This is a genomic window from Rhodococcus sp. IEGM1339 (assembly GCF_050321925.1).
Lineage (GTDB): Bacteria > Actinomycetota > Actinomycetes > Mycobacteriales > Mycobacteriaceae > Rhodococcus > Rhodococcus pyridinivorans.
Window position 1 is genome coordinate 1 of the sequence record NZ_JBNQFT010000029.1, and the last position, 57,671, is coordinate 57,671.

General features: G+C 69.4%; 34 protein-coding genes and 2 pseudogenes. 12 read left to right on the forward strand and 24 right to left on the reverse strand.

All coding sequences use genetic code 11. The annotated features are described in order from the left end of the window. Window positions 1–140: 140 nt before the first annotated feature. The gene (locus tag ACQR3U_RS20915) at window positions 141–731 is read right to left on the reverse strand and encodes an LGFP repeat-containing protein (RefSeq protein WP_228044931.1); all 591 of its coding nucleotides are present in this window, start codon (window positions 729–731) and stop codon (window positions 141–143) included. A 159-nt stretch (window positions 732–890) separates the two neighbouring features. Between ACQR3U_RS20915 and ACQR3U_RS20920 the strand changes: the two genes are divergently transcribed. Continuing rightward, the gene (locus ACQR3U_RS20920; protein WP_230811388.1) at window positions 891–1,313 is read left to right on the forward strand and encodes a limonene-1,2-epoxide hydrolase family protein; all 423 of its coding nucleotides are present in this window, start codon (window positions 891–893) and stop codon (window positions 1,311–1,313) included. 91 nt (window positions 1,314–1,404) lie between these two features. After that, window positions 1,405–1,833: a carboxymuconolactone decarboxylase family protein gene (locus tag ACQR3U_RS20925; protein ID WP_006553900.1), complete on the forward strand. Its 429-nt coding sequence runs from the start codon at window positions 1,405–1,407 to the stop codon at window positions 1,831–1,833. Between the two features lie 54 nt (window positions 1,834–1,887). On the opposite strand, the gene ACQR3U_RS20930 is transcribed toward ACQR3U_RS20925, so the two are convergent. The 5 genes from ACQR3U_RS20930 to ACQR3U_RS20950 form a co-directional block, all read right to left on the reverse strand. Next, complete coding sequence (locus tag ACQR3U_RS20930) at window positions 1,888–3,252, reverse strand: PhoH family protein (protein WP_024103276.1); 1,365 nt, start codon at window positions 3,250–3,252, stop codon at window positions 1,888–1,890. A 325-nt stretch (window positions 3,253–3,577) separates the two neighbouring features. Next, window positions 3,578–4,831 carry an enterobactin transporter EntS gene (gene entS, locus ACQR3U_RS20935; protein ID WP_230811387.1) on the reverse strand — a complete coding sequence of 418 codons (1,254 nt, stop codon included), beginning with the start codon at window positions 4,829–4,831 and terminating at the stop codon, window positions 3,578–3,580. A gap of 10 nt (window positions 4,832–4,841) precedes the next feature. Beyond that, window positions 4,842–5,885, reverse strand: coding sequence for an ABC transporter substrate-binding protein (locus ACQR3U_RS20940; RefSeq protein WP_006553897.1), 1,044 nt, complete (start codon window positions 5,883–5,885; stop codon window positions 4,842–4,844). After that, entirely contained in the window at window positions 5,882–18,106 is a 12,225-nt protein-coding gene (locus ACQR3U_RS20945; protein ID WP_230811386.1) for a non-ribosomal peptide synthetase, read from the reverse strand. The genes ACQR3U_RS20940 and ACQR3U_RS20945 overlap by 4 nt, the downstream gene beginning before the upstream one ends. Before the next feature lie 75 nt (window positions 18,107–18,181). Continuing rightward, window positions 18,182–28,807, reverse strand: a complete 10,626-nt coding sequence (locus ACQR3U_RS20950; RefSeq protein WP_230811385.1) for a non-ribosomal peptide synthetase — start codon at window positions 28,805–28,807, stop codon at window positions 18,182–18,184. A gap of 137 nt (window positions 28,808–28,944) precedes the next feature. Here ACQR3U_RS20950 and ACQR3U_RS20955 point away from each other — a divergent pair, with 137 nt between their 5' ends. Then, window positions 28,945–29,820 (forward strand): siderophore-interacting protein, encoded by an 876-nt coding sequence (locus ACQR3U_RS20955; RefSeq protein WP_230811384.1) that lies wholly within the window; start codon window positions 28,945–28,947, stop codon window positions 29,818–29,820. 85 nt (window positions 29,821–29,905) lie between these two features. On the opposite strand, the pseudogene ACQR3U_RS20960 reads toward ACQR3U_RS20955, so the two are convergent. From ACQR3U_RS20960 to ACQR3U_RS20975, 4 genes and pseudogenes are all read right to left on the reverse strand, one after another. Then, window positions 29,906–30,007: pseudogene (locus ACQR3U_RS20960) on the reverse strand (aspartate 1-decarboxylase); the annotation flags it as partial. 33 nt (window positions 30,008–30,040) lie between these two features. Next, on the reverse strand, window positions 30,041–30,727 hold the full coding sequence (locus ACQR3U_RS20965) for an isochorismatase family protein (protein ID WP_039584592.1): 687 nt from the start codon (window positions 30,725–30,727) through the stop codon (window positions 30,041–30,043). A 161-nt stretch (window positions 30,728–30,888) separates the two neighbouring features. Then, window positions 30,889–32,184, reverse strand: a complete 1,296-nt coding sequence (gene glyA, locus ACQR3U_RS20970) for a serine hydroxymethyltransferase (RefSeq protein ID WP_230811383.1) — start codon at window positions 32,182–32,184, stop codon at window positions 30,889–30,891. A gap of 95 nt (window positions 32,185–32,279) precedes the next feature. Further along, the gene (locus tag ACQR3U_RS20975) at window positions 32,280–33,470 is read right to left on the reverse strand and encodes a hypothetical protein (RefSeq protein ID WP_064060078.1); all 1,191 of its coding nucleotides are present in this window, start codon (window positions 33,468–33,470) and stop codon (window positions 32,280–32,282) included. Between the two features lie 151 nt (window positions 33,471–33,621). Here ACQR3U_RS20975 and coaA point away from each other — a divergent pair, with 151 nt between their 5' ends. Further along, a complete protein-coding gene (gene coaA, locus ACQR3U_RS20980) occupies window positions 33,622–34,554 on the forward strand; it encodes a type I pantothenate kinase (protein WP_230811382.1) in 933 nt (310 codons plus the stop codon). Window positions 34,555–34,603: 49 nt separating this feature from the next. Here coaA and ACQR3U_RS20985 read toward each other — a convergent pair whose 3' ends face one another. Then, a complete protein-coding gene (locus ACQR3U_RS20985) occupies window positions 34,604–35,371 on the reverse strand; it encodes an isoprenyl transferase (protein ID WP_006553884.1) in 768 nt (255 codons plus the stop codon). Window positions 35,372–35,528: 157 nt separating this feature from the next. Here ACQR3U_RS20985 and trhA point away from each other — a divergent pair, with 157 nt between their 5' ends. Further along, on the forward strand, window positions 35,529–36,197 hold the full coding sequence (gene trhA, locus ACQR3U_RS20990; protein WP_019288732.1) for a PAQR family membrane homeostasis protein TrhA: 669 nt from the start codon (window positions 35,529–35,531) through the stop codon (window positions 36,195–36,197). Window positions 36,198–36,271: 74 nt separating this feature from the next. Next, the gene (locus tag ACQR3U_RS20995; protein WP_230811381.1) at window positions 36,272–37,189 is read left to right on the forward strand and encodes a mechanosensitive ion channel family protein; all 918 of its coding nucleotides are present in this window, start codon (window positions 36,272–36,274) and stop codon (window positions 37,187–37,189) included. A gap of 64 nt (window positions 37,190–37,253) precedes the next feature. Here ACQR3U_RS20995 and ACQR3U_RS21000 read toward each other — a convergent pair whose 3' ends face one another. From ACQR3U_RS21000 to mca, 3 genes are read right to left on the reverse strand one after another with little or no spacing between them, the layout of a single operon-like run. Next, a complete protein-coding gene (locus ACQR3U_RS21000) occupies window positions 37,254–39,248 on the reverse strand; it encodes a thioredoxin domain-containing protein (protein WP_064255771.1) in 1,995 nt (664 codons plus the stop codon). A gap of 43 nt (window positions 39,249–39,291) precedes the next feature. After that, window positions 39,292–39,612 (reverse strand): hypothetical protein, encoded by a 321-nt coding sequence (locus ACQR3U_RS21005; RefSeq protein ID WP_006553881.1) that lies wholly within the window; start codon window positions 39,610–39,612, stop codon window positions 39,292–39,294. Further along, the gene (gene mca, locus ACQR3U_RS21010) at window positions 39,609–40,487 is read right to left on the reverse strand and encodes a mycothiol conjugate amidase Mca (RefSeq protein WP_006553880.1); all 879 of its coding nucleotides are present in this window, start codon (window positions 40,485–40,487) and stop codon (window positions 39,609–39,611) included. Before mca ends, ACQR3U_RS21005 begins: the two co-directional genes overlap by 4 nt. 162 nt (window positions 40,488–40,649) lie before the next feature. Here mca and ACQR3U_RS21015 point away from each other — a divergent pair, with 162 nt between their 5' ends. Both ACQR3U_RS21015 and greA read left to right on the forward strand, forming a co-directional pair. After that, window positions 40,650–41,078 carry a DUF4307 domain-containing protein gene (locus tag ACQR3U_RS21015; protein ID WP_230811380.1) on the forward strand — a complete coding sequence of 143 codons (429 nt, stop codon included), beginning with the start codon at window positions 40,650–40,652 and terminating at the stop codon, window positions 41,076–41,078. 246 nt (window positions 41,079–41,324) lie between these two features. After that, window positions 41,325–41,819 (forward strand): transcription elongation factor GreA, encoded by a 495-nt coding sequence (gene greA, locus ACQR3U_RS21020; protein ID WP_006553878.1) that lies wholly within the window; start codon window positions 41,325–41,327, stop codon window positions 41,817–41,819. Window positions 41,820–41,911: 92 nt separating this feature from the next. Here the strand turns inward: greA and ACQR3U_RS21025 are convergent, their stop codons facing one another. The 7 genes from ACQR3U_RS21025 to ACQR3U_RS21055 form a co-directional block, all read right to left on the reverse strand. Beyond that, window positions 41,912–43,273 (reverse strand): NlpC/P60 family protein, encoded by a 1,362-nt coding sequence (locus ACQR3U_RS21025; protein WP_230811379.1) that lies wholly within the window; start codon window positions 43,271–43,273, stop codon window positions 41,912–41,914. Window positions 43,274–43,422: 149 nt separating this feature from the next. After that, window positions 43,423–45,333 carry an SEC-C domain-containing protein gene (locus ACQR3U_RS21030; protein ID WP_230811378.1) on the reverse strand — a complete coding sequence of 637 codons (1,911 nt, stop codon included), beginning with the start codon at window positions 45,331–45,333 and terminating at the stop codon, window positions 43,423–43,425. Window positions 45,334–45,474: 141 nt separating this feature from the next. Beyond that, a complete protein-coding gene (locus tag ACQR3U_RS21035; RefSeq protein WP_019288736.1) occupies window positions 45,475–46,626 on the reverse strand; it encodes a cystathionine gamma-synthase in 1,152 nt (383 codons plus the stop codon). Between the two features lie 13 nt (window positions 46,627–46,639). Beyond that, window positions 46,640–48,025 carry a cystathionine beta-synthase gene (locus ACQR3U_RS21040; RefSeq protein ID WP_006553874.1) on the reverse strand — a complete coding sequence of 462 codons (1,386 nt, stop codon included), beginning with the start codon at window positions 48,023–48,025 and terminating at the stop codon, window positions 46,640–46,642. Window positions 48,026–48,144: 119 nt separating this feature from the next. Then, a complete protein-coding gene (locus ACQR3U_RS21045; protein ID WP_006553873.1) occupies window positions 48,145–48,987 on the reverse strand; it encodes a Bax inhibitor-1/YccA family protein in 843 nt (280 codons plus the stop codon). Window positions 48,988–49,083: 96 nt separating this feature from the next. After that, on the reverse strand, window positions 49,084–50,226 hold the full coding sequence (locus ACQR3U_RS21050; protein WP_230811377.1) for a class I SAM-dependent methyltransferase: 1,143 nt from the start codon (window positions 50,224–50,226) through the stop codon (window positions 49,084–49,086). Between the two features lie 7 nt (window positions 50,227–50,233). Beyond that, window positions 50,234–50,590, reverse strand: coding sequence for a hypothetical protein (locus ACQR3U_RS21055; RefSeq protein WP_006553871.1), 357 nt, complete (start codon window positions 50,588–50,590; stop codon window positions 50,234–50,236). Between the two features lie 159 nt (window positions 50,591–50,749). Here ACQR3U_RS21055 and ACQR3U_RS21060 point away from each other — a divergent pair. Together ACQR3U_RS21060 and ACQR3U_RS21065 are read left to right on the forward strand one after the other, a co-directional pair. After that, a pseudogene (locus tag ACQR3U_RS21060) lies at window positions 50,750–54,249 on the forward strand (protein kinase domain-containing protein). Window positions 54,250–54,306: 57 nt separating this feature from the next. After that, on the forward strand, window positions 54,307–55,326 hold the full coding sequence (locus tag ACQR3U_RS21065; protein WP_230811374.1) for a magnesium transporter CorA family protein: 1,020 nt from the start codon (window positions 54,307–54,309) through the stop codon (window positions 55,324–55,326). Between the two features lie 29 nt (window positions 55,327–55,355). On the opposite strand, the gene ACQR3U_RS21070 is transcribed toward ACQR3U_RS21065, so the two are convergent. Continuing rightward, entirely contained in the window at window positions 55,356–55,523 is a 168-nt protein-coding gene (locus ACQR3U_RS21070) for a hypothetical protein (protein ID WP_230811373.1), read from the reverse strand. Between the two features lie 119 nt (window positions 55,524–55,642). Here ACQR3U_RS21070 and ACQR3U_RS21075 point away from each other — a divergent pair, with 119 nt between their 5' ends. Continuing rightward, entirely contained in the window at window positions 55,643–55,840 is a 198-nt protein-coding gene (locus ACQR3U_RS21075) for a CsbD family protein (RefSeq protein WP_230811372.1), read from the forward strand. Window positions 55,841–55,932: 92 nt separating this feature from the next. On the opposite strand, the gene ACQR3U_RS21080 is transcribed toward ACQR3U_RS21075, so the two are convergent. After that, entirely contained in the window at window positions 55,933–56,130 is a 198-nt protein-coding gene (locus ACQR3U_RS21080; protein WP_006553868.1) for a hypothetical protein, read from the reverse strand. A 220-nt stretch (window positions 56,131–56,350) separates the two neighbouring features. Between ACQR3U_RS21080 and ACQR3U_RS21085 the strand changes: the two genes are divergently transcribed. Beyond that, on the forward strand, window positions 56,351–56,497 hold the full coding sequence (locus ACQR3U_RS21085) for a hypothetical protein (protein ID WP_162836409.1): 147 nt from the start codon (window positions 56,351–56,353) through the stop codon (window positions 56,495–56,497). A gap of 6 nt (window positions 56,498–56,503) precedes the next feature. On the opposite strand, the gene ACQR3U_RS21090 is transcribed toward ACQR3U_RS21085, so the two are convergent. Next, window positions 56,504–57,460: a hypothetical protein gene (locus ACQR3U_RS21090; protein ID WP_230811371.1), complete on the reverse strand. Its 957-nt coding sequence runs from the start codon at window positions 57,458–57,460 to the stop codon at window positions 56,504–56,506. Between the last annotated feature and the right edge of the window lie 211 nt (window positions 57,461–57,671).

Consider the following 57,671-nt stretch of genomic DNA (forward strand, 5'->3'; position numbering starts at 1 on the left):
GCCTCGTGCGCCGGAACTGCCCGGGTCTACAGGGATCAACATCCACCACCTGTCTCAGACAGGTTGACAACTACCGAATTGCTGTAGCGGATGGCGAAAACGTGAGCGGATAGCGAGGGCTCAGCGAGCCGGGAGTCACCTCATTCCTGGACCACCTCGGTCCCGGCGCCGGGCGCCCACGTGATGTAACCGAACTGGAAGTTGCTTCGCGCACCGTCGGGGGTCTGTTCCTCGTCGGTGATCGGGAAGCCCAGGTCGCCACCGGCACCACCCGCGGCCTCCCAGGCCGTGCGGATCTCACCCCACACGATGTGGGAATCGGTGTCGGGGCTCCACGCGATGATGCCGCCCTCGAACTCCGCGACGTAACCGTCGCCGACTTCCTCCTGCTGGCCGGTCGCGGCGCCGAGCGGGCTGGACGCACCGCCGACCTCGACGTACTTCTGCAGGATCGGCCCGCTGAGTTCGACCTGCTCGCCGTCCGGTCCCGGCACCGCACTGGACCGATCCGCCGCGGGCTCGTCGGCCTCGGGCGAATCGTCGCCCTGCGTGATCGATTCGACGGCGCTCTCCGCCCCGGATGCCACGCTCTCCGCGGCGGACTGGACCGCGCTGGTCGCGCTGCCCACCGTGTCCTCCGCGGATTGGTCGTCGCTGCAACCGGCGACCACCAGTCCGATCGCCGCTGCGGCCGCCACCAACGCTGCTCTGCGTCGGGGAATTCGATTCATCGGTTCGCTCCTGTCACTGAGAGGACGGGTACCTGATTTCAGGGTGCCCGACTCCTCGGCGACACAACCCGGTTTCGGTGATTCCGTGCCGTGCACCAATCCGCCCCACCCCCGGCATCCTGCCGTTACCATGCGACGCAGCCGACGCCGAGGAGAACGATGAGCACACAGACCGCCACCGCGCAGGACGCCGTCGCCACGGTGACCGACTTCCTGGAGGCAACGGCCGCGGAGGACATCGACCGCGCCGCCTCGCTGATCACCGACGACATCGCGTGGCACAACACCTGGCTCCCCACCATCCGCGGCGGTTCCCGGGTCCGGAAGATCCTCGCCGGTCTCGCGCGACCTTCGGTGGGCTTCGGCGTCGTCGTCCACCACATCGCAGCCGAGGGCGACATCGTGCTCACCGAACGCACCGACATCCTGCGCTTGGGGCCGGTGAGCATCGAGTTCTGGGTGTGCGGCACCTTCGAACTGCGCGACGGGCGGATCGCCGTGTGGGACGACCACTTCGACGTCCTCACCTTCCTTCGTGGAACCGTCGTGGGCGTCCTGCGTGCCGTCCTGCGTCGCTCCTGACGATCCTCACCCCACCGCTCCCCCCAGGGCGCCCGCATAGAATCCGTTCGTCGCCGAACCGTTCGGCGACGGATCAGCAGGGAGCGATGACATGTCCGACGCCGAGCACACTCCGGGATTCACGACGGGTCTGGAGATCCGGCGCGAAGTGATGGGTGACGACTTCGTCGAGCGGGCGTTCGAACGTTCCCGCGGCACCGACTCCGAGGCGATGCAGGAGTTCGTGACCGAGCACGCCTGGGGTGCCGTGTGGTCGCGTCCCGGCCTGGACCGGCGCAGCCGCAGCCTGCTCAACCTTGGCATGCTCATCGCGCTGCGCGCCGAGAACGAGCTGCGCGGACACGTCCGCGGTGCCCTGCGAAACGGGCTCGGCCGCACGGAGATCGTCGAATCCGTCATCCACTGCTCGGCGTACTGCGGCGCTCCCGCCGGACTCGCTGCGATGCGCGTGGTCCAGGAAGTGCTCGAGGCCGAACTCGGCCCTCTGCCCGAGGGCACCGACACCTCCGACGAGGCCTGACGACGACGGCGCGTCCGGCATTGCCGGACGCGCCGTGTCGGCCGTGCCCGGGCGTCAGGCGCCCGGAGCGAACTCCTCGAGCATCTCCGTCACGAGTGCTGCGATCGGCGACCGTTCACTGCGGGTGAGCGTGACGTGCGCGAACAGCGGATGTCCCTTGAGCTTCTCGATGACCGCCGCGACACCGTCGTGCCGGCCGACACGCAGGTTGTCGCGCTGGGCGACGTCGTGGGTGAGCACGACGCGCGATCCCGCACCGAGCCGCGACAGGACGGTGAGCAGCACGTTGCGTTCGAGCGACTGTGCCTCGTCGACGACGACGAACGAATCGTGCAGCGACCGGCCGCGAATGTGCGTGAGCGGCAGCACTTCCAGCATTCCGCGGCTGAGCACCTCCTCGAGCACCGCCGGGCTGGCGAGTCCTTCGAGGGTGTCGAAGACCGCCTGCCCCCACGGATTCATCTTCTCTGCCTCGGTACCCGGCAGGTAGCCGAGTTCCTGCCCACCCACCGCGTAGAGCGGCCGGAAGACCACCACCTTGCGGTGGGTTCGTCTTTCCAGGACAGCCTCGAGTCCCGCCGTCAGTGCCAGCGCGGACTTTCCGGTTCCGGCCTTGCCGCCGAGGGAGACGATGCCGACGGATTCGTCGAGCAGCAGGTCGAGGGCGACGCGCTGTTCGGCGGAGCGCCCGTGCAGTCCGAACGCCTCCCGGTCGCCGCGGACGAGCTGCACCCGCTTGTCGGCGGTGACCCGGCCGAGCGCGCTGGAGGAGCCACCGAGAAGTCTGATCCCCGTGTGGCACGGCAGATCCCGCGCATCGTCGATGTCGACGATGCCCTCGGTGAACATCTCGTCGATGAGGGTCCGGTCGACCTCGAGTTCGGTCATGCCCGTCCATCCCGAGATCACCACGTCCTGGGCGTGGTACTCGTCGGCGTCGAGGCCGACGGCACCGGCCTTGACGCGCAACGGGATGTCCTTGCTGACGAGCACCACGTCGCGTCCCTCGGTGGCCAGGTTCAGGGCGCACGCGAGGATGCGGGAGTCGTTGGTGTCGGTGCGGAATCCCGCGGGCAGGACCATGGGGTCGGTGTGATTGAGCTCCACGTGGAGGGTGCCACCCTCGTCCCCGATAGGGATGGGCTGGTCGAGGCGTCCGTGCCGCTGCCGCAGGTCGTCGAGCAGGCGCAGCGATTCGCGAGCGAACCAGCCGAGTTCGTGGTGGTGCCGTTTCCCTTCGAGTTCGCCGATCACGACCAGCGGAAGGACGACTTCGTGCTCGGCGAACCTGGTGACCGCCCAAGGGTCGGAGAGCAACACTGAAGTGTCCAGCACGTAGGTGCGTACAGCGGATTCTTTCGCAGCGGCGGTACCGGAGGCGTGGCCGGAGCGGGTGGGGACGGAGCGTGTTGCGTTCACGTGGGGCTCCTCGGCCCGGACGGCACCGCCCGGACGTATTCGGTGGGCCGGTGGGTCCCCGGTGTCGTCACGACCACGGAGACCCGGTGCCGGCCCCCTCGCTCGGACTGTGTCAGCCACACGATCAGGGACCTCCCGTGTAGACGGCACCTGCGCCGCCTACACCCCCGACGCTAACCCCGATACGGGCGATTCGCTCGATGGCGGAGGAAGCGTGTCGGTGAAGATCACGTTAACGACACCTCATAAGTACCCCTGAACCCCAGCAAACACGGTCGGCTCCGCTGCGTCAGGAACGCGAACCCCTGGATCGCGCGGCGTACGGTCACTCCACCGTGACCGGATGCGCGCTCGGTTCCACCGTCGCGCCGCGCAGTCGTCGCAGTACCAGGGTCACGAGCAGCGCGAGGACGGCCATCGCGGCGCTGTACCAGACGACCGCGTCCGGGGCGTCGAAGATGCCGCCGAACAGACCCGCGACGAGCGCACCGACCGACATGCCCGCGACCTCCTGGGCGGACCACAGACCGTTCACCCGGCCCAGCAGCGTGTGCGGCGTGTGCGTCTGGATCAGCGAGTAGCGCAGCACCTCCTGCACGGCCCCGAACACACCGACGATCACGAGCAGCACGACGGTGAGCGCCAGGACGGACGTGAAGCCGACCAGTGCCTGGACGACGAATCCGAGGACCAGGGCGGTGAGCAGCACGCGGCCGGGCCGCACCGAACGGCCGAGCCATCCACTGGTGACCGTGGCCGCGGCGGCGCCGAGCGCGATCGCCGCGTACATGACGCCGATGGCGACCGCATTGCCCTCGAAACGCGCGTCGGCAAAGGCCGGCACGAGCACGAGCACACCGCCGCCGAGCATCGCGACGACGCCGGCGATCATCACCCCGCCGACGACGCGTTCGCGGCGCAGGAAGCCGGTCACCGTCTCCGCGGGTGCGTCGGCGTCGTGCCCGGCGTCCGCCGTCGGTGGGTTCAGCGCCGGCAGGCCCGAGAGCAGGGTGACGGTCACGGCGGTGCCGATCGCGGCCACCCAGTAGTTCCACGCCACCGAGAACGTCGCGATCACGAGACCGCCGAGCGCCGGGGACAGGACGGCTCCCGCGCGGGCGCTGAGCACGTTGAGCGCACCGACGGCGACGAGCTGGTCCTTGGGGACGAGCGTGGGCACGACTGCCAGCAGAGCCGCGATGCTGATCGACCCGATCAGGCCGTTGACGACCGTCAGGGCGATGATCGCCGGCACCGAGGGCGACGACAGACCGGCGTTGACGGCCAGTCCGACGAAGGTGAGACCGGAGACAGTGCGGGCGAACAGGATCAGGAACGTGCGGTTGTAGCGGTCGGCGAGCATGCCGCCGAGCAGCATGCCGCCGATCGCAGCGCCCCCTTCGAGCGCGGAGACCAGACCCACCATCGGCGACGATCCGGTCAGGTCGTAGACCTGGATCGGTACGCCGACCATGAGCATCCCGATACCGAAGATCGAGATGGTGCGAGCGATGAAGATCCGGCGGAAGGCCGCGCTCTCGCGCAGCGGCCGCAGATCGAAGAGGGCGCCGTTGCTCATTGCCGGGCCGTCACTCGGACTTCGCGGCGGCGTCGGCGAGCATCGGAGCGATCTCGTCGGTGGCCCACTTCAGCGACAACGCCGACGGGAAGCCCACGGCGTTCGGCATGCCGGTGTTGCGGGCGAGCGAGACGACCGCGCCGCGCTCGACGGCCGGAAGACGGTTCCACGCCTCGAACTTGGTCAGGTATCCGAGATCGCCGGTGGGCGAGACGACCACGAGCAGGTCGGCGTCGAGCTGCGAGATCTCCTCGTAGGACAGCACACCGCGTCCGTCCGCATCGACCTGCAGTGTGTTCGCGTACTCGCTGAGCTCGAGGCCGAGCGAGTTCAGGAACTGCCCGATGCCGCGGTCGTCGGCGGCGAGCACCGACAGCTGGCCACCGGTGTCGCCGATGATCGCGTTGTAGGTCGCGCCCTCGAGTGCGGGGTACTGCTCCTTGGCGGCGTCGAGATCGACCTCGGCCTGCTCGATGACCTCCTCGGCCTTCTCGGGGATGCCGAGAGCCGAGGCGATCTTGCGGGTGGAGTCCTGCCACGGCTCACCGTTGGCGCGGTAGTCGAAGTGGACGACGGGGAACTGTTCGGCGAGCTGGTCGTAGGTGTTCTGTTCGAGTCCCCAGAAGCCGGTGGAGACGATGATGTCGGGCTGCAGCGCGGCGATCTGCTCGGCGATCACCGTGGCACCGCCGTCCATGTTCAGCAGCGGCGGGACGTCGGCGCCGAGTGCTTCGGCCTCCCACGGCCACACGCCGGTGCCGCCGGTCGCCGCGAGGTTCTGGGCATCGACGGGGAGCGCGAGCGGGGTGACGCCCAACGACAGCAGGATGTCGGCGTCCTGCGGCGACAGCGGCAGGGCGCGGGTCGGGGCCGACTCGACGGTCGTGTCGCCGAACTTGCCGGAGACGGTGACCGGGAACTCGCCGTTCGCCGCCGTCGCGCTGCCGGACGAGCTGCCGCTGTCGGTGTCCGAGCCGCACGCCGTGACACCGACCAGCATGGCGGTGGCGGCGAGGGCGACGCCGATCCGGCGCAGTCGCTTGTGGATCCTCATCGATTCTCCTCTGCTGTAGAACACTTCGTAGGTCCGTCGTCCGGGTGTCCGTTCCCGGCGCCGCGGATCTCGTCCTCGTGGAGGGTCGCGGCGAGTTCGCCGATCGACCCGGCGGTGAAGATCGACTCGGCGTCGATCACGTATCCGGCCGCCCGCAGTCCGCCGAGGATCCGCATCACCGAGATGCTGTCGCATCCGAGTTCGAGCAGATCGTCGCCGACGACCTGCTCGACGCCGGTGACCTCGGAGGCGAGGGCGCACAGCAGCTCTTCGGCCGGTGTGGACGGTGCCCGGTGCGTTCGCGGGGCGAGTTCCGGTCGCGGCAGCGCTGCGCGGTCGATCTTGCCGTTGGCGAGCGTGGGCAGGGCGTCGAGCACGACCGTCGCCGACGGCACCATGTAGTCGGGCAGCACCGGCGCGACCGCGCGTCGCAGCGTCTCGGCGTCGAGGGTGTGCCCGGCGGCCGGGACGACGTAGGCGACGAGACGTGCCGTCGCACCGAGATCGGTGCGGGCGAGCACCACTGCGGTCGCGACGTCCGGTCGCGACGAGAGCACGGTCTCGATCTCGGCCGGTTCGATCCGGTATCCGCGGATCTTGACCTGGTCGTCGCCGCGTCCGCGGTAGCGGATGTGTCCGTCGGGCGTCCACAGGGCCCGGTCACCCGTGCGGTACATGCGGTCTCCGGGGAATTCCGGGTCGATCGTGTCCGCGACGAAACGGTCGGCGGTGCGACCCGGGTCGGCGAGATAGCCGCGGGCCAGTCCACGACCGGCGAGGTAGAGCTCGCCCTCCACACCGATCGGCGCGGGACGCATCCACCGGTCGACGATGTAGGCCCGGGTGCCGGCGACCGGTCGGCCCGCAACGGGCGCCTCGGCGTCCGAAGCCCGTGCGACGAGCGCGTCGACGGTGCTCTCGCTCGGCCCGTAGAGGTTGTAGGCGCTCACGCCGTCCAGCCCGCGCAACCGGTCCCACATCGGTTGGGAGACCGCCTCGCCGCCGAAGCCGAGCGAGGCCGGGCACCGTCCGTCGTCCGCGAGTCCGTGATCGAGCAGCTGCGCGAGGTGCGACGGGGTGACCTCGACGAAGTCCCAGCGGGATTCGTGGGCGACGCGGACCATCTCGGCCGGATCGCGCTGGACCTTCTCGTCGACGACGTGCACCGCGTGCCCGTCGAAGAGCCACAGCTGCGGTTGCCAGGACGCGTCGAAGGCGAACGACCACGCGTGGCCGACCCGGAGCCGGTCGCGTCCGGTCCGTGCCTGCGTCGGCGCGTAGAGGTCGGCGCGGTGGCTGTGGAACAGCGCGGTCAGGCCGCGGTGCAGGGCGAGGACCGCCTTGGGTGTGCCGGTGGAGCCGGAGGTGTACACGACGTAGGCCGGGTGGTCGGCGCGCAGCGGTGCGAGCCGGTCGGCGTCGGTCAGCGGGGCGTCGTCGTAGCCGGCGACCCGCGCCGCGAGCGTCTCGTCGTCGAGCGCGAGCACCGGCGCGTCCACCGCGGGCAGCGACGACGCGAGTTCTCGGGTGGTGAGCACGACGGCCGGCTCCGCGGTGCCGAGGATCGTCGCGAGACGCTCGGTGGGAGTGCGCGGTTCGAGCGCGACGTAGGCACCGCCGGAGACGAGCACCGCGAGCATCGCCGCGATCGTGTCGGCCGTGCGGGGCAGCACGAGCGCCACGCGGGTCTCGGGAGCGACACCGTGGTCGACGAGCAGTCGCGCCCACCGGCGGACCAGGGACGCGAGGTCGGCGAAACTCCATTCGAGATCGCCTGCCACGAGCGCGGTCTCGTGCGGGTGACGGGCGACCGCGTCGTCGAACAGGTCCGCGACGGTGACGGCTTCGGCGACCGGTGCCGGTGTGGCCCGCCACTGTTCGAGCCGGGCGCGTTCGTCGGCCGGCAGGACGTCGATGGCGGACAGGCGCCGGTGCGCCTCTCCCCCGGCCAGCGTGCGCAGCACCCGGTCGAGTCCGGCGACGAGACGTTCGACGGTGCCGCGGTCGTACAGGTCGGAGCTGTACTCGACGACGCCGACGAGGGTGTCGGTGCCCACATACTCGACGAGGTCGAACGACAGGTCGAACTTCGAGGTCTCCATCGGGTGCGGTTCGGGGGTGACACCCGCCGTGAGCCCACCCGCACTGCGCGGATCGGGTTCGACGAGATAGACGATCATCACCTGGAACAGCGGATGCAGGGCGCGCGAGACGGATCGGTCGGAGCCGAGCACCGCGTCGACGACCTGCTCGAAGGGCAGGTCCTGGTGGTCGAACGCCTGGAGGTCGGTGCGGCGGATCCGGTCGAGCAGTTCGGCGACGGTGGGGTCGCCGGACAGGTCGGTGCGCAGCACGAGGGTGTTGAGGAAGAAACCGACGAGATCCTCGAGTTGCGCGTCGCCGCGTCCGGAGACCGGGATGCCGAGGGGGATGTCCTCGCCGCCGCCGTAGGCGGCGAGCAGCACCGCGACGGCGGCCTGCACGACCATGAACATCGAGACGTCGTGTGCGCGTGCGAGTTCCCGCAGTGCGCGCACGACCTCCGCGTCGAGCGCGAATGGCACCGCGCCACCGCGATAGGAGGTGCGGGCCGGACGGGTCCGGTCGGTCGGCAGCGGCATTTCCTCGGGCAGGCCGGCGAGGGCGTCGCGCCAGTAGGCGCGCTGACGCGCCGCGAGCGACTCCGCATCCGCCGGGTCGCCGAGCAGATCGCGCTGCCACAGCGTGAAGTCGGCGTACTGCACGGCGGGCTGCGTCCACTCCGGTGCCCGCCCCACCTGCCGCAGCGCGTAGGCGGTCGCCAGATCGGTGAGCAGCGCCTTGGTCGACCACTCGTCGACGGCGATGTGGTGAATCACCAGCGCCACCACGGTGCCGTCCCCGGCGTCGAGGACCGACAGCCGCACCGGCAGCTCGGCCGACAGATCGAAGCGGTGATCGATCGCCTCGGCCAGCGCATCGTGGACATCGGCCGCGGCGACCGAGCGGTGGTCGACGACCACGCGGACCTCGTCGGGCGCGAGCACCTGCTGGTAGGCCTGTCCGTCCGCGCTCGGGAAGACCGTGCGCAGCGCCTCGTGCCGCAGGACGACGTCGCGCACGGCCGCTTCGAGTGCCGAGACGTCGACGCGCCCGTGCACCCGCCACGTGACAGGCACGTTGTACACGCCGCCGCGGGCCCCGAGCTGGTCGAGAATCCAGAGGCGTTGCTGCGCGTACGACAGCGGCACCATCGCAGGTCGCGGGTCGGCCGCCACCAGCGCGGGTCGCGGCGACGCCTGCCCGGCGGCCGCGCACCGCTGCGCGAGCGACTCCACAGTCGGGGCGTCGAAGACCGTGCGCAGGGCCAGATCCGCGCCGAGCTCCGAACGGATCGCGTTCACGAGCCGGATCGCAGCGAGGGAATGCCCACCGAGCGCGAAGAAGTCGACGTCGATACCGACCTCGTCGAGTCCCAGCGCATCGGCGAACAGTGTCGCGATCGTCGCCTCGAGTTCGGTACGCGGCTGCCGTCCGGATCCGGTGTCGAACTCCGGTGCCGGAAGGGCACCGCGATCGAGTTTGCCGTTGAAGGTCGTCGGGACCGCGTCGATCACGAGAACCCGTGCGGGCAGCAGATAGTCGGGCACACGTCCGACGAGTGCGTCACGGACCGCCACCGGATCCACCGCGACTTCCGCTGCGGGAACGATATATCCGACGAGCACCGAATCGCCTGCGGGACGGGGTTTGATCGCGGCCACAGCACGGGCGACACCGTCGACGGCATCGAGAGCCGCCTCGAGTTCGCCGAGTTCGATGCGCAGACCGCGCAGCTTGATCTGGTCGTCGCCGCGGCCGAGATACTCGAGGTCGCCGTGGGCGTCCCAGCGTGCGAGGTCGCCGGTGCGGTAGAGCCGGTCGCCGGGATCGCCGTAGGGGTCGGCGACGAACCGCTGGGCGGTGAGCGCCGGGCGCCGCAGGTAGCCCTGCGCAACCTGCACTCCCCCGATGTACAGCTCACCGGGGGCGCCGGCCGGCACGGGGCGCAGATACCGGTCGAGCACGTACAGGCACACGTTCGCGCCCGGCCGCCCGATGACGGAACCGCGGGTAGGCGAACCGATCCGGGCACCCGGGTCGGCGTCGAGGGTCACCTCCACCGCGGCTTCGGTCGGGCCGTACAGGTTGTGGACCTTCACCTGCGGGAGCACCGTCGCCGCGCGTGCGACGGTGCGCGGCGACAGTGCTTCACCGCTGCACACGATGCGGCGCAGGCTCGCGGCGTCCGCGGTGGCGGGCACGGCGAGGGTCTCCTCGAGCATCGACGGCACGAAGTGGGCGACGGTGATGTTCCCGTCGCGCAGCAGGGTCGCCGATTCGACGGGATCGCGGTGCGCGTCGGGTCCGCCGACGACGACGCTCGCACCGTCGACGAACGGCGCGAACAACTCCCACACCGACACGTCGAAGGTCGCGGGTGTGCGCAGCAGCACTCGGTCGTCGGGCGAGGCGGGCAGTTCGCGGCGCACCCATTCGAGCCGGTTCGCCACGGCGCGGTGCGACACGGCGACGCCCTTGGGCAGACCCGTCGACCCCGAGGTGTAGATGACGTAGAGCGGGTGGTCGAGGGTGAGCGGCGCGATCCGGTCGGTGTCGGTGACCGACTCCGGGCTGCGGGCGTCGATGCGGGCACGCACCTCGGTGTCGTCGAGGTCGAGTCGCGGATGCTCGCCGGGCAGTTCGATGTCGCTGTGCGTCAGCACGACTCGCGGATGCGCATCGCCGAGCAGGTACTCGATGCGCGTTTCGGGCAGCGTGGTGTCGATCGGCTGGTAGGCCGCACCGGACTTCACGACGGCGTGGATCGCGACGACCTGCCCCACGGAGCGGGGCACCGCGACCGCGACGATCGCACCCGGACCGGCGCCGAGCGCGACGAGTTCGCGGGCGAGGCGGTTCGAGGCGGCGTCGAGGGCGGCATGGGTGAGGGTGTGGTCGGCCGCGACGAGAGCCGGCCGTTCGGCGTGCTCGGCGGCGCTGCGGGCGAGCACCTCGCTCAGCGGGGCGAGAGCGAAGTCGACGCGCTCGCCGGTGCCGACGGCGAGTTGTCCCGCGGCCTCGTCGACGTCGAGGATCGCGACGTCGCCGATCCGGGCCGCGGGTGCGCTCGCGACCTGATCGAGCAGAGTGAGCAGCGCGGCGAGAAGCGTGTCGGCCATGGTGGCGTCGAACAGGTCGGTCGCGTACTCGACCGATACGGCGACCTCGCCGGTGTCCGGGGCGTCGACGAAGGTGAGGTTGAGGTCGAACTTGGCGCGGACGTTGCTCAGCGGTTCCCAGCGGGTGGGCACACCGAGCAGGTCGGGCAGCTGCGCGGGGCGCTGCAGGTAGCTCATCATCACCTGGAACAGCGGGTTCCGTCCCTCGACGCGCGGCGGTGCGAGTCGCTCGACGAGCTGCTGGAAGGGCACCTCCTGGTGCGCCATCGCCGCGAGATCGGTCTCGCGCACCCGGTCGAGGAGTTCGGCGAAGGTGGGCTCGCCGGACAGATCGGTGCGCAGCACCAGCGTGTTGACGAAGAAACCGACGAGTTCGTCGAGTGCGGTGTCGGAACGGCCCGAGACGGGGGTGCCGACGACGATGTCGTCGCCCGCGCCGAGCCGGGAGAGCAGTGCCGCGACGGCCGCGTGCAGCGCCATGAACATCGTGCCGCCGCGGGCATCCGCGACCGCGCGCAGGCGGGCGGCGATGTCGGCGGGGACCGTCGCGGTGGTGTTGCCCGCCGCTCCGGTCGGCCGCGCGGGGCGGGGCCGGTCGGTGGGCAGGACGATCTCGTCGGGCAATTGCGCGAGAGTGTCGGTCCAGTAGTCGATCTGGGTGTCGATCCGGCCGGCCTCGATCAGTTCGCGCTGCCACAGCGTGTAGTCGGCGTACTGGACGGGCAGCGGAGACCATTCGGGTGTCGCGCCGGCCGACCGGGCTTGGTAGGCGCGGGTGAGGTCGCCGAGCAGCGGCGCATCCGACCATTCGTCGGTCGCGATGTGGTGCAGCACCACTGCGAGGACGTGCCGGTCGGGCGCGACGCGCACCAGCACCACGCGCAGCGGCGGGTCGGTGTGCAGATCGAACGACGCGGTGAGCCGCTCGGTGAGCAGCGCCCGGACGGCATCCTCGGACTCTGTCTCGTGCAGTTCGAAGCGCACGGCCTCGGGCGTAGCCAGGATCCGCTGGTAGGGCGTGCCGTCCTCGGAATCGACGACGGTGCGCAGGCTCTCATGACGTTCCACGACGTCGGCGACCGCCGCGACGAGGGCATCGGCGTCCACCGCGCCGTCGAGGCGGGCGACGTGCGCGTAGTGGTAGGCGAGGCTGTCGTCCTGCAACTGCTGGAGCAGCCACAGGCGTTCCTGGGCGGCCGACAGCGGCACCCGGTCGGGGCGGGTCCGCGCGGTGATCGGCGGGAGCGCCGCTGCGGCGCCGGGGATGCGGCGGGCGAGTTCCTCGACGCTGCGAGCCTCGAACAGGTCGCGGATGGTGACGTCCACACCGAGTTCGGAGCGGATGCGGCCGACGATCCGCATGGCGATCATCGAGTGCCCGCCGAGTTCGAAGAAGTCGTCGTCGGCGCCGACCTCGTCGACCCCGAGGACGTCGGCGAAGACCTCGCACAGGACCTTCTCGGTCTCGGTGCGCGGGGCGCGTCCACCGAGGCCCGTGGCGGCCTGCGGTTCGGGCAGGGCGCGGGTGTCGAGCTTGCCGTTGACGGTCATCGGCACGGAATCGATGAGCTGTACCCCGGCCGGGACCATGTAGTCGGGCAACTGGGCGCGCAGGTGGGCGACGAGCCGCGACGACAGGTCGGACGGATCGCCGTCTCCGACCGGAACGGCGTAGGCAGCAAGTCGTTTCGTGCCGGGCACGAGCGGGTCGTCGACGGCGATCACCGCCGCGGTACCGACCTCGGGGTGCACCTCGAGCACAGCCGCGATCTCGTGCAGTTCGACGCGGTAACCGCGGATCTTGACCTGGTCGTCGACGCGGCCGAGATAGTCGAGGTTGCCGTCGGTGCGGCGGCGCATGAGGTCGCCGGTGCGGTACATGCGGCCACCGGCCGACCACGGATCGGCGACGAAGCGGTCGGAGGTGAGCCCGAAACGGTTCAGATAGCCGCGCGCGAGACCCACACCCGCGATGTACAATTCGCCGACGACACCGTCGACGACGGGTCGCAGCCACGGATCGAGGATGTAGGCGCGGGTCGCGCGGATGGGGACGCCGACCGTGGGGGTCGCGCTGTCGTCGGTGCCGCCACCGAGGGTGTTGATGGTGTACTCGGTGGGGCCGTACAGGTTGTACCCGAGGGTGCCATCGGTCTCGCGCAGGCGCGTCCACACCGAATCCGACACGGCCTCACCGCCGAGCAGAACGAGCGGCGGGCGGTGCTGTCCCGGACCCTCGTCGAGCATGCCGTCCGCGATCAGCTGCGTCGCGTAGGTAGGGGTGACGTTGACGACGTCGATGGCGTGGGTGTTGCAGTACTCGACGAGCGCGGTGGCGTCGCGACGCAGGTCCTCGTCGCAGACGTGCACCTCGTGGCCCTCGACGAGCCAGAGCAGTTCCTCCCACGACATGTCGAAAGCGAACGACACGGTGTGCGCGACCCGCATCCGGCGTCCGTCCACCGACGAGACCACCGGATCGAAGATCTCGTCCTGGTGGTTGCGCTGCATGTTGGTCAGGCCCCGATAGGGGGTGACCACGCCCTTCGGCTTGCCGGTGGACCCCGAGGTGTAGATGACGTAGGCGGGGTGCTCGAGCCGGCCCGGGCGACCCGGGGCGAAGGCACCGAGTTCGGCGCCGGTCAACGGCGCGGTACTCGCGGCGAGGGGCCCGTCCAGGCGGATGCTGCGGTCGGCGGGCAGGCCGAGACGGTTCTGCACCGCGGTCGTGGTGAGGAACAGCGCCGGCAGCGCGTCGTCGATGACGGTGCGCAGACGCTCGTCGGGCTGGTCGAGTTCGAGCGGCAGGTAGGCGGCACCGGTGCGCAGGATCGCGAAGAGCGCGACGACGGTGTCGATGCTGCGGGGCAGACCGAGGCACACGATGGTCTCGGGTCCCGCTCCCCCGGCGATGAGGGTGCGGGCGAGCGCTTCGACGCGGCCGGCGAGTTCGCCGTAGGTGCTGCTCCGTTCACCGGAGACGAGGGCGATGCGGTCGGCGTCGGTCGCGGCGCGGGCGATGAGCATCTCGGCGACGGTGACGTCCTCGACCTCGGGGATCTCGGCGCGCAGCCGGGCGTCGGTGACGGTGTGTTCGGCGGCCGTCAGTGCGGGCACGGACGCGACCGGCAGATCGACTCCGCGGGCGACGAAGTCGAGCAGCGCCACGAAGCGGTCGTGCAGGGCCCGGGCACGCGCACCGTCGACGACGTCGGGCCGGTAGTCGATCTTGACGTGCATGGTCCGCCCCGGCGACACGACGATCGCGAGGGGATAGTGCGTGTGGTCGAGGCTGTCCTCGGCGAGGATGTCGTGCCGCGCGGACTGCCGGGCCATCTCGTCGGCGTCCTTGAAGTTCTGCAGTACGAACAGGGTGTCGAACAGTTCGGAATGACCGACGGCGCGGAGGATGTCGCCGAGTCCGAGATACTCGAACTCCATGCGGTCGGCGTACTCGTCCTGCATGCGGCGCAGCAGGTCCGCGACGGTCTCGGCGCCGGACAGGCGCACCCGCACCGGGACGGTGTTGAGGAACATGCCGACCACGCGGTCGAGTCCGACGATCTCGGTGGGCCGCCCGGCGACGGTGGAGCCGAACACGACGTCGGTGCTGCCGGATTCGGCGGCGAGCAGCAGGCCGACGACGGCGTTCATCAACGCGTTGAGGGTGACGCCCGTGCTGCGGGCCCGATCGCGCAGTGTCGCGGTGAGCGTCTCGTCGATGTACGACTCGATGCGCAGCGGCACGATGGCGGCGCGGTCGCGGGTGGATCCGGCGAGCAGCGTGGGCTTGTCGAAACCGGCGAACTCGTCGCGCCAGGCCTGCTCGGCGGCGGCGCGGTCGCGGGCGGCGAGCCACTGCAGGTAGTCGGTGAAACCCGCTTCGGGCGCCGCGATTTCGTCACCGGCGTAGCGGGCGAGCAGTTCGTCGACGAACAGCGCACCGGACCAGCCGTCCCACAGGATGAATTCGCGGTTGACGACGAGACGGTCGATGCCGTCGAGGTGCAGCAGCAGCATGCGCCACAGCGGCGGGGACGCGAGGTCGAACGGCTGCAGCCGATCCTCCTCGATGAGTTTCTCGGCGCGGGCCTGCTGCTCGGCGGGGTCGAGGTCGGTGAGGTCGACCTCGGTGAACGGCACCTCGAGATCCGCCGCGCCGATGAACTGCACCGGATCGGCCAGACCGTCGTCGGTGAAACCGGCACGCACGGTGGGGTTCTCGGCGAGCAGACGTGCGGCGGCGCGGCGCAGGCGCTCGACGTCGAGGCGGTGGCCGAAGTCGAGCGAGAACTGGGCGGTGTAGATGTCCTTCGACGAGTCGAAGACCGACTGGAAGTACAGGCCGCGCTGCAGCGGCGACAGCGGCCAGATGTCCTCGATCCGCACGGGCGCGATCCGTGCGACGCGGTCGATCTCGGTCTGCGTGAGCGTGACGTGCCCGAGATCGGACGGAGTGAGACAGGTCCGCCCCAAAGCTGCGTCGGCGCGGCCGAGGAGATCGTCGAATGCCGCGCGCCATGCCTCGGCGAGCCGGGCCACGAGATCGGGGTCGAGCGCCTCGTCGGCGGTCAGATGCACCGTGGCGCCGCCGGTTCCCCGTTCGACGTGGATATCGAGCAGGTAGTTGCCGATGCGGTCTCCGCCGCTCCGCACGAGCACCTGCGGCTGTCCGAGCGGCGCGAGGGCCGGTCCGGCCTGGACGTTGGCGTAACGCAGCATCGGCCAGCCGATGCCCCGGTCGGGGGCTGCGCGCAGGCGTTCCTTCGCGGTGCGCAGGGCGTCGAGCGGATCGGTGGCGAGCGCCAGCCGCACCGGCGTCGTCCAGTCGAGCGCGCCGACGGTGCGGGTGAGGTCGGAGTCGGGGGCCAGTGCGATGCGGCCGTCGCGGACGATGTCGACGAGCAGTTCACCGTCGCCGCTCTCGCGGGTGTTCGCGACCGCGGCTGCGGTCACCGCGGTCCACACATCGGTCGAGACGCCCGAGACGAGACCGGCCACTGCGGTGGTCGCCATGGAGAATTCGTCGTCGGTCAGGGTGAGGGTCACAGGCGTCCGTGTGCGGCCGGTGGCCACCGCTGCGGCGAACTCGGCACCGGGCGCGACGGTGGTCATCCAGTCGGGAAGCTCGGCGAGTCGCTGCGGGGAGGCGGCCTGCTCGGTGAAGACGCGGGCGTGGGTCGCGGGCGAGGTGGGCACGGGCGGCAGCACGATCTGCGTGCCGCGCCGGGCGGCGCGCAGGGCACGGTGCAGGTCGGCGGTGACGATCGACCAGGACGTCTCGTCGACGAGCCCGGCGGGGGCGAGGAAGACCACTTCCCCGGCGCTCTCGTCCGCAGCGGTGAGCCGCACCGCGGTCAGGACCCGGCCGGCGGTGGCGTCGGGGCGCAGGGGCAGGTCGGCGGTCGCGGTTCCCACCGGCAGGGCGGCGTCCGCGACGAGGGTCCGGACGTCGACGGCGGCGGTGTCGTTCACCGACAGCAGCCACAGCACCGGGGCCGGTGCGGTGAGGGTCGTCCGCAGCGCCGGGTGGTGCTCGACCACGGCGGCGACCGCGGCGAGCACGGCGTCGTCGGTGAGATCCTCCGGAGCCGGGACGCGGTATTCGCGCAGGTCGGCGTCCACGGAGAGTCCGGCGTCGCGGCGTCGCGCGGTGGCCGGCAGCAGCGCGAGCGGTCCGGCGGCGGTGTCCTCGTGGTCGGCCTCGGAGCTGTCGCCGAGGGCCGGCGCCGAGGCGACGTCGAAGGTGCCGAGCGGCGCGTCGAGGTCGTCGAGGATCGCGGCGAGGAAGTCGTCGAGATCGGCGGCGCAGCGCTGCGCGAGCGGTGCGTCGTCGGCATGACCGCGCAGTCCGATCTCGATCGGGTGCCCGGCCTTCTCGAGCACGAGGATGAATTCCAGTTCGCCGACCGGCCCGGAGGACAGCATGTGCGCCTGCGATTCCCGCCCGACCGAGTACCGCGAGGCAGCTGCGGGCATGATGTTCACGCCGACGGTCGGGGGCCGCCAGTCCGGGTCGATCTCGGCGAGTTCGCGACCGAGATCCTCACCGCGGTACCGGCCGTGTTTGAGCAGGCCGAGCAGTTTGCCGTCGATCACCTCGGCGACGTCGGCCAGGCGCGCGTCGTCGGGAACGTCGAAGCGCAGGGGCAGGACGCTGGCGACCATCGCGGGCACGGTGCGCAGTTCGCGGGTGCCGCGCGCGGTCGTGGGCAGGCTGATCACCACGTCACGGCGGCGGGTGGCCCGGGCCAGATAGGCGCCGAGGAGGGCGATGAGCACGGTGGCGGGCCGGGTGCCGTGGGCCTTGGCGTACCGCTCGAGCCGGCCGCGTCCGTCGGCGTCGATGTGCGACCAGGCGACGAGTTCTCCGGGGCTCGACAGGCGACCAGAGCCGAGCAGGCGCGTCACCTGCGGGAGGTCGGCGAGTTCGTCGAGCCAGTAGCGGCGGTCGAGTTCGCGTTGTTCGCTCGCGACGTACTCCTCGTCGACGCGCACGTACCGTTCCAGGGTCCACTCCGCGGCGCGGTCGGGACCCTTGCCCTCGACGTACGCCCTGGTCATCGCGGTGGTCGCGAGACCGATGCCGTAGCCGTCGTTCACGATGTGGTGGTACTGCTGGTACAGCCGCATCGTGTTGTCGGAGAGGCGGTGGATGGCGAATCGGAACAGCAGGTCGCGGGCTAGATCCTGCGGTTCGTTCATCGTGGCGCGCATCCAGCGGTCGGACGCCGCCGCCGGGTCGTTCTCGCCGCGGAAATCGATGACCGGCAGGTCCCACTCGCGGGTCGCGCGCGGGATCTGGACGACATTGCCGTCGGCGTCGACGTCGAAGTTGACGTGCAGGGTCTCGGCGGCGTCGAGGACCGAGTGGATCGCCGTGATCATCCGGTCGATGTCGATGTCGTCACCGATGGTCTCGGTGTACATGCCGGTGTTGTAGAGGTGCCCGGTGGCGTCGAGCTGATGACCGAAATAGATGGTCCGCTGCGCGCGCGTGACGGGATACACCGACTGCATCGAATTTCTCTCTCCCACGGATGCCGCGACGAACCGCGGGCGCATACCGACTAGCTAATGGTTAGGCTAACCATACTAGGCGCCCGAGGGGGTGCTGAAACCTGCTCCCACCGGCGCGTTCATCGCCGTCGTCCAGGCCTCGGACAGCCCTCGGATCTCCTCGCAGGAAATTCGTCCGTCCGACCGCATCGTGGCTGTGAATATACGACCGCCCGCTTTCTCCTCGATCCGCACCGACAGCTCGAGGGCGCGCCCGCACGGGGTCCGCCGCTCCGTCGGCACCGTGTCGATCCGGACGAGAACGTCGGGCCGGGCCAGTGCCATGAAGGCCGGTGCGGCCTGGGCGTTGAGGTGCCGCAGCAGCGCGTAACCAGACCCGTCCCCGGGCACCGCGTCCACGGCGGCGGCCACACCGGTCGACACCGCGTCCGGATCGTCGGCGACGGGTACCCGCACGGGCACACCGACGGCGAACGGACCCACGGTCCGGGTACAGTCCGGCTCGCCGTCGGAGAATTCACGTGCGTCGCGTTCGATCTCGACGAGCAAATGTGCCGGCGCGGCCTCGCGGACGCGTCCGACGGCGACTGCCAACGCGGTCACTGCCGCGACAGCGAGGTCCTGCCCACCGGACGGACCGGCGTTGACCTCGACTGCGGCGATCTCGACCGGATCGCCGACGGGGAGCACCGCGGTGCTCAGCGCGGCGCCCGGGGCGAGGACCTGCACCCAGTGCGCCAGTTCCCCGAGCAGCGCCGGGTCCTGCGCGCGCTCGTTGATGCGGGTCGCGAGTCCCTGCGCGGTGGCTGCGGGAACGGCAACCGGTCCCCCGGTGACCGCCGCAGCCAGGTCGGCGGCGAGCACGCCGACGGAGACACCGTCGGCGACGATCGGGTGGACCGCCACCACGAGTCGACCGGTCTGCCCGGTGGTCAGCCACACGGCCGAGAGCACCGGTCCGGCCTCGGGGTCGAGAGCCTCGGCGGCCTCGGTGCGGGCCTGCTGCTCCGCTGTTGCGAGGTCGGTGGTCTCGACGACCCGTACCGGTACCTCGGCGCCGGCGGGGTGGGTGTCGAGCGACCACAGCACCGAGGCCACGCGGGTGAGCCGCATGCGCAGCGCATCGTGAGCGGCGACCACCGTGCGCACGGCACCCGTCGCCTTCTCCTCGTCCGCCGGGGTGTCGACGGCGAACACGAGTGCGGCTCCGGCCGGCTCTGCACCGATCTCTCGCAGTGCGTGCACGGCCGGCGGCACGGGCACCGGGCCCGGTTCCCGGTCGTCCACGGGGCCCGTCGGCTGCTCCTCCGTCTCGGCGAACCGCGCGACGGCGGCGAGACCGGCCGGGGTGCGCCACCGGAAGATCTCGCGCGGGCCGAATTCGATGCCCTTGCGGCGCGCGGCCGTGACGACCTGCATCGAGACGATGCTGTCGCCACCGAGCGCGAAGAAGTCGTCGTCCGGTCCGACGACGTCGAGACGCAGTGCCTCCTCGAACAATTCGCACAGTGCGGCCTCGGCGGGGGTCTCCGGGTCGCGGCGCGTCGTCGCGGTCGGTTGCGGATCGGGAAGTGCCCTGCGATCGAGTTTGCCGTTCGGTCCGAGCGGCAGTACCTCGACCACGGTCACGGTCACCGGGACCATGTGATCGGGCAGGGAGGTCGCGGCGTGCGCGAGTAGATCGGCCGGTTCGACGGTGCGCCCGGACAGGGGCACCACGTAGCCGGCGAGCATGCCGTCGCGCACCACGACGGCGCTCTGCGCGACGTTCGGATGCGCGACCAGCGTCGCCTCGATCTCACCGAGTTCGATGCGCAGGCCGCGGAGTTTGACCTGCCCGTCGGCGCGGCCGATGTAGTCGAGTTCGAGGCCCGCGCCGCGCTCGCGCCACCGCACGAGGTCGCCGGTGCGGTAGAGCCGCTCCCCCGCGTCGCTGTAGGGGTCGGCGACGAACCGGCCCGCCGTCAGGCCCGCGCGCCGGTGGTAGCCGCGGGCGAGCTGGACACCGCCGAGATACAACTCGCCGACGACGCCCGGCGCCACGGGCCGGAGCCGCTCGTCGAGGACGAGGGTGCGGGTGTTGTCGATCGGCCGTCCGATCGGGACCCACGGAATGTCCTGCGCCGGAATCGGTGCCGCGGTGACGTCGACGGCCGCCTCGGTGGGGCCGTAGAGGTTGTGCAGTTCGGCGTCGACGAGGGTGTGGAAGCGGTCGCGATGGTCGGCGGTCAGCGCCTCACCACTGCAGATCACCCGGGTCAGGCGCAGTGCCCGGTCCTGCTCGGCGGCGAGCACGTCGAGCAACGCCGCGAGCATCGACGGCACGAAGTGCGCCGTGGTGATCGACTGCCGGGCGATCACAGCGCGCAGATAATGCGGGTCGCGGTGACCGTCGGCGGTCGCGACGACGAGCGTGGCGCCGGTGATCAGCGGCCAGAAGAACTCCCACACCGACACGTCGAATCCGGACGGGGTCTTCTGCAGCACCCGATCCTCGGCGGTGAGACCGTATTCGTCCTGCATCCACCGCAGCCGGTTGGCCACGGCGCGATGGCCGACGACGACACCCTTCGGGGTTCCGGTGGATCCGGAGGTGTAGAGCACGTACGCCGCGCAGTCGAGGGGCATCACGGTCGGTGCTGCGACCGGATCTGCGGGATCGGTTCCGACGGAACCGGATTCGTCGACCTCGAGCACCGGCACACCGGAGTCGAAGGTCATCGCCACACCGGCGGCCGCCACGACCGCGACGGGCTGCGCGTCGGAGAGCATGTACGCGAGTCGCTCGGCGGGATAGTTCTCGTCGAGCGGCAGATAGGCCGCACCGACGCGGTGGATCGCAAGGAGGGCGATCACGAGAGCGGTGCTGCGCGGAATCGCCACGGCCACGACGGCATCCATTCCTACTCCGGGAACGGCACGCAGATGCCCGGCCAGAGCGGCGACGGCACGGTCGAGTTCGGCGTAGGTCCACCGCCGTCCGGTGGCGTCGTCGACGAGCGCGAGGGCATCCGGTGTCGCAGCGACCTGCTGCGAGAACAGCTCGGGGACCGTGCGATCGGGACCGTCGTCTCGGACCGTGCCGATCTCCGCTGCCACCAATGCCTTCCGGTCGTCGACGGTGAGCACGCTCAACTGCGACAGCGAGGCGTCCGGATTCGCCGCGATCTCCGCCAGCAGAGCCGTGAGTCGCTGCACGAATCCGTCGACGGTGCCGCGGTCGAACAGGTCGGTCGCGTACTCGATGCGACCGCGGATCCCGCCGTCGTCGGTCTCGGCAAGGTCGAAGGTCAGGTCGAACTTCGACGTGCCGGTCTCGACGAAGACCGGTTCGGCGTCGAGTCCGGGCATGCGGATCTCGTCGAGGCGGTCGCGGTACTGCACCATGATCTGGAACAGCGGCTGGCGTGCGAGCGACCGTGCCGGGGCGAGTCGTTCGACGAGCACCTCGAACGGCAGGTCCTGGTGAGCATAGGCGTCGAGGTCCACCTCCCGGACCTGCGTGAGCAGGTCGCGGACGGTGGGGTCGCCGGACAGATCGGTGCGCAGCACGAGCGTGTTGACGAAGAAGCCGACGATCCGGTCGAGGGCGGCGTCGGGACGACCCGCGACGGGAGTGCCGAGGACGATGTCGTCCCCGGCGCCGTGCGCGCGCAGCAGTACTGCGACGACCGCGTGGGTGAGCATGAACATCGTCGCGCCGGATTCGGCGGCGATGTCGGCGAGTGCTTCCCGGGTGCGCGGGTCGACGGTGAACGGGACCGCGCCGCCGCGGTAACTGCTGACGGCCCCGCGCGGCCGGTCGTGCGGAACGGCGAGTTCCTCGGGTGCGCCGTCGAGGACGCGTGCCCAGTACTCGGTCTGGACCTCACGCAGAGACTCGTCCCCGGTACCGAGACGTTCGTCCTGCCAGAGAGTGAAGTCCCGGTACTGCACCGGCAGCGGCGCAGGCGCGGGTGCCCCGGTGGTCACGTGCGCGTACCAGGCGGACAGGTCGGCGACGAGCGGCGTGGCGGACCACTCGTCGGCGGCGATGTGGTGCACGAGCACCAACAGGCGCGCGTCGTCGGGAGCGGTGCGCACGAGCGTCGCGCGGATCGGCAGGTCGTGGGCGAGATCGAACGGACGGCCCGCCTCCTCGGTGAGCAGCACGTCGAGATCCGCCGGGGCGGCGTCGACGATCCGCAGGTCGACGGTGCAGTCCTCGGCGGGCAGCACCCGCTGGTAGCCGATCTGCTCGACGTCGTCCTCGTCCGGCTCGGTGAACACCGTGCGCAGCGTGTCGTGCCCGGCGATCAGGTGCTGCAGGGCACCCCGCAGAGCGTCGACGTCGAGCGCGCCGCGCAGCCGCATCGTGTACGGGATGTTGTAGGTCGCCGACGCGCCCTCGAGGCGGAAGAGGAACCACAGCCGGCGCTGCGCCGCCGACATCGGGACGAGATCGGCGTGGTCGCGGCGCACGAGTTCGGGTCCGACGGCGGTGGCCGGGACCGTCGCCGCGAGTCGCGCGGGGGTGCGCAGATCGAAGATGTCGCGGATCGACGGGTTCCGGCCGGTGCGCATGCGCAGCGCCGCGGACAGACGTGTCGCGAGGAGCGAATTGCCGCCGAGGGCGAAAAAGTCGTCGTCGGGGCCCACCTGGCGGACACCGAGGAGTTCGGCGAGCACCTCGCACACGACGCGTTCGTCGTCGGTCGCCTCGCGCGTGCTGTGGCTCTGTGCGGGATCGGGCAGAGCCGCGCGGTCGACCTTGCCGTTGGGCAGGGTCGGCATGGCGTCGAGCACGGCGAAGACCGAGGGAATCATGTAGTCCGGCACCACGGTCCGCAGATGGTCCTGCAGGTCGATGGCCGCCGAACGCGGCGCGGCCGGATCGGCGACGACGTAACCGACGAGCAGATCGGTCCCGGACGCGGACGGGCGCACGGTGACGAGGGCCGCGGTCACCGCCGGGTGCCGCAGCAATGTGGCTTCGACCTCGCCGGGTTCGATGCGGAAACCGCGCAGGCTCAGCTGGTGGTCGGCGCGCGAGACGAACTCGAGTTCTCCGGAGGCGTTGCGCCGCACCAGGTCCCCGGTGCGGAAGAGCCGGGTGCCGCTGCCGGTGGGGTCGGCGACGAACCGCGCCGCGGTCAGATCCGGGCGGCCGAGATAGCCGCGGGCGGACTGCACTCCCCCGACGTAGAGTTCGCCGGTCACGCCGTCCGGGACGGGACGCAGGTGCCGGTCGAGGATGCGCGCGGTCACGCCGTCGACTGGGGCACCGATGCGGACGCGGTCGACGTCGGAGCCCGGCGCCGTCCAGATCGTGACGTCGCCGGCGACCTCCGATGAACCGTACGAGTTGATCACCCGTGCGCCCGGCAGTGCCGCGATCACGCTCGTGCCGAGGGGTTCTCCACTGAGGAACCATGTGTCGACGAGTTCCGCGGCCTCGGGGCGCAGGGCCGCGAGGGTCTCGGCGAGGCTGGGCACCGCGGTGAGCATCCGGACGCGGTGCCGGACGACGAGATCGGCGAGGGTCTCGGCGTCGCGGGAGGCGGCGTCGTCGGCCAGGACCATCGTCGCGCTGGAGAGAAGACCGGCGAACAGCTCGGTCGATCCGTCGATGAAGCTCAGCGAACTCTTGGCCAGGCGCACGTCGTCGCCGGCCGGGCGGACGCGTGCCGCCTGCCAGGCCAACCGGTTCGCCAGCGCCGCAGCGGTTCCGACGACACCCTTGGGCACACCCGTCGAACCGGAGGTGTAGACGACGTACGACCCGTCCGCCGGATGCAGCGGTCGGCTGCGGTCGAGGTCGGTGATCGGTGCGTCCGAGTAGCCTTGCGCCGCCTCGGCCAGTGCGGCGAGGGTCAGCTCCGGTGCCTCTCCGGGCACGGCGCCTTCCGTATCCACAAGCACGAGATCGGGTGCGGCGTCGGTGAGCATGAACTCGATGCGCGCCGGAGGGTACGACAGGTCGACGGGCAGGTAGGCGGCACCGGAGACCACGACGGCGGCCAGCGCCACCACGGCGGCGTCGGACCGTGCCGCCGCGACCGCGACGACACTGCCAGGCCCGACACCCCGTTCGGCGAGCGCGCGAGCCGAACGGTGCACGCGCGCCCCGAATTCCCGATAACTCGACGTCTCGGTGCCGAACACGAGCGCCGGGTGATCCGGGCGGGCGGCGAAGGCCGCCGCGAGTAGGTCCGGCAGCAGCTGCGTGGTGGCGGGCACCGTCGCGACGGTGTCGGCGGCGCGCTCTTCGTCGGTGCGCAGGTCGATCGATGAGAGGTGTCGCGGTTCGGGGTCGGCGAAGGCCGCGAGCACCGACAGCAGACGCTGCCCGAGGGTCCGTACGCTCGTACGGTCGTAGAGGTCCTCGGCGTACTCGAAGCGGATCGACAGGCCGTCGTCCGCGTCGACGAAGTCGACGGTGAGATCGAACTTCGACGTGCCGGTGGACAGATACGACACGGTCGCGGTGGTGTCGCCGATCTGCGGGACGACCGGTTCGGTGCGGTACTGCACCATCGTCTGGAAGAGCGGGTGCCGCGCGAGCGACGGGGTGACACCGACGGCGTCGACCACCTCGTCGAAGGGCACCTCCTGGTGGGCCAGGGCGGCGAGGTCGGCGTGCCGTACGCGCGTCAGAATCTCGGCGGTATCGGGATCGCCGGACAGATCGGTGCGCAGGGCGATGGTGTCGACGAAGAATCCGACGATGTCCTCGAGTCCGCTGTCGGCGCGACCCGCGACGGGCGCGCCGAGCACGATGTCGTCGCCCGCCCCGAGCGCGGTGAACAGGGCGGCCACGGCGGCGTGGGTGAGCATGAACATGCTCGCCCCGGAACGGGAACACGTATCCCGAAGGGCCGCAGACAGTTCCGAACCCACCTGCACGTGTACCTCGCCGCCGCGGTGGCTCGGCACCGCGGGTCGCGGACGGTCGTGTGGCAGGGCGAGTTCCTCCGGTGCTCCGGCAAGGGTGGAGCACCAGAACGCGAGGTCGCGGTCGCGGAGCACGGCGGCGGCGGGGTCGTCGGCGAGACCGCGCTGCCACACCGCGAAGCCCGCGTATTGGGGACGCGGCGCGTCGTCGGGCACACGACCCGCAGAGAGATCGGCGTAGGCGGCGGCGAGGTCGGCGAAGACCGTCTCGGCCGACCACTCGTCGCCGGCGATGTGATGCACGACGAGCAGCAGCACCGCGTCATCCGGTGCGCGTCGCACGAGATGCGCACGGAACGGACGGTCCTGTCCCAGATCGAAGGATGCCCGCGCGGCCGCGTCGAGAAGTGCCGCGGCATTCCCGTCGCGCGCCTCCGCGACCTGCAGGACCGTCGACGGCGTGTCGGCGACGACCTGCACGGGCTCACCGTCGACGACGTCGACGACGGTGCGCAGCACCTCGTGCCGGGCGACGACGTGCACCAGCGCACGGTCGAGCAGGCCGGCGTCGAGCCGGCCGCGCAGTTCGAGGGCGAAGGGGATGTTGTAGGTCGGCGACGGTCCCTGGGCACGATCGAGGAACCACAGACGTTGCTGGGCCGACGACAGCGGGATCCGCGCCGGTCGCGGTCCTGCGACGAAGCGGGGACGTGTCGGGCTCGCGCCGTCGACCACCACGGCCAATTCGGCCACGGTGGGAGCGTCGAAGACGTCGCGCAGCGACACCTCGACGTCCAGCACCGAGCGGATCCGGGCGACGAGACGGGTGGCGGACAGCGACGTTCCGCCGAGGGTGAAGAAGTCGGCGTCGACACCGACGGCCGGGAGTCCGAGCAGGTCGGCGAATACACCGGCGAGGGTGTGTTCGGTGGCGGTCTCGGGATCGCGACCGGTGTCGGGGGCGCCGATCTCCGGGGTGGGCAGTGCCTTGCGGTCGACCTTGAGGTTCGCGGTGAGCGGGAACTCGTCGAGCACGACCGTCAGCGACGGCACCATGTACTCGGGCAGACGTGTGCGGAGGAAGTCGTGCAGTGCTGCGCTGTCGACGTCGGTGCCGGTCACGTAGCCCACGAGGCGGGCCGCACCGGTGGCGTCGGGCCGGGCGACCACGACGGCCTGCGCCACACCGGCGAATTGCGCTGCGGCGGTCTCGATCTCACCGAGCTCGATGCGGTGTCCGCGGACCTTGACCTGGTCGTCGCCGCGTCCGAGATACTGCAGGGTGCCGTCGGCGGTCCAGCGCACCAGATCGCCCGTGCGGTACATCCGGCCGGCGCCGAAGGGATCGGCGACGAAGCGGGCCGCGGTGAGGTCGGGGCGGCCGCGGTAGCCGCGCGCGAGCTGCTGCCCCACGACGTACAGCTCACCGGCCGCGCCGACCGGCACGGGCTGCAACTGCCGGTCGAGCACGCGCACACCGGTTCCCGGATAGGGGCGGCCCACCGACCCGGTCCACGGCAGATCCGGCGCGACCGGAGCGGAGGTGCACCACACCGTCGCCTCGGTGGGGCCGTACATGTTGACGACCGAACACGCTCGCGCGGCGAGGGTTCCGGCCAGGACGGCGGGCAGGGCCTCGCCGCCGACGAGCACGTCCGCACCGGCGAGATCCAGACCGTCGTGTTCGACGATCGCGCCCCACAGCGACGGGGTGGCCTGGATGCAGTTCACCGACTCGGTGGCGGCGAGCGCGGCCAGCGCCGCCGGATCGCCCACCTCGTCGTCGCCCGCGAGCACGAGGGCCCCACCGCGGCACAGCGGCACGATCAGTTCGAGCACCGAGATGTCGAACGACAGGGTGGTCAGGGCGAGAAGCCTAGTGTGCGTGCCGATTCCGGCGAGATCGGTCGCAGCGTCGACGAAGCGGGCGAGTGCGCCGCGCGAGAGCACGACACCCTTCGGCCGGCCGGTCGAACCCGAGGTGTAGATGACATATGCCGACTGGTCGGGCACGACTCGCTCGGAAGGTGTGGTGCCGACGGGGACGTCGCCGCGCCAGTGCAGGACGCCGTCACGGAAGACCGCCGTGGCGTCCGGGGTCGATGCGCCGAGACGGTCGGCGAAGTCGTCGGTGGTGAGCAGGATCGCCGGTCGCGCGTCGTCGAGCATGTACTCGAGTCGCTCGGCGGGGAAGGCGGGATCGAGCGGCAGGTACGCCGCGCCCGTCCGCAGCACGGCGAGGAGCGCGACCACCATGTCGGCGGTGCGTGGCAGCGCGAGCGCGACCGTCACCTCGCACCGCGCACCAGCCCGTGCGAGTTCGCCTGCGACGGCATCGATGCGCGCGTCGAGTTCGGCGTAGGTGAGACGGTCGGCGCCGGCGACGAGCGCGGGTGCGGCACCGGCGGCGGCCACCTGCGCGTCGAACAGATCCATCGCGTCGGGCGCGAAAGACTCGGATACGACTCCGTGCCAACGGGATTCGAGATCGGCGCGGAAATCCGGGTTCAGCAGGTCGGCGTGGGCGAGAGGACGTTCGTCCGCGTCCTCCCGGGCGGCGAAGGTGAGCAGTCGCGCGATGGCCGCGGCGTGACCGGCAACCTCCTCGGCGGTGTACCGGTCGGCGTCGGCGTCGAGGGTCAGTTCGAGTGCGCGGGTGCTGTCGACACGACGGGCGACCACCGCGAGGTCGTGGACGGGACCGCGCGCGAGCGAGTGCACGGTGGCGGTCGCGTCGCCGAATCGCACGGTGTCGCCGAACGGCTTGATGTTGACCGTCGGGCCCACCGGACCGGGACTGGTCGCGGGCAGACGCAGGTCGCGGTGGATGTCCTCGCCCCGGTAGCGACTGTGGCGTCCCTGCGCAGCGACGGTGGCGCGCACGTCGGCGGCGAGCGCCGCGAGACTCGCCTCCGGAGCGACCTCGATGCGGAGGGGCACGACATTGACGGCGGTGGTGAGCACCTTCGCGGCGACGCTGCCCATCCGGTTCATGGCCGGGAAGCCGAGCACCACGTCGCGGACCGCGGTGACCCGGCCGAGATAGGCGGCGGTCGCGGCGGTGACGAGGTCGGGCCAGCCCACCCCGGCGCGGCGTGCCGCTACGTCGAGCGCCTCGGCGACGTCCCCGGGGACCTGCACCGATTCGGTGACCACCGCGCGGGCGAGCGAGGACGCGGCCGGCACCGCGGTCTCCGCGAGGCCGAGCGCGTCGGGTGCACCATGCAGCGTCTCGGTCCAGAAGTCGCGGTCGGCGACGATGCGCTCGCCGCTGCGGTACTCCTCGTCCTCGGCGACGACCTGCTCGACGGAGCCGAAGGTCGCGGGCGGGACGTCCTCGCCGCGCACGAGTGCGGTGTACACGGCGACGATGCGGCGTTCGACCAGGCTGTAGCCGTAGACGTCGAGCAAGGCGTGGTGGGCGCGCAGGAACAGCAGGACACGGTCCGGTCCGAGGACGAACACCCGGGCGCCGATGCCGGCTTCGGCCGTCGGATCCATCGGCACGCGCAGGATCGCGCGCATCGTGTCGACGGCCGTCCACCGCGGATCGGCGTCGGCGGTGAGGTCGGTGACCTCGATCTCCGGCGCCGGATGGGCACCGGGGAACTGGACGGGCACCTCGTCGACGACGGCGATCCGGGCGCGCAGTCCGGCGGATTCGTCGAAGACCGTGTGGACGGCGCGGGCGAGCACATCCGGATCCATGGCGCCGTCGATCTCGAGGAAGTGCCCGGTGACGAGTGTCGCGTTCGAGGGGTCGATCGTCTGCGCGAACCACATTCCCGCCTGGGCAGCGGTCAACGGCAGAGGCACGATCGATTCCACGGGTACTCCTCGGCATTCCTGGACCCGCCCCCTCGGATCCGCCCCTCCGTCCAGATATAGTTAGGGCCGCCTAACCATACCAGCAGCGACGCGCCCGCCCGAATTGTCCGGCCGGTCCCGTCCGGAAGGAGCTCACCATGCCGGTGACGACGCCCCCGACCCGCGTCTCCCTGCCCATCGTCCTGCGGCGCCTGACCGTGCTCCGCGCGGTGGACGTGACACCGCGGATGCGTCGGATCACCCTGGGCGGCGAGCAGCTCGGTGCCTTCCGCAGCGGCGACTACGATGCCCCGGCGTTCACCACCGAGGGTGCCGACGACTACGTCAAGATCTTCCTGCCCGAACCCGGCAGCGACACCCCTGCCCTGCCCGAACAGCACGACGGGCACCTGCACTGGCCCCGCAAGCCCGCACCCGTGACCCGCGCCTACACGGTGCGTCGCTTCGATCCCGTGGCCGGGGAGCTCGATCTGGACTTCGTCCTGCACGGACACGGCCCCGCCGGTAACTGGGCCCGCACCGCCGAACCCGGCAGCGTGCTCCACCTCGCGGGACCCAAGGTCGCGATCATCCCGCCGCAGGGCGCCGACTGGTGGCTGCTCGCCGGCGACGAGACCGCACTACCCGCACTGGGGCGCTTCGTCGAGACCTACGGTGGCACGGTGCCGATGCACGCCTTCGCGCTGGTCGACGGTCCGCAGGAGGAACAGTCCGATCTCGCGGGCGTGACGTGGGTGCACAGCCGTCCCGGCGTCTCCGACGCCACCGTGCTCGCCGAGGCCGTCGAGTCGGGTGCGCCGCGCGGCGGTGAGGGCTGGATGTGGATCGCCGGCGAGGCGTCGATCGTGAAGGAACTGCGCGCCGTGTCGAAGCGACTCGGCATCGCCAAGCCGATGCTCGACGCGTCGGGCTACTGGCGCAGCCCCGAGTCCGATCGCCCGCTGGCCCGCCTGCGGCTGCTGCGCGAGCAGGCCGTCGAGACGCTCGAGGCGCGTCGTCGCGGCACCACCTAGGCGATTCCTGTGTGCTCTGTTTCGGTGTTCTCGACCGCGCCTGGCGACGTCGAGAGCACCGAAATCGCTTCCCGCGTCAGCGCGGTGAGAGTTGGTCGCGGTCGATCGTCACCGATCCGACGTAGTGCAGATCCGCGTGGGTGACGGTCGCGCGATGGATCTTGCCGGACAGAAGAATTCGCTGCATGTGCTGAAGTTCCCGATTCTCGGACCGTGCCGGTCAGCGCAGCGATGCGGTGAGTTCTTCGGTCTCGCGGTCGCGGCGACGCGCTGACGCGGTGATCGACTCGATCAGCGCGTCCGTGGTCTCGACCCGGCCGACCCGCTTGGCGACGTACTGGAGCGCCATGAGGTGCTCGTCGCGGGAGAAGTCGGCGGTGGCGTCGAGGGCCATGAACGGCGCGACGTCGCTCATGAAGGCGTCGGCGGCGCTGAGCATACAGCCCATGTGTGCGTAGACGCCGGTGACGATGAGCTGGTCGCGGCCGTTGTGCGCGAGCAGCTGACGGAAGTCGGTGCGCTGGAACGCCGAGTAGCGCCACTTGGTGACCTGGATGTCGTCCGGGCCGGGGGTCAGTTCGTCGATGACCTCGGTGTCGCGGCCGGTGCTCAGCCCGACGCCCCAGAAGTCGGCAAGGATGCCGCGACGCGACGGATGCTGGTCGCCGGGCTGCATCGTGTAGACGACGGGGATACCGGCGGCCAGGCACGCCTCGCGGAGGCGGACGATGTTGGGCACCACGGTCGCGAGGGGTTCGGCATCGCGCCGGTAGGCGTCGATGAAGTACTTCTGCATGTCGTGGATCAGCAGTGCACAGCGGGACGTATCGATCGTCCAGTCCACCCGAGCAGCGGGAATCTCGTCGCTGGTAGGCAACTCGTACGGATCGATGCTCGGGATGGCCATGCGACTTCCTTCTGCTGTTCGGGGTACGCGTGCGGGCACCGACAGTGTCGGCATGCGTAGGCTACCCTAACCAGCCCTACGGTGGGATGTCTCGACCCCTGGTACGCCGACCGGCCCGCACCGGAGATCGGTGCGGGCCGGTCGGCGACAGCAGGAAGCCGTCAGATCAGACGCCAGTCCTCGAGGCCCTCGTACAGCGGCACGGACTGTGCCAGGGCGCTCACGCGGGTCCGCAGCGACTCGGCGTCGGCGCCACCGACGAGCGTCTGCGCGATGATCTCGGCGACCTCGGTGAACTGCTCGTCGCCGAAACCGCGGGTCGCGAGCGCCGGGGTGCCGATGCGCAGGCCCGAGGTGACCATCGGGGGACGCGGATCGAACGGCACGGCGTTGCGGTTGACGGTGATGCCGACCTCGCGGAGGGCGTCCTCACCCTGCTGGCCGTCGAGCTGCGAGTTGCGCAGGTCGACCAGGACCAGGTGCACGTCGGTGCCACCGGTGAGCACCGAGATGCCCTTGTCGGCGACGTCGGACTGCGACAGGCGGTCGGCGATGATCCGGGCACCGGAGAGGGTGCGCCGCTGGCGGTCCTTGAACTCGTCGCTCGCGGCGATCTTCAGCGCGACGGCCTTCGCCGCGATCGCGTGCATGAGCGGTCCGCCCTGCTGGCCGGGGAAGACGGCCGAGTTGATCTTCTTCGCCCATTCCTGCTTGGCGAGGATCAGGCCGGAACGCGGGCCACCGAGGGTCTTGTGCACGGTGGTGGAGACGACGTCGGCGTAGGGCACCGGCGACGGGTGCAGGCCTGCGGCGACCAGACCGGCGAAGTGCGCCATGTCGACCCACAGGTAGGCACCGACCTCGTCGGCGATGGAGCGGAAGGCGGCGAAGTCCTCGTGGCGCGGGTAGGCGGACCAGCCGGCGACGATGACCTTCGGCTTCTCGCGCAGCGCGATGTCGCGGACCTCGTCCATGTCGATGCGGTGGTCGTCCTTGCTGACCCCGTAGGACGCGACGTCGTACAGCTTGCCGGAGAAGTTGAGCTTCATGCCGTGCGTGAGGTGGCCGCCGTGCGCGAGGTCGAGACCGAGCAGCTTCTCGCCGGGGGTCATCAGCGCCATGAGCACCGCCGCGTTCGCCTGCGCACCCGAGTGCGGCTGCACGTTCGCGAAATCGGCGCCGAAGAGCTCCTTGGCGCGGTTACGGGCGAGGTCCTCGACGACGTCGACGTTCTCGCAGCCGCCGTAGTAACGACGACCGGGGTAACCCTCGGCGTACTTGTTGGTCAGGACGCTGCCCTGGGCCTGGAGGACGGCGCGCGGCACGAAGTTCTCCGACGCGATCATCTCGAGCGTGTCGCGCTGACGCGACAGCTCGCCGGCCATGGCCTCGGCGACCTCGGGATCGAGGTCGTTCAGTGCGGCAGTGTTCACGTCGGCGCCGGGCGCAGCGGTCATCGAGGTTTCTCCAAGCAGAGGACGTCAGGGATACGTCCTCCAGTCTACGAAGGCCGTCCACCGCTCCGGAAGCCGGTCCCCGAGCGACCTGCGGTTCACCGCAGGCTGCTGGGCACCAGGGGTTCGTCGAGCAGGCGCCGGAAACGGTCGGCGCGCTCGGCTCCGGCCGGAACCTGCCCGAGCCAGCTGCCGAGGAGCCGGTAGCCCTCCACATAGGTGCTGATATAGGCGCGCCACAACGGCGACGACAGGAACCGCAGCGACTGCCGGGCACGTTCGGGGCTCGACAGCGACCAGCGCTGCAGGAATTCCACGACCTCGTCGTGGCTGCGCCCGCGGTCGTGGAGCAGCAGCGCGGCGTCCTGCCGCACCGAGAGCAACTGCTCGGACGCCTCGGACAGTTGCTCGGCCAGTTCGCCGTCGAACCGGAGCCCGAGATCGGCGTAGATGTCTTGTGCCCACTCCCCCCAGCCCGGGCCGACGATCGCTTCGAGCGCAAGATCGGCGAGCCCTTCCGCCATGAGGCACTGCGGGGTGTTGACGAGGAACAACGTCTGCTCGGCCTGACCGCCGGCGACGAGACCGGCCTCCTTGCGGCAGTGCTCGGTGTGGTGCCCGGGATACGCCTCGTGCGCGATCAGCCGCGGCAGGTGCGCCATCGTCTGTTCGAGATCGGAGTTGATCGCGACCCGCGAACGGTAGTCGCCGAGGTAGTAGTTGAAACCCGACCACGGCTTGTCGCCGACGATCTCGTACTCGACACGCTCGGTGTCGGGCAACGGGTAGACCGCCCGCACCTTCTCCCGTAGAGCGCTCGAGAACGCGTCGACGCATTCGGCGAGACGATCGGCGGGGATCACATCGGACTTGCGGTGGGCCTGCATCCGTTCGGTGAGCGATCCGGTGCCGGGCAGCAACGCATCGAGGCGACGGTGCGCGTCGCGGTAGGTGTCCTCGTCGCCGGGCGCGATGCGGACGTCGAAGTATGCCTCGACCTCGTCGACGAAACCGATCTCCTCCCCCGCGAACTTGCGGGCCGAGCAGTCGAGGGCGCGCAGATGCACGTCGAGGAAACGGGTGCGCTCGTCGGACAGTGCCGCACCGGGAAGTTCGTCCCGCAGGCGTCGCGCGGTGTGTGATAGATCACGGGGATCGGGGGTCGGGGCGTTCTCGACCTTCCGCCGCAGCGCGGGATCGCCGGTGTAGGCGTCGACGTACCCGTCCTCGAGCCGGTCGAAAGCCAGGCCCAGCAGCAGATATTCGTTCACGAAGTCGTCGGCTCCCATACCGGCCGAGCGTAGTCGCTCGTCGGCGACCCGACACGGGAGAACCCGCCGGGGTGGGGACCCCGGGGAGGCATCCGCCTGTGTCAGCGAGCACAATCCGTTACATGGACATGCAACGCCGCATCCGCCGCGCCACCGGGAAGCCGTGCCGATGGCTCGTCTGAACGAACCGAGCCCGTATGTCGAGTTCGACCGCAAGCAGTGGCGGACGCTGCGGAAGTCGACTCCCCTCGTCCTCACCGAGGACGAACTCATCGGGCTTCGGGGCCTGGGCGAGCAGATCGATCTCGCGGAGGTCGCGGAGGTGTATCTCCCCCTCGCCCGGTTGATCCACCTGCAGGTCGCAGCGAAGCAGCGGTTGTTCGCCGCGACCGCGACCTTCCTCGGGGAGAAACATCCCGACCAGCAGGTGCCGTTCGTGATCGGTGTGGCCGGTTCGGTGGCGGTCGGCAAGTCCACCACGGCCCGTGTGCTGCAGGCACTGCTGGCACGCTGGGACCATCACCCGCGGGTGGATCTCGTGACCACCGACGGGTTCCTCTACCCCACCAAGGAACTGGTTCGGCGCAACGTCATGCACCGCAAGGGTTTTCCCGAGAGCTACGACCGGCGCAAACTGCTGCGGTTCGTCACCGAGGTCAAGTCGGGAGCGAAAGAGGTTGCGGCGCCGATCTACTCCCACATCTCGTACGACATCATCCCGGGTCAGTACCACATCGTGCGGCAGCCGGACATCCTCATCATCGAGGGTCTGAACGTGCTGCAGACCGGTCCGCGGTTGATGGTCTCCGACCTGTTCGACTTCTCGATCTACGTCGACGCGCGTATCGAGGACATCGAGAAGTGGTACGTGGAACGCTTTCTCGCGCTGCGTAAGACGTCCTTCGCGGATCCCGAGGCGCACTTCCACCACTACGCGAACCTGTCGGACCGGGACGCGATGAGTGCCGCGAAGGAGATCTGGCACTCGATCAACCTGCCGAACCTGGTGGAGAACATCCTGCCGACGCGTCCCCGCGCGACCCTGGTCCTGCGCAAGGACTCGGATCACGCCATCAACCGGCTCCGGTTGCGCAAGCTCTGACGCGCCCCGCCGCTCAGCCCTGTTCCAGGCGCCGAACCGGCGGGTGCCGTCAGGCGCCGAACCGGCGGTGCCGGGCGGCGTAGTCGCGCAGCGCGCGCAGGAAGTCGACCCGGCGGAACTCGGGCCAGTACGCCTCGGTGAACCAGATCTCCGAGTAGGCGGACTGCCAGAGCAGGAATCCGGACAGTCGCTGCTCGCCGGAGGTACGGATCACAAGGTCCGGATCGGGTTGACCGGACGTGTAGAGGTGGCTGTCGACACCGTCGACCGTCACGGACTCGACGAGCTCTTCGCCACGCAACCCCTGCGCGTAGCGCACCCGCAGGAGCGACTGCACCGCGTCGACGATCTCCTGGCGACCGCCGTACCCGACGGCGACGTTGACGTGCGTGCCCGTCCGGCCCGCGGTGCCGGCCGCGGCCTCGTGCAGCCGCTTGGCGTGGTCGGCCGGGAGCAGGTCGGTGGTGCCGACGATCTTCACGCCCCAGTTCTGGCCGGGCGCGGAGATCTCCTCCACCACGTCGGAGATGATCTCGAGCAGAGCATCGAGCTCCTCCGGGTCGCGCCGGAGGTTCTCGGTGGACAGCAGGTAGATCGTCGCCGTTTCGATACCGGCCGCGTCGCACCAGCTCAGCAGCTCGGCGATCTTCTTGGCACCTTCGCGGTGGCCGTGACTGACGTCGGTGAAGCCGTTCTCGCGCGCCCAACGCCGATTGCCGTCGCACATGACCGCGACGTGTCGCGGATGCCGTGCTCCGTCGAGTTCCTTCAGCAGCCTGCGCTCGTAGAGCCGGTACAGCAGTCCGCGGACGCTCACCCCGTCATCACCACGCGAGTCACATTACGCCCAGGCGTACGGACGGTCGCGTCGGTGGTCACAGAGTCTCCCGGAGCGCCCTCACGGGCTGTAACGTGACGACGGAACAAACCTACGGGTGCGTAGGTTACTGATCGGTACCGAGAGGAGCGCACGCATGACGGCATTCGGCCTCGAGGAACTACCCGTCAAACCGCGGATGCGCGGATGGATCCACGCCTGGGCCTTCGGTGTGGCCGTCATCGCCGGCGTCGCCCTCGTCTCGGCCGCCGCCTTCCTCGCCGACCGCCCGGACGCCGTACTCCCCGCGACCATCTACAGCCTCACCGTGTGCGGTGTGTTCGGCGTCAGCGCGCTCTACCACCGCCTGAACTGGGGGCCCCGGTCCCGCGTGTGGATGAAGCGCGCCGACCATTCGATGATCTTCGTGTTCATCGCCGGCAGCTACACCCCGTTCGCGACACTCGCCCTGCCCCCGGAGTCCGGGCGACCGCTGCTGATCGTCGTGTGGGCGGGCGCGCTGGCGGGCGTGGCCCTGAAGATGCTGTGGCCTACGGCGCCGCGCTGGGTCGGTGTGCCGCTGTATCTGCTGCTCGGATGGGCCATCGTGCCCGTTGCCGGACAGTTGGTCGCCGAAGTCGGTCTCGCTCCCATGCTGCTCCTGCTGTTCGGAGGGCTGTTCTACAGCGGAGGAGCGATCCTCTACGCGACCCGCTGGCCCGATCCGTGGCCCGCGACCTTCGGGCACCACGAGTTCTTTCACGCGGCCACGGTCATCGCGGCACTGTGTCACGCGATAGCGGTGTGGCTCGTGATTCTCGGTTGAAACCTCACCGACCGCTTCGTGCAACTTCTCACACCACCTGAAGCATCCGGCACCCGTTTGTAGACTCGCGGGGGATGTCTATTCCGTTGCTCGCCTTCGAACTGACCGAGACCAACAGGGACTGGCTGATCCACCGGCCGCTCGCGATCGTGAGTTACATCGTCGTCGCGATCGTGCTCCGCTTCGTCCTCCACCGACTGATCGACCGCATGACGAAGCCGCGTGAGAAATCCGGCAAGCCCCGCCGATCGTTCCTCGCACCGCTGCAGGAACGCGCCGAACGCGCCATCGGTGATCCCTACGCGCGCGAACGCCGGATCCAGCGTGCCCAAACGATCGGCTCGGTATTCAAGTCCGGTGTGTCGGTCGTCGTGCTCGTCTGGGTGGTGCTGCAGACGCTCGACACGCTCGGCTTCAACGTCGCGCCGTTCATCGCCTCGGCCGGTATCGCCGGCGTTGCTCTTGGTTTCGGTGCGCAGAACCTCGTGCGGGACTTCATCTCGGGCATGTTCATGCTGCTCGAGGACCAGTACGGTGTGGGCGACGTGGTGGACCTCGGCGACGCGGTGGGCACCGTCGAGTCGGTCGGCCTGCGCGTGACGACCGTCCGCGACATCGACGGCACCCTGTGGTTCTGCCGCAACGGCGAGATCCTGCGCGTCGGCAACATGAGCCAGGGCCACGCGGTCTCCGTGATCGACGTACCCATCGCACCGACCTCCAATGTCGACCGCGCCTGCCAGATCGCCCTGCGGGCCGTACTCGACAGCGTCGAACGCGAGGACATCGCACCCGACGTCCTGGAGAAGCCCGAACTGCTCGGGGTCAACTCCGTGACGGCGGGTGCGGTGACGCTGCGGCTGACCGTGCGCGTGCGCGCCGGCAAGCAGTGGGCGATCCGCCGCAGTCTCACCCGCGCGGTGCTCGAGGCGTTCGATCAGAACGGCATCGAGTCGCCGAACGTCGCGGTCGCAGCCGCCGTGAGCAGCTAGACCCTCGAAGTAGAGGACCGAGCGCACCGATGCACCGCCCCTGGCACCGCCTGGCCTCGACGAGTCAGAGCGCGGCGAGCACCTCGCGCAGATCCGTCTCCGTCGTCACCGGCCGATCGCACACGAAGCCCCGGCACACGTAGGCCGCGGATGCTCCGTCGACGAGCGGCCGACCATCGAGCAGCGGCGACGAGTCGGGTTCGCCGCCCACCACGATCGCTCCCCCCGGTGCGAGCCGGCGCGCGAGGTCGAGGAGTGCGCCGCCACCCGCGACGGCGACCTGCAGCGGACCGCGCACCGACGCCTCGGCCACGGTCAGCCAGTGCCCTCCGGCACGCGGCGCTTTCTCGAGCAGGATCGAGGCCGCCGACAGCGACAGCGCGGCGGCATCGGCGTAGCGGGGGTCGTCGTGCACCAGCGCGGACAGACCGAGCAACGCCTCGGCGATCAGCGACGCCCCCGACGGCGTCGCCCCGTCGACCGGATCGCGCGGCCGGGCGACCAGCGATTCGGCGTCGTGCGCGGTGTCGAACCAGCTCCCGGGACGTTCCGGATCCGCGAACTGCGTGAGCGCGACGTCGGCGAGTTCTCGCGCGCGCTCGACCCAGCTCCGATCCCCGGTCCCCTGATGGACGGCGAGCAGCGCGGTGACGAGTGCTCCGTAGTCCTCGAGCACGCCCACCGGAGATCCGACGACACCTCCGAGCGACGCGCGGCGCAGTCGTCCATCGACGAGGTGCCGGTCGAGCAGGAACCGCGCGCACCTCGCCGCCGCGTCGATCCAGGCGGGTTCGCCCAGTGCGATGCCGGCCTCTGCCAGTGCAGTGATCGCGAAGCCGTTCCACGCGGTGACGACCTTGTCGTCGCGTCCGGGTTGCGCGCGATCCTGCCGGGCCGCGAACAGGCGTGCCCGCACGTCGGCGAGACGGGCCGGATCGTCGGGCTCGTCGAGCAGCTGCAACACCGAGGTGCCGTGTTCGAAGGTGCCGCCGGGAGTGACGGTGAAGGCCTCCGCGGCCCACCGGCCGTCGTCCGCACCGAGCACCTCGACGAGCTGGTCGGGGGTCCACACGTAGGTCAGGCCCTCGACCCCGTCCGTGTCGGCGTCGAGCGCCGAGGCGAATCCGCCGTCGGTGGTGAGCAGGTCGCGCAGCAGGAATTCGGCGGTCTCCCGGGTGACCCGCGTCGGCAGTTCCGCGCCGGTCACCCGCGCGAGGTGCGCGTACAGCCGTAGGAGCAGCGCGTTGTCGTAGAGCATCTTCTCGAAGTGCGGCACCGTCCAGGCGGCGTCGACGCTGTAGCGGGCGAAACCGCCACCGAGCTGGTCGTAGATCCCACCTCGCGCCATCGCGTCGGTCGTGCGCTCGACGAGACCGAGCGTGTCGGCGGAGCGCGTGCGCTCGTATCCGCGCAGCAGGCCCTCGAGCAGGTTGGACGGCGGGAACTTGGGTGCGCCCCCGAAGCCGCCGTGTTCGCGATCCTCGTCGGTGGCGATCGCAGCGGCCGCCGCGTCGAGCAGGACCGCCTCGACAGCGGCCTCCCCGACGGGCAGTCCCCCGCTGCTGCGACGGAGTTCGGTGGCCACGGCGTCGGCGGCCTGCGAGACCTCATCGCGCCGGTTGTGCCAGGTCTGGGTGATGGCCTCGAGAAGTTGGACGAAGGACGGCATGCCGCCGCGCGGCGTGTTCGGGTAATACGTGCCGCAGTAGAAAGGCGAGCCGTCGGGGGTGAGGAAGCAGGTCATCGGCCATCCGCCCTGACCGGCCATGGCGACGGTCGCGTTCATGTAGACCGCGTCGATGTCCGGCCGTTCCTCACGGTCGACCTTGATGCACACGAAGTTCTCGTTCATGACAGCGGCCGTGGCCTCGTCCTCGAACGACTCGTGTGCCATGACGTGACACCAGTGGCAGGCCGCGTACCCGATCGACAGCAGGATCGGCACGTCGCGCTCGCGCGCCTCCGCGAGCGCGTCGTCGCCCCATTCCTGCCAGTGGACCGGATTGTCGGCGTGCTGCCTCAGATAAGGGCTCAGGGCGTCGGCCAGTCGGTTCGCCATGCCCCCACGCTACGGAAGGAGCACCGCCGGTGACGGCCGGTCGTCAGCTTCCCTTGGTGGGTTCCGGACGTTCCGGACCGGTGGCCTTCGTGCCGCCGGCCTTCTCCTCGGCTCCGCCGGGCATCGCACCCGGCAGCGTGCCGTCGTCCACGGCCTGGTCGGGTTCGGGATGCTCCGGCTGGAAGTTCTCGGGCAGCTTCTTCAGCCGCTTGTTCATGTTCCAGATCAGCAGAGCGGTCGCGACCAGCAGGACCACCACGATGGCCAGTCCGAGCGGAGACGCCTTGCCGAACTCGGGGCCGGTCGGCTCCTGGGCCAGAATCTCGACGGCCAGAACATCGACCGCGAGCGTGCCTATCGTCATTTGCCCTGTCCGTCCTCGATGCCCGCGAACAGATCCGTCTCGGGAAGTACCGTGCTCACGCGGGTCTTGGCCAACTCGAACTCCTCGGTCGGCCACACCTTCTGCTGGATGTCCAACGGCACTGCGAAGAAGGATCCGTTGGGGTCGATCTGGGTGGCGTGGGCCCGCAGCGCGTCGTCGCGCTTCGGGAAGTAGTCGCCACAGGTGATCTGGGTGGTCACGCGCCCCATGATGTCGCCCTGCTCGGTGCGCCACTTGTTGAGCCACTGCTCCATCGGGAACGGCTCCCCGCGACGCTCGTACTCCTCGCGGAACAGCTCGAGCCGCTTACGGATGAAACCGTGCGAGTAGTAGAGCTTGCTCACCGCCCAGGGCTCGCCCAGCTCGGGATGGAAATCCGGATCCGCGGCCGCTTCGTAGGCCGCGACCGACACCTCGTGGCACCGGATATGGTCGGGATGCGGGTAGCCACCGTTCTCGTCGTAGGTGGTCATGACGTGGGGGCGGAACTCGCGCACCGACTGCACGAGCCGGCGGACCGGTTCGTCGAGCGGGATCGCAGCGAAGCAGCCCTCCGGCAGCGGAGGCTTGGGGTCGCCCTCGGGCAGTCCGGAGTCGACGAAGCCGAGCCACTGGTGCCGCACACCGAGGATGCGGGCGGCCTCGGCCATCTCCTCCTGACGCACCTCGCTCATGCGTTCGCGAATGCCGGGCACATCCATGGCGGGGTTCAGGATGTCGCCGCGCTCTCCGCCCGTGAGCGTGACCACCAGGACCTCGTGCCCCTCGGCCGAGTACCGGGCCATCGTGGCCGCGCCCTTGCTCGACTCGTCGTCGGGATGGGCGTGCACGGCCATGAGCCGTAGTCCGCTCACGTGTATTCCTCCACCTCACGTCGTCTGCTTCGCCGGAACCGACCCTGCGCCCGCGTCGCGGTCGCTACGGCTCCGTCCTCTATAGTTCCACCTGATAATTCCGACGTCAGCCGTGACCCTGCGGCGACGCCCGATCCATCGTTCCGCTGTGAAAGCAAAGTGATGAGCAACACCCTGCCCACCGACCGGTACCCCTCCTCCCGGTACCCCGGGCCCCGCGTGTCGACACGCGGCAAGCGCTGGGGTTTCACCATCGCCGGTCTGCTCGCCGGGCTCGTCGTGGCGTTCGTGCTGTTCCAGAACAACTCGGCTCCGATCGAGTCGGAGGTCCTCGCCTTCGAGATCATCGACGACAGCACCATCGACATCCAGCTCAAGGTCACGCGGGACGATCCGTCCGAGGATGCTGTCTGCATCATCCGGGCGCGGTCGAAGGACGGCAGCGAGACCGGACGGCGCGAGGTCCTCATCCCGGCGTCCGATTCGCAGACGGTCGTGCTGACATCCACGGTCAAGACGTCACAACGCCCCGGAATGGGCGATACCTACGGCTGCAGCACCGAGGCTCCCGTCTACCTCCGCGCACCCTAGAAATCTACCGCGACCAGCGGCTTCCTGCGCTTTCCGGAGCAGCGACGATAGTGATGCTAAAATAGCCGGATACACGGTTCCACCCTTTGGGGCCGTGTATTGCTGCATAAGAGCATCAACAGACAGTACGACTTCCGTTCAGCCTGACAACCAGGGGGGACGACGGGGGTCGTGCTGTCGCGGTCGTTGCATGTGCACGACTTGTCCACGGAGCCGGGGGCTCCAACCCGAAGGAAGTGATCGAGGATGACCGAGACCCAGGTGACCTGGCTGACGCAGGAGTCGTACGACCGACTCAAGGCCGAGCTGGACCAGCTCATCGCGAATCGTCCTGTCATCGCCGCCGAGATCAACGAGCGTCGCGAGGAAGGCGACCTCAAGGAGAACGGCGGCTACCACGCGGCCCGCGAGGAGCAGGGCCAGCAGGAAGCCCGTATCCGTCAGCTCCAGGAGCTGCTGGGCACCGCCAAGGTCGGCGTCGCTCCGACCGAGTCGGGCGTGGCCCTCCCCGGTTCCGTCGTCACCGTCTACTACGCCGGCGACGAGACCGACACAGAGACTTTCTTGATCGCGACCCGCGAAGAAGGTGCCCGCAACAGCGAGCTCGAGACCTACTCCCCCAGCTCGCCCCTCGGTGGCGCCCTGATCGACGCGAAGGTCGGCGAGACCCGCGAGTACACGCTGCCCAACGGCAACACCATGAAGGTGACACTGGTGAGCGCGGAACCTTACCGCGGCTGATCGCCGAGTGCCGCACCGCGGCAGTCCCCTCTGCAGCCGAAAGGCCCGACCGAATTCTCTCGGTCGGGCCTTTCGCGTGTTCACGGCAGGTGTCAGAAGATGCGCCGCGCCTTCATGTCGGGGAAGACCGGCCCCACCCGCACGACGTCGCCGGTGGTGGGTGCGTGCACCATCTGCCCGCCACCGATGTAGATGGCGACGTGACCGGGTCCGCCGGCCTGCCAGTTGCCGAACAGCAGGTCGCCGGGGCGCGCCGCGTACAGCGGCACCTCGGTGCCGATGTGCCACTGTGTCTCGGACGTGCGCGGCAGCGTGATGCCCGTCGCGGCGAAGACCGCGTACGACGTCAGGCCGGAGCAGTCGAAACCGCCGCCGGACGGCCCGTTGATATTGCCGCCACCCCAGACGTACGGCAGGCCGAGGTACTTGAAGGCAAGGTCGACGATGCGATTACCGACGTCGCCGGCTCCGCCACCGATGCCCAGACCCAGGAACGGCGAGAGCATGCGGGCGAAGACGTGCTCGGTCGCGCGGATCTTCGCGACGTAGGGCTTCGTCTGGTTCTCGTAGTCGGGATGACCGGACGGCATGCCACCGGAGCGCTTCACCGCGCCGACGCCGGCGTTGTAGGCCGCGAGGGTCAGATCGAGGGTGTCGCCCTCGACCAGTCCGCGCTTCTTCCAGTCGTCGATGAGCTTGTAGTTGTCGCACAGGAGGTTGCCCGACGCCATGACCGGGTCGGCGATGCCGAGGACGTCGGCCTTGCCGTCACCGTCGGCGTCCTTGCCGTACTGGTCCCAGGTGCCGGGCATGAACTGTCCCGGGCCGCGGGCGCCGACCGGCGAGACCGGCGCGGTCGGGCCGTACCGGAAACCGTTCTCGGCGGAGTAGAGGGCCGCGAGGACCGGCGCGGAGACCCCTTCGCACAGTTCGCCGGCCTTCTTCAGCCACGGCGCGAACACTGCGATCGCACCGATGGGTGCGAGTCGCGTTCCGGGAAGGATCGCCGGGATCGACGGCAACGTGATCCCGGTGCCCGGGATCGTGGGACCCGGTTGCGGGTTCCCGACCACACCGGTCGCCGGGGGTTGGACCGGTATTCCGAAGGGCCCGGGACGCGCGGCCGGCGGTTCGGGCGCCAGAGCGGGCGGAGTTGCTTGCGGATCGGCGGGGTGCAGGGCCGCGGCCGCATCCTCGGGCAGATGCGGCTCGATCGCTCCCGCGACCGCCGTCGTCGCATCCGCGACCGCCTGTTGTGCTCCCTGCTGCATCGGTTCCGGCAAGGACGCGACGAGATTCGCCACATCCGTGTCGGCGTTCTCGGCAGTTGCCTCGAACGACTCGATCGCCCCGTTGATCTGATCCTTGATCTCTGCTGGTAGGTCCACGCCCTGAACGAGCGCACTTGCTGCCGTAGCCACTGCCACGATGACCGCAGACGGGTCCACCGACATCCGCTACCCCCACATCCATCCATCAACCGCTCTCACCGTAGCTGTGAGGTCGATCACCAGTGCGGCTTCCGGATGTTCTTATCACATATATTCAGGAACACGTTCTAGTACTGGGACCAGTGGGACCGGTGCTTCCTGAGGGTCCGGAGTTACGGTTCCGGATAGAAGTCTGCGGCGTCCGGCTGGGTCAGGACGTCCATGATGTCCACCGCATCGACCGCGTCCTCGTCCAGCAGCGTGACGAGCGTGTCCCGCTGATCCTTCGTCACCGGTTCGCAGCCGCCAGGCATCACCCACCGGTCCTCCCCCACCGGCATCACACGGGCGCACAGCAACGTCCCGGCGGGCACCTCACCCGCGAGCCAGGGCGCGGACACCTCCACCACCCGATCGCTACGGACGTCGCGCAGCGTGAGCGACTCCTCCGGCGCACTCGCCTCGACCTCGAAGACCGAACGCTCGACCGCCAGCCACGAGCGGGCGAGCTCGGCCTCGTCCTCGGGCAGCAACTCACCGCGACGCTCGACGAAATCCGCGAAGGCGCCGGCATCGAAGAGCAGGACGTCCTCGACGAGAGGATCGGCGACGGCCTCGGCCACCGCGTCGTCGTCCCCGTAGCCGGAACGCGCCTCCGCCAGCGCGACCCGCTGTTCGGCCCATCCGGGTTCGAGGGCGTGCATGGCCGCCTTCATGTACAGCCAGTCGGAGCGTTCCTCGAGCGAGTGCTCGGCGCGCCCGAGATGGCACGCCTTGTACTTGCGGCCCGACCCGCACCAGCAGCGGTCGTTGCGGCCGAGCCCCGGGACCTCCTTCGGCCGGTACCGTTCGAGCACTTCGTGGAGGGGATGTTCGTCGCCGCCCGGCACCCGGGCGAGCAGAGACAGCCCCCGTATCGCGTCCCCGCGATCGGAAGCGAAGCGCGCGAGGTCGAACAACGGGAGGTCGAAGGCGGAGTCGAGGTCGGCCGAGCGCTCGTAGTGCCGTTCGGCTTCCGTGAGGCGTCCGGTCGATTCGGCCGCGCGACCGGCGATCCAGTGCGCTGCCCCCGCCGCACGTCGCGGCACATGGTCGAGCAGCCACAGCGCGGCCTGTTCGATCGCCTCGGGCGCGAGCTTCTCCCCCACCAGTTCGTCGTAGACGGTCTCGGCGATCTCGGGATCGGACAGCACCGAGTACAGACCGGATTTTCCCACGGCGAAACGCTCGTCGAGTTCGGCGTCGTCGCCGCGTTCGAGGGCTTCGACCAGCGACGCGAACAGGGCCACGCCGGGCACGGCGTCGACGGGGATCCCGAGCTGTTCGGCATAGATCTCGAACATTGCCCGGTCGGAGTATCCGTCGAAGTCGAAACCGTTCGGTGCCACCAGGTCTCCGCTGCGGACCAGACCGGCTCCGGCGAGCAAGTCCCCGAGCGGCAGGGACGGCGCGGAGAACGCGTCCGGTACATCGGCGAGCACGTCGAGGAAGGCGCCCCCGAGGCTCGCCACCTGCTGGCGGGCGATGGTCTGTTCGAGCGCGTGCACGAATTCGGCCTCACTACTTCGGACTTCGTCGTCGACCGGAGCGAACGACAAGCGACCGTCCCGCACGGTGAGTGCGAGCAGGTCTCCCGCCTCGTGACCCGACAGGGCTCCTTCGGGAAAGACGATCGTCTCCTTGCGGACGATCTCATCCGAATCCGGATCGTTTTGCGTGGCAGCAGCTTCGAATCCACCGGGCTGCACGAGATCGAACTCGTCGTCCTCGGAGACGAGCAGCAGGAGCGGTTCGATGTCGTCGACCGGGATCGCGTGCCGGTCGAGTTCGTCCGCGGTGAGGCGGTGTGTGAGCATCCTGCCCTCGAACAGCGCATCCGTCGCCGCGACACGGCCGTCGGACAACCACATCAACAGCGGATGCGGTTCCGACTGTTCGAGATCGATCATCACTTGCTCGGCCGAGCCGAATCCGTGCTCCTCGAGATGATCGGCCACCTCGTCGATCGTCATGGGTCCATGGCGCCGTACCGTGTCGAGCACGGTGTCCCACAGGGCGGATTCGGGATGTTCACTGTCCGTCACCACGTGATCGTACGGCGCCCGGCAGTGCTTCCGGGGGCTATGCGGTTCCTTCCGCACGTCGCCGTCGATGTTTTCCCGATCGACACGGGAAGAAGGCGTCCTTCGGGACGCCTTCTTCTCCTGTCTTCTACGACCGGTGTGTCAGCCGAGCGCCTGTTCGACGTCGGCGAGCAGGTCGGCGGCATCCTCGATACCCACCGACAGCCGGACGAGATCCTCGGGGACCTCGAGCAGCGACCCGGCGGTGGAGGCGTGGGTCATCGCACCCGGATGCTCGATGAGCGACTCCACACCACCGAGCGACTCGGCGAGGGTGAAGATCTCGGTGCGCTTGCAGAAGTCCAGCGCGGCCTGGCGGCCACCGGCGAGGCGCACGGAAATCATGCCACCGAAGCGACGCATCTGCTTGGCCGCGTACTCGTGGCCCGGATGCGATTCGAGACCCGGGTACAGCACCTTGGTCACGGCGGAATGTCCCGACAGGAAGTCGACGAGCTTCTCGGCGTTGTCGGAGTGCTTCTCCATCCGCACCGCGAGCGTCTTGATGCCGCGCAGCGTGAGGAAGGCGTCGAACGGGCCCGGCACGGCGCCCGCACCGTTCTGCAGGAACGCGAAGGCGGCGTCGAGCTCTTCGTCGTTCGTCACCAGCGCGCCACCGACGACGTCGGAGTGACCACCGATGTACTTGGTGGTCGAATGCAGCACGACGTCGGCACCGAAGGTGAGCGGCTGCTGCAGGTACGGCGACGCGAAGGTGTTGTCGACGACGAGCTTGGCACCACCCTCGTGCGCGATGTCGGCGAGCGCCGAGATGTCGCCGATGTTGAGCAGCGGGTTGGTGGGCGTCTCCACCCACACGAGCTTGGTGTTCGGGCGCACGGCCGCGCGCACCTCGTCGGCGTCGTTGATCGCGGCCGGGGTGTACTCGATCCCCCACTGCGTGAACACCTTGTCGATGAGACGGAAGGTGCCGCCGTATGCGTCGTTGGGGATGACGAGGTGGTCGCCCGGACGCAGCACCGAACGGAGCAGGCAGTCGGTAGCGGCCATGCCCGAGCCGAACGCCCGGCCGTAGGTGCCGTTCTCGAGCGCGGCGAGGTTCGCCTCGAGGGGACGACGGGTGGGGTTGCCGGTGCGGGCGTACTCGAAGCCGTTGCGCATCTCGCCGACGCCGTCCTGGGCGAAGGTCGACGACGCGTAGATCGGCACGTTGACGGCACCGGTCTGGGGGTCGGGCTCGTACCCGGCGTGGATGGCGCGGGTCGCGAAACCGTGCTGGTTCTGGTCTGTCATGAAGATCTGTGTCCTATCGGCCTTGAGAGATGAATCCGAGCAGGTCGTGGCGGGTGATGACACCGACGGGCTTGCCGTCGTCGATCACCATGAGCGCGTCGGTGTCGCCGAACGCCTTCGTGGCGGAGTCGATCGACTCGCCCACGCCGATGTTCGGCAGCGGCGGGCTCATGTGCTTCTCGACCGGATCGGCGAGATTCGCGCGACCTTCGAAGACGGCGCTGAGCAGTTCGCGCTCGCTGACCGAACCAGCCACTTCACCTGCGGTGACGGGCGGTTCGGCACCCACGACCGGCATCTGCGAGACGCCGTACTCCCGAAGGATCTCGATGGCGTCGCGCACCGTCTCGGACGGGTGGGTGTGCACGAGGTCGGGCAGGTCGCCGCTCTTGCCGCGCAGCACATCGCCGACGGTGGAGTCGTCGGGCTTGCCGTCGAGCGGCGCGCGGAGGAAGCCGTAGCTGGCCATCCACTTGTCGTTGAAGATCTTCGACATGTAGCCGCGACCACCGTCGGGCAGCAGCACGACAACGACCGCGTCGGGGCCCTCGCGCTCGGCAACCTGCAGTGCGGCGACGACGGCCATGCCGCAGGAGCCACCGACGAGCAGGCCTTCCTCGCGGGCGAGGCGACGGGTCATCTCGAACGAGTCGGCGTCGGAGACGGCGATGATCTCGTCGGGGATCGACGGGTCGTAGGCCGAGGGCCAGAAGTCCTCACCGACACCTTCGACGAGGTACGGCCGGCCGGTGCCGCCCGAGTACACCGAGCCCTCGGGGTCGACGCCGACGACCTTCACCGCACCGTTGGAGACCTCCTTGAGGTACCGGCCGGTACCCGAGATGGTGCCGCCGGTGCCGACGCCCGCGACGAAGTGCGTGATCTTGCCGTCGGTGTCGTTCCAGATCTCCGGGCCGGTGGTCTCGTAGTGGCTCGCCGGGCCACCCGGGTTGGAGTACTGGTTGGGCTTCCAGCCACCGGGGAGCTCACGGGCGAGACGGTCGGAGACGCTGTAGTAGCTGTCGGGGTGCTCCGGCGGGACCGCGGTCGGGCACACGACCACCTCGGCACCGTAGGCCCGCAGCACGTTGCGCTTGTCCTCGCCAACCTTGTCGGGGCACACGAACACGCACTTGTAGCCGCGCTGCTGCGCGACCAGGGCCAGGCCGATGCCGGTGTTGCCGGAGGTGGGCTCGACGATCGTCCCGCCCGGCTTCAGTTCGCCCGACGCTTCGGCCGCATCGATCATCTTCACCGCGATACGGTCCTTGGAGCTGCCGCCGGGATTGAGGTATTCGATCTTCGCCGCTACGAGCCCCGATCCGGGTTTCACCACCGTGTTGAGCTTGACGAGGGGGGTGTTTCCGATGAGGTCGATGACGGAATCCGCAATGCGCATGACTCCATGTTCCCACGTCGTGGCTTTCCGACAGGGTGAAGGTGTACACCCCTGGGAAAACACCCCCTGGGAAACGACGAAGACCCCGGACCGTGGTCCGGGGTCTTCATGGCGTACTGCTAGTCGTTCTGGAAGTAGCTGAGCAGTCGCAGGATCTCTACGTACAGCCACACCAGGGTGACGGTCAGGCCGAGGGCGACGCCCCAGGCGGCCTTCTCGGGGGCCTGTGCGCGGATCAGCTGATCGGCGGAGTCGAAGTCCAGCAGGAAGCTGAACGCCGCGATGCCGATGCACACGAGGCTGAAGATGATGGCGATCGGGCCGCCGTCGCGCAGGCCCAGGCCACCGTCGATGAAGAAGCCGGCGACGAGGTTGCCCAGCGCCAGGACCAGGACACCGACGAGGGCGCCGACGATCATGCGGGTCAGGCGCGGCGTGACGCGGATGGCGCCGGTGCGGTACACGACGAGCATGCCGAAGAACACGCCGAAGGTACCGAGGACGGCCTGCGCGATCAGAGTCGCGCCGCCGGCGCCACCGAACGTGATGTCGGTGAACATGAACGACAGCGCGCCGAGGAAGAAGCCTTCCGCCACCGCGTAGGCGAGGACGATCGCCGGGTTGTCCATCTTGCGGCCGAACGTCGCGACCAGCACCAGGACGAGGCCGATCAGACCGCCGCCGATGACGAACGGAGCTGCCAGGCCGACGTTGGAGTTGACCAGGACGTAGGAGATGAGTGCCGAGACGGCGAGCACGCCGAGCGTGATGCCGGTCTTGGTGACGACGTCGTCGATCGTCATGGTCCGCTGGTCGGTGGGACGTGCCCACGGATCCGTCTGGGGCTGACCGAATTGCTGGGTGGCCTGCGCGGCGCCCGCCGTCGCAGAGCCGAACGTGGCGTATCCGCCGCCCTCTTGCTTGGGCAGGTTGCGGAACACCGGGTTACTGGTGGTGCGCACCGTGCACTTCCCTTCTCGTGGTCGCTTCTGTCCGTTCAACGAGGCAGTAACCTCAAGAGTTCCCGTTTCGTCGAGAAAGCTCGGACTAATCGAACTCTACCGGCTCCGTACCGACCTGGTCACCGTGAACTTGCGGTTGCGGCCCTCGACGCGGGTCGGCCCGACGATGCCCGACAGCGAGGGGCGGTAGTCGAGGTGGCGGTTGTAGACCGTCCACATCTGTCCTCCCGGGCGGAGGATCCGGGCTGCGGCGTCGAACATCTTGTGGGCCGCGCCGGTGTGCACGGCGGCGCCGATGTGGAAGGGCGGATTACACACCACGAGGTCGACCGACCCGGCGGCGATCGAACTCGCGGCGTCGTCGCGGAGCGTGTCGATCCGGTCGGCGAGCCCGTTCGCGGCGGCCGTCTCCGCGGCGGAGGCGACGGCGGCGGCGGAGTGATCGGTCGCGATCACGCGAACGTCGGGCAGTTGCCGGGCGAGCATCGCGGCGAGGATGCCGGTGCCGCAGCCGAGGTCCACCGCGATCTGCTCGTCCGTGTCGTTACGGGGGAAGTCGAGACGGGGGAAGAAGTCGAGGAGGAAACGGGTACCGATGTCGAGGCGCGGGCCGGCGAAGGCGGCCCCGTGCGCGACGACGGTGAGGCCGAGTTCGTCGAGCCTCTCACGGACGGGATACGAGGCCGGTCCGGGCGTTGCTCGGCGCGCGGTGAGCACACGCGACTTCTGCCGTCCCCGCGACGCGCGGACCTCTGCGAAGGACGCAGCGAGGACGTCGTTCATCGCAAGGCTGATGTGCTTGTCGCGGCCACCGGCGAACACGACGACCTCGGGGTCGGCGTGGCGGGCCACGATCTCGGCGATCTCGGTGAGCGCCGACAGCGAACGGGGAAGACGCAGCAGTACCACTCGGGCACCGGCGAGCAGGTCCGCGTCGAGTCCGCAGGAACGGTAGCGGTCGGTGAGATCCTCACGCTCGGCGTTCGCAGCCAGGGCGCGTTCGGCCACCACCGAGTCCTGATGCACCCGGATCCGCTCCGCGCCGAACCGGACGGCCGCACCCAGGGTCAGGGCGCCGTACTGGTCGTCGACGACCACGATCGTGCCCGGCGCTGCGGATTCCAGTGCGGGCGCGGCTTCGTCGAGGAGCAGGCGATCGGCCCCGTCGACGGCGAACAGGTTGGGCGCTTCCACATCCGGGAAGCGCCTCAACCTGTCGTACAACTCGTCGATCACCACTCGACCGTCAGCACTCGCCCTTTCCGGCGTTCTCGATGGCACGCAGGGTGTCGGCCTGCTCCTCTTCGCTGAGATCCTGCCAGGCCGGGAGCTGCTGCTGGGCGTCGGCGACGGCCTGGGCCGCTGCCACGCGGTCCTGGCCCCACTCCTCGAGCTCGTCGAGGTAGGGCAGCAGAGCCTCGCAGTTCTCCTCGTAGCTCTTACCGAGTTCGACGCTGGTGCCCGAGGTGCCGGCCTCCGCCGAAGCCGAGGTGCTCGTCGTGGTGGTGGTCTCCTCGGCCGAGTCGGATCCGTCCGAGGATCCACACGCCGCCGCAAGCAGGACCACACCTGCACCGAACAGCGCCGCGAGAGTCTTCTTCATCTATGTCCCACTTCTGGTCGCAGTGTCGTTTCGTCCGTTCCCGGTGAGGCACCGTGGTCCGGCCGGACCACGTTAGAACAGGGGCGACGCACGATCTGCGGCGGGCGTGCACATTTCGAGACTATCCTGGGGAAACGGCTTCCCGAGGTGATTGCGCCGATGACCGAGAACGATCCGGCCGCCACTCAGCGCGCGCCGATTGTCGACGTCGCAGAGACGGGCATCGTGCGCGCGCTGCACGATGCCGGTTTCACCGACGCCGTGGAGATCGGCCGCGGCGGCTTCGGTGTGGTCTACCGCTGCCGGCAGGCCGAACTCGACCGCGACGTCGCGGTGAAAGTGCTGCGCCGCTCCCCCGAACCCGCCGATCTCGAACGCTTCCTACGCGAGCAACGCGCGATGGGGCGGCTCTCCGGCCACCCCAACATCGTCACCGTGCTGCAGGCCGGCGCGACGGACACGGGCCTGCCCTATCTGGTGATGCACTATCACCCGCACGACTCTCTCGACACCCGCATCCGGCGGCACGGACCGATCGCCTGGCCGGAGGCGGTCCGGATCGGGGTGAAGGTCGCCGGTGCACTCGAGACGACGCATCGTTCCGACGTCCTGCACCGCGACATCAAGCCCGGCAACATCCTGCTCACCGAGTACGGCGAACCGCAGCTGACGGATTTCGGTATCGCCCGCGTCGGCGGCGGCTTCCGCACCACTGCCGGTGAGATCACCGGTTCCCCCGCGTTCACGGCACCGGAGGTGCTGCGCGGTCATGCCCCGACTCCGGCCGCCGACGTCTACGGCCTCTCCGCGACCCTGTTCGCGGCGATCACCGGTCACGCCGCCTTCGAGCGGAAGGAGGGCGAGAAGATCGTCGCGCAGTTCGTGCGCATCACCTCCGAGCCCGTCCCCGACCTGCGCGGCGAGGGCATCCCCGACGACGTGTGCGAGGCCCTCGAGCGCGGCATGGCGACCGATGCCGAGGACCGGCCGCAGACGGCCGCCGGGTTCGGCGGCCTGCTCCGCGACGTCGAGCGCGCCCACAACCTGCCCATCGACGAGATGGCGCTGCCCGGGTCACCGCCGTCCGGCCCGCTCCCGCCGCGTTCGGCGCCACCGCTCACCGGACCGGCCTCGACGGTTTCCCGCCGGTCGTCCACGGTCTCGGGACGCACCGGTCCGTCCACCGCACCGTCGACCAGGTTCCGGCCGCCCTCGACCTCACGTCCCCTGATCGAACGCAGCCGTCTGATCTCGTTCCTGCGGGCAGGCGGACGACGCCGTCTCGTCGCCATCCACGCCCCCACCGGCTTCGGTAAGTCCACCCTCGCGACGCAGTGGCGCAACGTACTCGCCGCCGAGGAGTGCCGGTCGCGTGGTTGACGGTGGACAGCGACGACAACAACGTCCTGTGGTTCCTCGCGCACCTCGTCGAGGCCACGAAGCAGATCCGGCCGGTCCTCGCGCGCGAACTGGGCCAGATCCTCGACGCGCACGGCGACGAGGCCGAACGGTACGTACTGTGCACGCTCATCGACGAGTTGCACCGCACCGACACCGCGGCGACGCTGGTGATCGACGACTGGCACCGCGTCACGTCGACGGAGACCGTCGCTGCCCTCGAGTTCCTGCTCGACCGCGGATGCCATCACCTGCAGCTCGTGGTGACGAGCCGCAACCGATCCGGACTTCCGCTCAGCCGCATGCGTGTTCGCGACGAGCTGGTCGAGGTCGATTCGACGGCATTGCGGTTCGGGGTGGACGAATCGAACGCCTTCTTGCGCGACATCGGCGGGATAGACCTCGGCCCCGAGGACGTAGAGGATCTCACCCGTACCACGGAGGGCTGGGCCGCAGCCCTGCAGCTCGCGTCGTTGTCGTTGCGCGACAGCGACGATCCGTCGTGGCTCATCGAGAACATCACCGGTCGGCACCACGCGATCGGTGAGTTCCTCGCCGACAACGTGCTGGCCGGTCTCGAACCCCGGATGTACGAATTCCTCCTCGCGACGAGCATCACCGAATCGATCAGCGGCAGCCTTGCCGCGGCGCTCACGGGCGATCCGCGCAGCCAGGCGATGCTCGAAGAGGCGGAGGAACGCGCCCTGTTCCTGCGGCACGTCGACGACGAACGCGTGTGGTTCCGCTATCACCACCTGTTCCTCGACTTCCTGCGTCGACGTCTCGAACGCGACCATCCCGAGAAGGTCGCGGACCTGAATCGCACCGCCGCCGACTGGTTCGCCCGCAACCGCATGCTGCAGGAGGCCGTCGACCACGCCCTCGCCGCCAACGACACCGACTTCGCCGTCGACCTGCTCGCCGACGACGGCATGTACCTGATGGAGCACGGGCACATCGCCACGCTGCTCGCCCTGATCGACAAACTGCCGCCGCGGGCCGTCGCAAACGATCCGCGCCTGCTGCTCACGCAGGCCTGGGCGAACAGTGCGCTGCTGCGGTTGGACCGATGCCGCAGAACCCTCGCGGCAGTACGGGAATTGCTCGACCGTGGGGTGACGGACAGCTACGACGTCGAAGCACTCCACATCGAGGCGGATGCCGTCGAGGCGTCGATCCTGATGAACTCCGACCGCATCGACGGCATCTACGAACTCATCGCGCCGTGCCTGGAGAATCCGACCTCCGTGCACCCGTGGGTGGTGGCGGCCGCAGCCGACTTCGCCTCGTACGCCGACATCTTCCGCTTCGACTTCACCTCAGCGATCCGGCGGCAGGAATGGGCGGAGCCCCACCACCGCGAGACCCGCGGACCGTTCGCGTCGATCTACGGTCAGTGCCTGTGCGGCATCGCCGCGAACGAACGACTCGACGTCGCCTCGGCCGAGAAGTACTTCCGCACAGCGCTGCGCCGAGCGCGACGAAACGGTGGAATCCACACCCACGGAGGGCGTCTCGCCGCTGCCATGCTCGGAGAGCTGCTCTACGAACAGGGACGAACCGCCGAGGCCGAAGCACTGCTCGACGAGAGCAACCTGCTCGGAATAGAAGGCGGTGGAACGGATTTCCTCATCGCTCGCTTCGGTACCGCTGCGCGCCTGAAGATGTTGCAGGGCAACCGGGAGGAAGCCGTCGCCCTGCTCGCCGAAGGACTGCGGGTCGCGGCGCTGCACGACCTGCCGCGCCTGCGGGCACGCATCGAGAACGAACGGGTCCGGCTCGGAATCGCCACTCCAGGCCACTCGACGCGCACGATGCCGGAGAACACTACACCCCACCCCGACGGAACCGTCGAGATCACCCTCCAGATCGAGGACTCCACCGCAATCCGGCTGCTCAGCGAGAACGGGGAGCCCGAGGCGGCGGAACAGGCCGTCGGATGGGCGCGGATGTGGGTACAGCGCACCACCTCGCGTCCCCGCGCCCACCTGCAGGCCCACCGTCTGCTCGCCTCCTGCCTGCACGCGGCCGGACGCATCGAGGAGGCCGAGGAGACCCTGGCCGTCGTGGTCGACGCCTGCGCGGCGCGCGGAATGGTGCGCTATCTGACCGACGGCGGGCCACACGTGATCGCCACGCTCACCTCGATGCGGGTACGGATCCAACAGGGTCTGCGGCCTGACGATCGGCCACGGATCGACCTCGGGTTCGTCGACGAGGTGCTGCGATTGGTGGACACCGAGCATCGTCCTGTCGTGTGAGCCCGGTCGTGACAGGAACGTGGTGTGAAGCCCGCCGATTTCGGGGACACTGCCGAGGTGACGGACCGATACGACAACTCCATCCGGACCCGGCGGTGGGCCCACGGGAAACTCGTCGACGAAGGTTTCCCGCTCTCAGCCGTCTCGGAGCATCTCGCCGATCCCGAGGCCCTCGTCTGGGTGGATCTGTGGAATCCCGAGCACACGGCTCTGCTCGAACTCGCCGAGGAATGGAACCTCGACCCGCACGCCGTCGAGGATTCGCTCGCACACGGCGAGCGCACGAAGGCCACCCGCTACGCCACCCATACCTTCCTCACGGTCTACGCGACACACCTGTTTCCGGATTCCGAGGACGAGAATCAGGCGCACGAGTCCCGGCTCCGCACCACCCGGATCTCCGCCTTCGTCCTGCCCCGCGGCGTCGTCACCGTTCGCCGCGGCACTCCCTTCGACATCGACGAGGCGGTGCGCAGGTGGGACGAGAACACCGACCTGCTGCAGTACGGACCGGGTGCGCTGATCCACGGCCTGCTCGACACGGTCGTCGACGGGCAGTTCGAGACCATCCAGGAACTCGACGATGCCGCCGAGGACCTCGAGGACTGCCTCTTCGAGGACGGCGCCTCCACCCGGCAGATCCTGCGACGCGTCTACCGGCTCCGCAAGGAACTCGTACAGCTCCGGCGGGTCGTGCTGCCGATGCGCGAGGTCGTCAATGCCGTCCTGCGGACCCGCGCCGAGAGCAACCACCACCCCGAACTCGACAGTTCCTACAACGACCTCTACGACCACGTGATGCGTGCTGCGGAGTGGACCGATTCACTGCGCGAGATGGTGAACACCGTCTTCGAGACGAACCTGTCGCTGCAGGACGCGCGCCTGAACATCGTCATGAAGAAACTGACGGGATGGGCCGCGATCATCGCCGTCCCCACGGCCGTCACCGGTTGGTACGGCATGAACGTGCCCTATCCCGGAGTAGGCGAGGCCTGGGGACTGATGAGTGGGGTCGGGATCATGGTCGTGTCGGCGATCGTTCTCTACGTGCTCTTCAAGCGCCGCGACTGGTTGTGAACCCCGCGTTGCTCGGTGAACGGCTCTGTTCAGAGGAAAACTACGAGCAGCACGACGATCACCGCGACGGCTGCGATCACCGCACCCGCCGAACGCCGGCGCTGCACCGGCCCGTCGCGGACGAGTTCGGGATCGGCGTCGGGCGCGTCCCCGATCGGGTCGTCGTTCTCGGGACCGGAGTTGGTGGGATGCGACATCGGTCTCCTCCTGGCTGTCTGTGTCGAAGTCTGACACGGACGAGCCGGTCGTGTTCGGTTTCAGGCTGTTCGGGTGGGGTACTCCGTCAGAGCAACGTTCGATGACACAGGAGGACCCCATGGCGGACTTCGTCGATAAGGCAAAGCACAAGGCAGAAGAAGCGGGCGGCAAGATCAAGGAGAACACCGGTCGGGCGACCGGCGATCGTGATCTCGAAGCCGAGGGTCGCGGCGACCAGGCCTCCAGCGGTCTGAAGCAGGCAGGCGACAAGGTCTCGGATGCCGTCGAGAACGTCAAGGACGCTTTCAAGAAGTAGCCCTTGAACTGCGCGGTGCCGGTAGTTACGACTACCGGCACCGCGCTGTGTCGGTGCGTGCAGCACCCCGCTCTCACGGGGTGCTGCCGGGACTACTTCGAGGAGGTGCCTTCGGTGTCGTCGAAGAAGTGCCAGGTACCGTCCTGCTCGTTCTGCGCCTCCATACGCCAGCCGAGTTCGCTGTTGTCGGCGCGCTGGTCGACGAACCAGGCGTGCGCGTCGTCCGCGCTCTCGATTTCCTTGGTATCCACGACGTTCCCGGTCGGGTCGATCACTCTGTAGGTAGCCATGCCGAGTGTCTTCCCACGCGACTCGCCGGTCAAACGTCGCGCGACCCTTCTGGTGTAGGGTGGAGACATCGTTCGGCTCGCACATGATGAGCAACCTCGCACCACAGTGCCCGAAGGTTCCGAACCGGACGTGAGAGTTCCCCGCCGCGTGTACCGCGGCCCCTCTTCTTCGCACTGCCCCACGGCCGGGGTCTACCCGGCCGCACCCGAAAGGACGGCCATGAGCCAGAACAAAGAATTCGACGGACCCCTCTTCCTCGCGCCCACCACTCCGGAGACCGACGCCGAGACCGAACCCGTCACCGCTGTCGCCGAAGTGGGCGGTCCCCACGACTACACCTCGATCTTCTCCGCGCGCGGCGCCTGATCCGCATCACCCGACTGTGAAGCTACCGACTCGTTCGGCTGCGAAGTCGGCGAGCGTCTGCGATACCTGCTCGGGCCGCCCGTCGTTCTGATCGGAGGCCGCAGTGAGTACATCGATGTGCTTGTATCCGGGCAGCACCCACCTGCGTTCGTTCGGATGATCCGTCTCCGGCAACGGGATCCCGCCGCTCGCCACCAGCGTCACCACAGGATTGCGCGCGACACCGTCGCGGTGGAGATGCCCTTCGAAGCGGGTCGCCGATACGAGGTCGAACGGAAGCCTCGACGGGAAGTACCACTCGGTGAAATCCAGTGGTGGCTCCGACAGATTCCGCGCCAGCTCCGCGATCGACGTCACCTCGCTCCCCCGATCGGTGTACCGCGCCTCGTCGGGTGACGACGCCCCAGTGCCCACCTCGTCGTAGTCGAGCCACCGGTAGACGACTCCCGGATCCGCGAACACCGCCGGCGACGCCTTGAGCGCATCGCCGAAGAATCCCGACCCGAGCACCTCCGGAGTGGCGGGAACAGGAAACAGCTTGTCGCGCACGGGCGCCCCGGTAATGAATCCGACGCTCACCTGCAGGAACCCCAGCGGTTGCGAATTGTCGTCGAGGATCGCGCCGAGCACCGCCTCGTTGGTCGCGTTCAACGTCCGCACATCCGGGTCGCCCGTCGCGAACATCGCGTAGTCCCCCGACAACAGAGTGCGCAACGTCCAGTCGATGTTCGGGTTGTCGGGCATGCGCGGGACAATGCCGTCGGTGCTGTCCGGGTCCAGTCGCGCGGCGAGTCCGGTGAGTGCGAGCAGATTCGTCGTCTCGGGATTGATGACCGTGGGAAGTGCCAGCACCGGCGATGCCGTCGAGATGGAGCCGAAGAACGCATCGACTGGCGCCGAGACCGCTTCGGGCAGATCCGGGAGGGCACTCTGCCCGGGGGAGGGCGCTCCCGCCTCGATCACCGTATCGAGCGCAAAGTACCCGCCGCACTGGTTTGTAACCGGCGTCGCCCGTGGTGGCGGGATCTCCGTCGAAGTCCCATTCCGCGAAGTAGCCGGTGAGGAAACCACCGAGAGAATGTCCGCCGCACAACACTTTCCGTTTCCGCAGTTCCGGGTCGGAGAGTTCGTGACGCAGCAGGTCGTACTGGTCGCGCAGCGTCTGCTCGATGCC

Excerpts from the sequence above, each read along its gene's own strand:
- entS (WP_230811387.1), bottom strand. The coding sequence starts at position 4,831 with ATGAGCAACGGCGCCCTCTTCGATCTGCGGCCGCTGCGCGAGAGCGCG.
- ACQR3U_RS21025 (WP_230811379.1), bottom strand. The coding sequence starts at position 43,273 with ATGTCGGTGGACCCGTCTGCGGTCATCGTGGCAGTGGCTACGGCAGCA.
- trhA (WP_019288732.1), top strand. The coding sequence starts at position 35,529 with ATGACGGCATTCGGCCTCGAGGAACTACCCGTCAAACCGCGGATGCGC.
- ACQR3U_RS21070 (WP_230811373.1), bottom strand. The coding sequence starts at position 55,523 with ATGTCGCATCCCACCAACTCCGGTCCCGAGAACGACGACCCGATCGGG.
- ACQR3U_RS20925 (WP_006553900.1), top strand. The coding sequence starts at position 1,405 with ATGTCCGACGCCGAGCACACTCCGGGATTCACGACGGGTCTGGAGATC.
- ACQR3U_RS20920 (WP_230811388.1), top strand. The coding sequence starts at position 891 with ATGAGCACACAGACCGCCACCGCGCAGGACGCCGTCGCCACGGTGACC.
- ACQR3U_RS20945 (WP_230811386.1), bottom strand. The coding sequence starts at position 18,106 with ATGCAGTCGGTGTATCCCGTCACGCGCGCGCAGCGGACCATCTATTTC.
- ACQR3U_RS21075 (WP_230811372.1), top strand. The coding sequence starts at position 55,643 with ATGGCGGACTTCGTCGATAAGGCAAAGCACAAGGCAGAAGAAGCGGGC.
- ACQR3U_RS21085 (WP_162836409.1), top strand. The coding sequence starts at position 56,351 with ATGAGCCAGAACAAAGAATTCGACGGACCCCTCTTCCTCGCGCCCACC.
- ACQR3U_RS20965 (WP_039584592.1), bottom strand. The coding sequence starts at position 30,727 with ATGGCCATCCCGAGCATCGATCCGTACGAGTTGCCTACCAGCGACGAG.
- ACQR3U_RS21000 (WP_064255771.1), bottom strand. The coding sequence starts at position 39,248 with ATGGCGAACCGACTGGCCGACGCCCTGAGCCCTTATCTGAGGCAGCAC.
- ACQR3U_RS20975 (WP_064060078.1), bottom strand. The coding sequence starts at position 33,470 with ATGGGAGCCGACGACTTCGTGAACGAATATCTGCTGCTGGGCCTGGCT.
- ACQR3U_RS21015 (WP_230811380.1), top strand. The coding sequence starts at position 40,650 with ATGAGCAACACCCTGCCCACCGACCGGTACCCCTCCTCCCGGTACCCC.
- greA (WP_006553878.1), top strand. The coding sequence starts at position 41,325 with ATGACCGAGACCCAGGTGACCTGGCTGACGCAGGAGTCGTACGACCGA.
- ACQR3U_RS21080 (WP_006553868.1), bottom strand. The coding sequence starts at position 56,130 with ATGGCTACCTACAGAGTGATCGACCCGACCGGGAACGTCGTGGATACC.
- ACQR3U_RS21035 (WP_019288736.1), bottom strand. The coding sequence starts at position 46,626 with ATGACAGACCAGAACCAGCACGGTTTCGCGACCCGCGCCATCCACGCC.
- glyA (WP_230811383.1), bottom strand. The coding sequence starts at position 32,184 with ATGACCGCTGCGCCCGGCGCCGACGTGAACACTGCCGCACTGAACGAC.
- ACQR3U_RS20940 (WP_006553897.1), bottom strand. The coding sequence starts at position 5,885 with ATGAGGATCCACAAGCGACTGCGCCGGATCGGCGTCGCCCTCGCCGCC.
- ACQR3U_RS20915 (WP_228044931.1), bottom strand. The coding sequence starts at position 731 with ATGAATCGAATTCCCCGACGCAGAGCAGCGTTGGTGGCGGCCGCAGCG.
- coaA (WP_230811382.1), top strand. The coding sequence starts at position 33,622 with ATGGCTCGTCTGAACGAACCGAGCCCGTATGTCGAGTTCGACCGCAAG.
- ACQR3U_RS20955 (WP_230811384.1), top strand. The coding sequence starts at position 28,945 with ATGCCGGTGACGACGCCCCCGACCCGCGTCTCCCTGCCCATCGTCCTG.
- ACQR3U_RS21055 (WP_006553871.1), bottom strand. The coding sequence starts at position 50,590 with ATGAAGAAGACTCTCGCGGCGCTGTTCGGTGCAGGTGTGGTCCTGCTT.
- ACQR3U_RS21040 (WP_006553874.1), bottom strand. The coding sequence starts at position 48,025 with ATGCGCATTGCGGATTCCGTCATCGACCTCATCGGAAACACCCCCCTC.
- ACQR3U_RS20995 (WP_230811381.1), top strand. The coding sequence starts at position 36,272 with ATGTCTATTCCGTTGCTCGCCTTCGAACTGACCGAGACCAACAGGGAC.
- ACQR3U_RS21005 (WP_006553881.1), bottom strand. The coding sequence starts at position 39,612 with ATGACGATAGGCACGCTCGCGGTCGATGTTCTGGCCGTCGAGATTCTG.